We start from the raw sequence: 55,631 nt of genomic DNA, 5'->3' as shown, positions 1-55,631 counted from the left end.
ACGAGCTCGGTGTCGTGCCCCGATTCGCCGTGCGCGTGTTCCATCGCGGTGCGGCTCTCCTCGACCGCCAGCGCGAGCCGGACGGTCGGTTCGACGACCACGAAGCTGAAAGCGGCCGCGACCACACCGGCGGCGAGCCCGCCGGTGAGCGCGGCACGAAGTGTTGACGGCCAGAGGTTCATCTCGTCGTCCCTAGTGGCAGGGCACGCCGAGAATGTGGCGTCCGTCGTGGGTGAACTCGTGGACGTACGGCGCCAGGGTCGACAGCACCGCGCCGTTGTCCTGGAGCATCAGGTACAGCGCGATCAACGACACTACGGCGATGAGGTACGCCCAGACCGGGATGCGGTCGGCGGTGGCTACGTTGCTCGGCATTGGTCGTGCTCTCCTTCGGTGGTGGATGAGAGTGCTCGTCGATAGACCTCGACGTGCTGTGCGGCGGTGCCGGACCACGGGTACGCCGCGGCGACGGCCGGCCCGCGCAAGGCGAGCCGCTGCCGGGTGGTGTCCTCGTCGACCAGTCGCGCCAGACCCAGTGCCAGCGACTCGGCGTTGCCGGCGCCGGTCATCAGGACGTCCTGCTCGTCGATCAGGAACTCGTGGAAGACGTCGATGTCGGACGTGACGACGGGAAGCCCTGCCGCCATCGCCTCGAGGACCACCAGTCCCCACCCCTCCTTCATCGAGGGGAACGCGAAACCGTCGGCCGCGCCGAACCACTCCGGCAGTTCCTCGTCCGGAACGGTGCCGAGCAGGACGACGTCGTCATCGAGCCGCAGACCACTCGACTCCAGCGAGTCGAGGACGTTCTCGCGGTACGCGCGGTAGTCCTGGAAGGAATGCCCGCCGATGATCGCCAGCAGCGGAGGGTTCGGATGCGTCGCCTTCAGCCGGGCCATCGCCTCGACGAGATGGGCGGTGCCCTTGCGCGGCTCGATGCCGCCCACCGTGAGGTAGACGAAGCGGTCGCCGGCGCCGATCCTGCGCCGCAACTCCTTGCGTCGCAGCTCACTGATGCCGTCGCCGAACCGGTCGGTGCGTACGCCGTTGGTGACGATGCCGGCGTGGACGCCGTAGTCCCGCAGCAACTGCTCCTGCCAGAGCTTGCTGACCACGAGCACGTCGTCCGGCTCGAGGATCGCGTTGCGCTGGCAGTCCATCAGCGCCTGGGTGGTGAAGTCGTCGACATGGTGGACCGTGCGGATCAGCCGGTACGGCGCACCTGCATCACGGACGCGTGCCGCGGCCCGGGCCGAGATGCAGTCCTGGCTGTGCACGATGTCGAACTGGTCGCCGATCTCGCTCAAGCACCCGGTCAGCGTCGCGATCGAGTCGAACACCCGCTCCTCGAGCGTGGCCGCGGGGGCCGGTGCCTCGACCAGGTGCACCGGCACGTCGACCTTCCGGAAGAAGCCCTTCCCCTGGTCGGACAGAGCCACCACGGTGACGTCGACCCCGGCCGCCTGCAGCGCTTCGGCGAGCTCGAGGGTGTGGACGACGCCACCGCGTGGCTTGACCGAGTACGTCGTGAGCGCGAGGCGCAGGCGGTCAGCCATCGCCTACAGCTCCGCCGCGACCAGAGCGGGGTCGCGCAACGCGATCGCCGAGGCGGCGAGCGCGGCCCGGGCGGCCGTCTCGGTGACGATGGCGCCCGCGCGGCGCAAGGTGTCCTGCTGGGCCGCGAATCCCTGCGGGTCGAGCTCGGTGCCGAGCACGTAGGCGACGACGGTCGCGCCGGAGCCGACCACCTTCTCGATGGCGGGCGCGAGCGTACCGGCCGGATCCTCGTGGGCACCGTCGCCGATCACCACGTCGAGGAGCACCGCGGCCACGGCGGCGTCGTCGACCTGCCGCTCGAGGAACTCGATCCGGGCCTGCGGGTCGATCATCGGGTGCGGACGGCCCTTGGTGTACTCCTCCTCGCCGAGGTCGAGGAACAGATGCGAGTCGGTCGTCGCCGCGTCGACGGTCAGCGACTTGTCCAGCGGGACGTTGGAGTGAATCGGGCCGAGGTGGTCGGTGGCGATCGTCAGCGCCTCGTAGCACAGCGTTCCACCGCTGTAGAGACCGACCACCTTGCGTCGTGACGGTGCCAGCCCGGTGATCAGGCCGGCCACCTCCTCGGCCAGCCCCTGCACCAGATCGGGGGCCGATCCGCCGACCAGGGCGACTGTCTCGGCGGCACCCCGCTCGAGGGTGTTGACCACCGTCACGTGCTCCGCGGTGGACAGGCTGTCCCGCAGGCCCATCAGCGCGGCCACGGTCGGCTTGGACGGTACCTTCAGCAGCCGCTCGGCCACCTCGCGCGACGGCGGCTTGGACACCAGCAGGATCGCCTGGGTCCGCTCGTCGGCGTCGAGCGCGCGCAGCGCCGACTCCGCCATCAGGCCGCCGACCTCGGGGGACAGGTCGCGGCCGCCGACGCCGATGACGTGCGAGACTCCGATGCCCCACCGGTCCAGCAGGCTCATCACTTCCTGCGCCCCCGTTCCGGCCGCGGCGACGATGCCGACCGGACCGGCGCTGACCCGGTTGGCGAATCCGAGGCCGGCGCCGGCGATCATCGCCGTACCGGCACCCGGCCCCATCACCAGCCGGCCGAGGTCGCGGGCCCGTTCCTTGAGCTCGATCTCCTCCTCGAGCGGCACGTTGTCGCTGAAGAGGAGCACGTCCAGGCCGGCCGTCAGCGCCTTGTGCGTCTCGAGCGCGGCGTACGAGCCGGGCACCGAGATGATCGCGACATTGGCATCCGGCCGCTCGGCCAGCGCGCCGGCCAGATCGGTGGCGTTCGGTACGGCGTCGTCCGCTTCCTGCGCGTTGGCCGCGAAGAGCGTCGCCTCGGCGGTCTCCAGCGCTGCTGCCGCCGCGTCGTCGTCATCGGCCCGGACAGCCAGCACAAGATCGTTCGCTGCCGCGCCGTCCGCGTCGCCGGCGATGCCTTGCTCCGCGAGGGTCTCGAGGTTGGCGGGGGTGGCCATCAGGGCCCAGCCCCAGGACACCCCGGGCGATCCGAGGATCGCGCGGGTGGCCTCGAGGAGGCGCACGCTGTCCTTGTAGGAGTTCTTGCGTACGGCGACGCGGGTGCTCATCCGACCAGCTCCTTGGTGGTGGCGGGGGTGGGGACGTCCTCGGTCAGGATCCGAGTGCCACGGTGTCCCTCGACCACCCCGTGGGGTTCGTCGAGGGTCGCGTAGACGAGTTCAGGGGTGGTGATCGCGGCGAAGCGCGGCCGCTCGGCCGAGGACGAGCCCTCGACGAACTTGATCGCGGCGCTCATCTTCGGGCCCATGCTGCCGGGCGGGAACTGCCCGTCGGCGAGATGCCGCCGGGCCTCGGTCACCGTCAGTTCCTCGACGGACCGCTCCTGCGGCGTACCGAAGTCGAGTTTGACCGACGGCACGCCGGTGACCATCACGAGCGCGTTCGCGTTCGCCGCGACCGCGATCCGCTCGGCGGCGAAGTCCTTGTCGATGACGGCGTCCACGCCGCGGTAGGCGCCGTTCTCCTCGATCACCGGAATGCCGCCACCGCCCGCGGCGACGACGATGTGACCGGACTGCGTCAGCGCCGCAACGGCGTTCGCCTCGAGGATCGCCTGCGGGGTCGGGGACGGCACGACCCGGCGGAAGCCGCGGCCCGCGTCGGCGACCATGGTCCAGCCGCGGGTGCCGGCGAACTGCTCCGCCTCGCCCTCGGTGAAGAACGGCCCGATCGGCTTGCTGGGCTGGGCGAACGCGGGATCGTTGCGGTCGACAACGATGTGGGTGACGACCGAGACCGCACCGGAGATCTCGCGGCCGCAGACTTCGTGCAGGGCCAGGCAGATCAGGCTGCCGAGGGCTCCCTGGGTCATCGCGCCGAGGGAGAACAGCGGCTGCGCCGGCACCAGCCGGGCGCCCTCCTCGTGCTGGATCGCCAGGTTGCCCACCTGCGGTCCGTTCCCGTGGACGATGATGATCTGCCAGCCCCTGCGCAGCAGCGACCGGACGGACTTGGCCATGGTCAAGGCGTTCGAGTACTGCTCCTCGACGGTGCCCCGTTGGTCTTCGCGGGTGAGTGCGTTGCCGCCGAGGGCAATGACCGCGATATCGCTCATGTACGGCTCCCACTGTCTGGGGCGGGCGTCCGCCCGATGCAGATGGCACAACATAGCAGATGAGCATGTCGTATAGTAGATATCGAGTGAACCCGACCAGGGAGATGTGCGATGACTGACGAGATGACCGCCCGAGCGCTGCGATCCTCCTGGCGCGCGTCGGAACAGGCGCTGTACTCCCTGGGTGGCGGAGATGTCGGGCGCTACGAACGCGCCGTCCAGCTGGTCCGCGCGATCGTCGACGAACTGCAGGGCATCACGTCGACCGCCGCCTTGGTCGATCGCTGGCCGGACGCCGGCGGGATCGCCGCCGCTGCCGTGGAGCGGGTGGGCCTTGCGCTCGGCTCACTGCCGGTGGATCAAGTGGCAGGTGCGGCCTTCGCACTACGCCATGCGGCGTTACAGGCCGACGAGACCCGGCGCGCCAGGTCCGAGCTCATCGCTGTCGCCCGGCAGGAGGGGGCTGACTGGGTCGTCCTGCACGAGAGTGGCGATCTGCTGGCCGGGTTCGCGGATCCGTACGGCACCACGCGGATGCACCTCGCGTCCGGTCTCGCGATCGTCGCCGCGGTCCAGCCGGAGCTGACCACGGGCGCGACGGTCCGCACGCTGACCGTGGTCCGGCTCGACCCGCGCACCGGCGACCTCGTGGACGACGACCCCGGTATCGCCGACCTCGCGTACTCCGACAGTTCGTCCTTCCGCAGCGGCGAGGCCGCGTTGCGGGAGGTCGTCGAGGAGGCGGCCGCCGCGGATCGTGTCGGATGATAGACGAACGTGTCTGTCAGGAGATACGGTAAGTCAATTGCGCTGCAGGACGACACGCTCGGAAGGACGCTCCCGTGACCCAGACGGCACAGACCCGGACCCCCATCGCCACGGTCGACGACGGCAGTCGGCTGAGTGACCTGATCCTCGAGCTGCAGGAGAAGGGGCTCACGGTCAGCGGACCGCTGGAGCGCCGGCCTGGTGGCGCCGGTCCGTCGGACGCGGGCATGATCTGGGTCGAGGGGACGCCCGTCACGGTCCCCGTCGACGCCGCGTACGTCGCGAGTACGCCGTACTCCCTGGAGCGGGAGGATTCCGGCCACGGGATCTACCGCGACGGGGTGCGGCTGGCGTCCGCGACACCGGCCGGGCGTCCGCGTTTCTACGACCTCGAGACCGCGGACGGTACGCCGTACTGGAAGCTCGCCCTGATGCACCTGGACTCGCTCGCGAGCACCGTGCTGCAGACCTGTGCCTATTGGGGTAACGACGACCAGTGCACGTTCTGTGGCATCGGTGTTTCGCTCGCGTCGGGCAACACGGTCAAGGTGAAGCGGCCCGAGCAGCTCGCCGAGGTCGCGGTCGCCGCGCGCGATCTCGACGGGGCCGTGGACATCACGCTCACCACGGGATCGACGTGGGGCAAGGACCGCGGTGCGTACTACGTCAGCAAGTGCGGCCATGCGATGAAGGAAGCCTCCGGGCTGCCGGTCGAGGTGCAGTTCGAACCGCCGACCGACCTGGCCGTCATCGACAAGGTGCACAGCCTGGGCATCGACTCGCTCGGGATCCATGTCGAGTCGTTCGATCCGCAGGTGCTCGCCCGGGTCGCGCCGCCGAAGGCCCGCACGGGCATCGAGCGCTACTTCGAGACCTGGGAGTACGCGGTCGAGCGCTTCGGTGAGGGCCAGGTGTCGACGTACGTGATCCTCGGTATGGGCGAGGATCCGGAGGTCACGCTGGCCGGTTGCAAGCGGGCGATCGACATCGGTGTCTACCCGTTCATCGTTCCGCTGCGCCCGGTGCCCGGCAGCCTGATGGCCGATGCCGTCCCGCCGAGTCGTGCCTACACCGAGAGCATCGCGCGGGTGGTGGCGCCCGAGTTGGTCAAGCGCGGGCTGACCGCGGACAAGGTCTCGGCGGGTTGCGCGCGGTGTCAGGCCTGCTCGGCGCTGGGGTCGCTCGAACGAACCATCCAGCTGGGCATGCCGGGCCGGTTGCCGGTGCGGAGCGCGTGATGACGCGCTCGCCCGGCATCGGTGTCTGGCGGGCGGCCGGGCCGGATCTCGCCCGGCACTACGCGATCCGTCAGCGGGTCTTCGTGCTCGAGCAGCGCATCCTGGAGCTCACCGATCTCGATGGGCACGACCGCGACGCGGACACGATCCACGTGCTGGCTGCGCAGGGCTCTTGCGCGGCCGGCACGGTGCGGCTGTATCGGCTGGACGGCGAGCTGTGGCAGGGCGACCGTCTCGCCGTACTCCCGTCGCACCGGTCCTCGATGGTCGGGGCCGAGCTCGTCCGCTTCGCCGTCGCCACGGCCGGCGCACTCGGTGGCGCCCAGATGGTGGCCCAGATCCAGTTGCCGAACGTGCGCTTCTTCGAGCGGCTCGGCTGGACCCGGGCCGGTGCTCCCGCGCCGTACTGCGGCCGCGACCACCAGCCGATGGTCTACGACCTGACGCAGGCGCCGGTCTTCCTCCTCCCCGGGAGACCGGCCGAGCTCATGCTCGAGCCCCTCGTCGAGGTGCCGGACCTGCGAGCAGGCTGAGGCCTCAGGCCCACAGGCCGGTGATCGTCTCCGTGGCCAGATCCATCACGACCGCTTCGTGCTCGCCGTCGCCCACGGTCAGCCGGCTGCCTTCGGTCACCTGACCCACCTCTGCACAGACCAGACCGTGCCGCTCGAACACTGCGGCACAGTCCGCGACGCGATCCGCCGGAGCGGTGAGCCAGAACGCGTACGTCGGGAAGGCGATCAGCCAGCGCAATGGGTCCGCATCGGCCGGCATCGGCATCCGCCGGAGGTCGACAGACGCGCCGTGGCGGGTGAACTCGAGCAGCATCGCCAGTGATCCGAGCGCGCCGGCCATCGAGACGTCCTTAGCGGCGACGGCTGACCCGTCGTCGGCGACCTCGGCGAGCAGCCGGACATCGCGGGCCAAGGTCGCGGACTGCTCCGCGATGGAGGTGAAGAACGGGAAGTCCGTCCGCATCGTGCCGTCCAAGCAGGCCGCGAACAGCACCGCCTGGCCCGGTCGTACGTGCGCCATCGAGAGCGCGGAGTGCACCTGGCCGAGCGCGAACGCCGACAACGAGGTGTCCGCGTCGGCCCGGGTCAGATGGCCGCCGACGATCTTGACGTCGTACAGCTTGGCGGCGTCGGCCATTCCTCGGAGGACTTCCGTCACGTCGGCGTCGCGGCCGACCACCGTGTTCACGATGGCCTTCGGGACTCCGCCCATCGCGGCGACGTCGTTGACGTTGGCCAGGACGGCGGCGATGCCCGCGCCGTACGGATCCTGGCGGACGAAGGCCGGTGCGATCGCCTCACCGCAGACCACTGCGGAGGCGCCGTCGAGCCGCACCACGGCGCCGTCGTCGCCGGGACCGTGGAGGGGATCGCTGGTGTCGACGAACTCGCACACCTGGGCGATCGCGCCCTTCCCGGAGACGCCCGCGTGCCGGCGGACGACCGCCACCACGTCGTCCACGCGGGGCAGGGACTGGACGGCGGCCGGGGCTGGATCGATCATGAGTCGTATCCTATAGTAGATGCTCATATCGGTCGAGAGATATCTGCTCCGGCTGTCACCCCTCGAAAGGCATCGTGATGAGTCAGACTCCCGTCGTCGATCTGCCGGCCGCCGTTGACGTGGTCAACATCGGGCTCCCGTTGTTCGAGACCGCCCTGCGCGATCAGGGCCGGCCGGTGATCGGTGTGGACTGGCGGATCCCCGGCGGCGGTGACGCTCAGACCGTGGCAGCGCTGGCCCGGCTGCTGGGTCCCGCGGCGGGCCGGATCGACAAGGCCAACGCCGAGGTTATCCGGCGGCTCAACGAGGGCGTGCCGCTGCTGGTCGGCGTCGACCGCGCAGGTGCCGTCATCCCGGGCATGGGTGAGCGCACCATCCTGCACTGCGGTCCCTCGATCGCCTGGGAACAGATGCCGGACCCACTCCAGCGGTCGGTGCGGGCAGCCGTGGTGGCCGAGGGCTGGGCTCCCGATGTCGCTGCCGCCGGCCGGCTGGTCGAGTCGGGTGAGGTAGAGCTCGAGCCCGCCAACGAGCACCGGACGGTGGTCCCGATGGCGACGTCGATCGGCCCGTCGGCGCCGGTGTACGTCGTCCAGAACGAGCTCGGCGGTACGACGGCGTACTCCAGCATCAACCAGGGATCGGGCGCCGTGCAGTGGTTCGGTGTCGACAGTGACGACGCCATCGCGCGGATCGTGTTCGTCCGGGACAAGGTCGGTCCGGTGCTGGCCGAAGCCCTCGCGAGTCATGGTCCGGTCGACGCCTTCGCGCTTGCCGCGCAAGGCGTTCCGATGGGCGACGACGTGCACATGCGCGTCCAGGCGACCACGAACCTGTTCCTGCGCGACCTGCTGCCCTACCTGGTGCGCGCGCAGCACCCCGCGGCGTCCGAGGTGGCGACCTTCCTCAGCGGCAACCACCTGATGTTCCTCAACGTGGCGATGGCCGCGGCGAAGTCGCTGGTGGAGTGGGCCGGCGAGGTGCCCGACTCGAGCATCGTCACGACGATGGCGCGCAACGGGACGACGTACGGCGTCCGCCTGGCCGGCGGTGGTGACTGGTTCCTCGCGCCCTCGCCGCCGATCCAGGATGCCTTGTACTACCCGGGTTTCGGCCCGGAGACGAGTGCGCCGGACATCGGCGACAGCGCCGTACTCGAGCTGGTCGGACTGGGCGGGCCGGCCGCGGCGAACTCGCCCGCGGTGGCCGGCTTCCTCGGTGGCCGGATGTCGCACGCGATCGCCGCCACCCGGAGCATGCAGCGCATCTGTGCGGGGGAGAGCCCGCGGTTCCGGCTGCCGATCCTCGACAACGTCGGGACCCCGGTGGGTGTCGACGTACGCAAGGTGGTCGAGCTCGGCATCACGCCGGCCGTGAACACCGGAATCATCCACAAGACCGACGGCACCGGCCAGGTTGGTGCGGGCGTGGCCTGGGCGCCGATCGAGCCCTTCACCGATGCCTTGCTCGATCTCGACCGACGGCTTGCCTGATCACGTGACCGAGCACCTCGCGCCGATCGTCGTCGGGGAGGGTGTCGCGGCGGCCCACCCCGACGGGGCGCACGGGACCGTGGTGGGAACCTTCCGGCACGGTTGCTACGTGCAGGTCCACGGCGACATGTACGCCGTCGCCGGACCTGCTGTGGCACCCGGGCCGATCCACCTGATCGTCGAGCAGGCCCCCGCTCGCGTGCCGGAGGGCCTCGCTGTCTGGCGCGACGGTGGGCGGCTTCGCTCGACCGAATGGCAGCTGGACCTGGCAGGAGCCACGGTGTACCGGCCACGGATGCCCGGCGCGACTGACCTCCACCTGGCGACGACGGCCCTCAAGGCGATGCGCCGCCGGCTGGCGGTGCCTGAGGACCTGCGGAACTGCTGGGAGTCGGTGCGGCGCGCCGTGGCCACGGACGATCTGACCGCGGCCAGGGAACTACTCGAAGGCCGTGGCGGCGGCCTGACACCGACCGGCGACGACGTACTCGCGGGTGTCCTGCTGGTTCACGCTTGGCGAGGCGACGACCCCGATGGTCTGCTGCGAGTCGCAGCGGAGGCGGCGACGACGAATCTCAGTCGTTCGTTCCTGGCCTGGGCGGCCCGGGGTCAGAGCCTGGCACCTGTGCACGACCTGGTGGCGCACGCGGCGGCGAACGACGTCACCGGGTTCGATCAGGCAGTGGCCACGGTGTCGGCCATCGGCGGGTCGTCAGGCGTTGCTCTCCTCTGGGGCATCGGACTCGCCACCACCGCGGCCGGGACCGTCAGGAGTTGGCGCGCGGCAGCCGTCCCGCCTGCGCGAAGTTCGTCCTGAGCTGCCGGGGGAGCGTGGCCTCCAACCGGCGCAGCGCGTCGCGGGCCTCGTCAGGGCCGCCGACCTCACCGAGGAGCAGCAGGGATCCGGTCTGCCGAGCGAGGGTCGCGGCGTCCTCGCCACGGCCCAGCAGGTGGAACGCCAAGGCCTGGTACTTGAGCGAGCCCGCCGTACGCGCGGCATCGAGCAGCGACTCGGGATCGTCGAGTCCGATCCGGCAGCGCACCTCGCGAACGCGGAGGTCCGCCCGCCACCGGAACGGCAGCCAGTGCTCGATCAGCCGGCCGGCCGTCTCCAGTCGCTCGGCGGCGAGATCCGTCTGGCCATCGAGGCGCTCGCTGTCCGCAAGCGAGCACAACGCATGCAGCTCCTGCTCGATCTGCAGGCTGCCCGCCTCCACCTCGCGGGACTGACTCAGCGCGAGCTCGGACAGGTCGTGGGCCCGGATGGGTTCGCCGAGCTCGCGCCACACCCAGGCCAGCGTGGTGTTCGTCCGCGCGCGGTAGAACGAGACGTCGTACCGCTCCAGGATCGCGGCCTTCGTCTGCAGCACGGTCAGGGCGCCGGACAGATCCCCGGCGTTGCCGCGGGCCAGGCCGGCGAAGAACAGTGCCCGCAGCAACGGATGGAACGCGCCGATGCTGTTGGAGATCGCGACCGCGTCGTCGAGCACCTCGATCGCCTCGCCGTACCGGTCGGCGTGCGCGAGCAGTGCGCCGAGGCAACTCGACACCGAGGCTTTCACCGCCCCGTCCTCGTCGCCGTTCTCGTCCAGGGCCCGCTCGTACGCGCGATAGGCGGCATCGAAATCGCCGGCCCAGTGCTTCGTCCGGCCGAGCAGATTCCACGCGCTGGGCCGAGCGCCGGGCATCCGGGATGCTTCGTCCGCGCGGGCGACGGCTTCCTCGACGTCGCGTCGGTAGTACGCCGTCCAGCCGAGCCGCTCGACCGCGGTGGCGCGGAGCGAGCGGTCGCCGCGGGCGACAGCCAGCGCCTCCGCCTCCTGGTGGTCGTCGGTCGCCGCGTCGAAGTCACCGAGCTCTTCGCGAGCCGCGCCGCGGCCGATCAGGGCGAGCCCTTCGAGCTCCTGATCGGCGGCCTTGCGGGCGGCGTCGAGCGCCGAGGTGAACAGCCGTACGGCGTCGGCGTTCGCGAAGGAGCGGCGCGCCAGGGTGGCCGCTTCGTACCACGACCTCGCCGCCGCCGCCGTCAGGCCGGCGCGCTCCTGGTGATGTGCCCGCAGCTCCGGCCGGGCCGAGAAGATCTCCGCCAGCTGACGATGCCGCAGCACCCGGACCGGTCCGGGGAGATTGTCGTACAGCGCCTGCAGCAGGATCGGCGGCGACGACACGAACAACTCGTTGCGGGAGGCAAGCAAACCGGCCGCCATCGCCTTCTGCAGCGTGGGCATCAGATCGACGGCCGGACGACCGGCCAGCTGCTCGAGGGTGTCGAGGTCGAACGCGGTCCCGATCACGGCCGCGGCCTGGAGCAACTCGTCCACATCGCTGCCACTGCGTCGTACCCGGTCGAGCACCATCGAGCGCAGGGTGCCGGGAATCTCCGGCTCGGCCTCCCCACGGGTCAGGGCTGCGAGCACCTCGATCACGAACATCAGTTGGCCCTGGGTCAGCTCCCAGACGAAGGCCGCCTCCGAAGCGCGGCCTGCCTGCTTCGCCAGCAGGGCCACCTCCGCCTCGGTGAGCGGACCGAGCTCGACCAGCAGGCCGTTGCCGGCCAAGGCGCGAAGGTCTGGGTCCAGCCGGTCGGACGGGACGGTCGCCACGACGAGAAGGGGCGCATCGCCGATGGTGTGGAGGAGCCACTGGAGTGCTTCCAAGGTGGCCGTGCCGGCCAGGTGCAGGTCGTCGAAGAACAGCAACAGCGGTTGGGCTTCGGCCGCGGTCGTGAGCACATGGCGCAGGGTGTTGAGAATCCGCCGGTGCTCGATCTCCGGGCTCGCGCGCCGGTACTCCGCTGCGCCCACGACGTCGCGCAGATCGGGCACCAGCTCGACCGCCGTGTCGGTCCACGAACCGAGCATGGCCGGCAGGGCGTCGGGAGCCGTCGAGAGCAGGATCCGGCTGAGCACCGTGACGAGCGGCTGCAGCGGTGACGACCGCTCGCCCTCGAAGCAGTCGACCCGGACCGCGCGGGCGCCACCGCGATCGGCGTAGTCGGCCAGGTCTTGCGCCAGCGACGAACATCCCGAGCCCGGGCTTCCGGTGACCAGGATCGCCCCGGCTTGGCCGGCGGCAGCGAGGTGCCAGCGGTCGACCATCGCGGCGTACTCGTCGTGCCGGCCGATCAAGGTCGAGCTGCCGACGACCTCGCCTGGACGCGGAGTGAGCACCGGCCCGGGTTCGGCGCCACTCACGATCGCGCTGAACAGGGCGTCGGTCTCCGGGCTCGGCTCGACCTCCAGCTCGTCGCGCAGCTCGAGCCGGAGCTCCTCGTACGTGCGCAAGGCCGACGCGCGGTCGCCGAGATGCCACTGCGCGTTCATCAGCGCGCGACCGGCCTGCTCGTCGTGGCGGGCCCGCGTGAGCACCGACTCGGCCTGGCTCGCGATGTCGCTCCACATGCCCAGTTGTGCCTGAGCATCCCAGCTGGCGCGGTGCAGCCGGCGGGCCAGCGCTTCCACGTGCCGCTGCTGATCCTCGGCCCAACCTCGTTGCGCGAAGGCCGGCGGAAGTTCCGGGTGGCCACGGGTGAGAAGTCCGAAGGCGCGCCGCGCGGCGGTGACGGTCACGGCCGGGCTCAGGGCGGCGCGTGCTTGCGCGGACTTGGCCAACTCCTCGACGAGAGCGAGGTCACTGGTCCATGCCCGCCCGCTGTTGAAGCGGTAGCCGGTGGACGACGATCCGGTGATCACGTCGGAGCCGACCGCCCGGCGTACTCGGCTGACCAGCGAGGCGATCACCCGGTCGGCGGCGAGGGGGGCATCGTCGTCGTCCCAGAGCGCGTCCACCAGGGCGTCGATCTGCACGAGCGCACCGCCCGCGGCCACCAGCCGGCGCAGCAGGATCCCGGCCCGGCCGGCCGGAACGGGACCGAGGCGGCGTCCGTCCGCGTCGGTGACCTCCAGGGTGCCGAGCACGAAGACGGTCGAGGGCGCCGCATGGGTGGACATCAGGTGACGCTCCTCTCCTCGGGTCGGTCTCGGTGTTTCCTATGGTATAAATACATCACTGATAGTGGAGGGTGTCGATCCTCCCGGGCGAGTCGGCTGGAGAGGCGGGCGCAATGGCTGGGTCTGGTCCGAGCTTCCTCACGCTGCCGGAGCGATCCGCCAAACCCCGTTCGGCCGGGCTCACCCACGTCCTGGACAAAGGGTATTCCCTCGACCGCGTGGCGTCGGTGCTCCAGGCGTACGCCGGCTGGATCGACATCTGGAAGCTCGGCTGGGGTACGGCGTACATCGAGCCCGCGCTGGCCGAGAAGGTCCGGCTGCTGCGCGACCACCAGGTCAAGCCGTGCACCGGTGGCACGCTGCTCGAGATCGCCTGGCTGCAGGGCCGGGTCGACGAGTTCTTCGAGTTCGCCACCTGGGCCGGATTCGAGTGCGTCGAGGTGTCCCGCGGGAGCACGGACCTGCCGCTGGCCGAGAAGCACCGGATCATCCGGCAGGCCCGGTCCCTCGGGTTCGAGGTCTTCGCCGAGGTCGGCAGCAAGGACCCGGGTGACCTGGTGTCCGCGGCCGAATGGACGGCCGAGCTCGAGTCGGACCTGGACGCCGGCGCCCGCTGGCTGGTCGCGGAGGGTCGCGAGAGCGGCACCGTCGGTCTGTACGACGCCGGTGGGGAACTGCGGGAGGACCTGCTCGATGAACTGGCGTCGTCCCGTGCGGCCGGATTCATCGTCTACGAGGCTCCGCAGCGGTCGCAGCAGGCTCACCTGCTGCGGCGTCTCGGCTCCGAGGTGAACCTCGGCAACATCGCCCTCGACGACGTGATGGGCCTCGAAACGCTGCGTCGCGGCCTGCGCTCGGACACGATCGGGCTCGGTGCGGCTCTGGAGACCTCGGTCCGTGCGCACTGACGAGCAGGTCACGAGCCGGCCGACCGATCCGGAGGCGCCGAACGTCATTCCGGGGCGCTACCGGCAGGTCGCCGTCGCCAGTGTCCCGACGCTTGACCCGGCCTGGCTGACCGAGCACTTCACCGATCGCGAGGTGTACTTCCGGACCCGCTTCGTCGTGGCCCGGCACGAAGGCCGCGTGGCCCTCGTCGAGGTGGACCGCAAGCCGTCGGACGACCTGTTCACGCTGACCGTCTCGGCCCGGGTGCTGGCCGGAGCCGATGACTGCGCGGTCGTGGTGGACGAGACCGTCGACACCGCCGTTCCTTCGCAATTGGCAGCCGCCGCCGAGAGATTCCCCGGCGTCCGCTGTGTCGTGGTCGAGGGCTCGTACTCGCACGTGAGCTTCATCCTCAATCCCGCTCCGCTCCGGATCAGGCTGGTCGACGTCGTTCCGCCTGGCCCGGCCAAGTTGCTCGACCAGGTCCAGCGGGTGCTGGCCACCGCCGAGGATCTCCCGCCGGTGGTCGTCGTACCCGATCTCGTGGACAGCCGGCAGCTCCTCGCCGCGGCGTACGACGCACCTCCGCGAGATCTCCTGATCCCGTGCCGTGGCTCGGGGATGGACTTCCCCGGCAGCGCGGTGTCGTTCCTCGACGAACGACCGGCCGAACGGGACTGGACCCTGCTCGGGTGTGAGCGGTCCAACCAGATCCATCAATGGTTCTACGGCAGTACGCCGGAGCGGGTCGACATCTGCCCCCGCCAGTGGCTGACGGCGGATGGCCGGAGCACGCTGACCCGCTGCTGCCTGCTCCAGGAGGGCTTCGAGAGCGAGCGAACCGGAACGGTCGTCCCGTGGGGCGCCTCGCTGGCCGAGGTCCGCGCGGCGCTCGAGACCATCGTCGAACGGGCGGAGGTGGCATGGACGCACATCTGATCGACTCCGCGATCTTCGGTCATCAGTGGAGTACGGCGGAGAGCCGCGGGATCTTCGCCGAGACGGCTCGGGTCGCCCGCTGGGTCGACGTGATCATCGCGCTCGCCGAGGCCCAGGCGGACGTCGGCATCATCCCCGCCTCCTCGGCGGCCGCGATCGCCGGCCTGCGCGGCAGCCGGCTCGATCTGGCCGGCATCGCGGCGGGAACGCGGACAACATCGCACTCGACCCTCGGCCTGATCCAGGTGCTGCAGCGCATGCTGCCCGCGGAAGCGGCCGAGCATGTCTACTACGGCGCCACTGTTCAGGACATCTCGGACACCGCGCAGGTCCTGGAGATCGCTGAGGTCGCCGGGCTTGTCTGGCGGGACCTGTGGGCGATCGAGGCGGAGCTCCTGGCCATGGCCGAGCGGCACCGCGAGACTCCGATGGTGGGCCGTACGCACGGTCAGCCGGGGGCTCCGATCACCTTCGGCTTCAAGGCCGCGACGTGGGCCGACGAGGTCGGTCGCAGCCTGGAGCGCCTTCGTCAGGGTCGCGACCGCTGGCTGGTGGCGGAGCTGGGCGGCGCGGTCGGCGTACTCGGATTCTTCGGCGCGCAGGCGATCCCGCTGCGCACGGCGTACTGCGATCGACTCGGTCTCGGGGAGCCGGCCATCTCCTGGCTGACCACCCGCGATCGGCTCGCGGAGTTCGCCCAGGTGCTGGCTGCCGCGGTCAGTGCGATGGCCCGGATCGCGAACGAGGTCTACGTGCTCGCCCGGGCCGAGCTTGCCGAGGTGCGCGAGCCGTCGCCGTCGACCACGGTGGGCAGCATCTCGATGCCGCACAAGCGCAATCCCGAGGTGTCCGAGCAGGTCGTCACACTTGCGCGTCTGGTGCGTTCGTCGGCGGGCGTTCTCGCCGAGACCGTGGTCGGCGAGCACGAGCGGGACGGACGGTCCTGGAAGACCGAGTGGGTCGTGCTGCCGGAGCTCAGCCACTACACGCTGGCCGCGGCCGGGATGACGCGGTCCCTGGTCGGCGGCCTGGAGGTCGACCCCGCGCGGATGCTCGCGAACCTGACAGCGACGGAGACCGCGTCTTCGGAGCGGCTGCTCAGCGTGATGTCGGCCCGGCTGGGCAAGCACAAGGCGCAGGCGACGCTGCAGGACGCGTACCGGGCCGCGATCGGCACCGGCCGTTCCCTCACGGCGGTGCTCGACGGGCGGATCGAGGCGGCCGAGCTGGCCGAGCTCGACCGGGTCGACACCGGCGCCGCGGCGGCGATGGCCGACGAGGTCGTCGTCCGCGCCACCCGCCGCCGCGCGGGGGAGAGTGCGTCGTGGCGCTAGCGAGCCTCCCGCGGATTCCCCTGGGGATCTTCCCGACCCCGGTGCATCACGTCGCGGATCTCGCGGGTACGCCGGGTTTGCGCGACGTACTCGTCAAGCGCGACGACCTGACCGGATTCGCGTGGGGCGGCAACAAGGTGCGCACTCTCGAGTACGTCCTGGCCGATGCGCTGTCGCTGCGGTCCGACACCATCGTGGTCGCGGGCGGCCCCACCTCCAACTTCGCCGCCCTGTTGGCCGTTGCCGCGGCCGGGCAAGGGATCGACGTCGTACAGGTCTGCTACGGCGACCTGCGCGGCGGTGCGGCTGCGCTGGCCTTGTCGAGGAGTGCCGGTGCTCAGGTCGAGTTCACCGGTTCCGCCGATCGCAGGAGCATGGATCTTCGTGCGGGCGAGTTGGCCGGCCGGATGCGAGCCGAGGGCAGGCGTCCGTACGTCGTACCTCGCGGGGGAGCGACGCCGATCGGCGCCTGTGGTTTCGCCGTCGCCGCCACCGAGCTGGTCGCGCAGTTGGGCGGCCGCTCGGTCAGCGTGGTGATCCCGGTCGGCTCGGGAGGCAGCATCGCCGGTCTGGTCGCCGGCCTCGCGTCGGTTGACGCTGATGGAGTCGAGGTTGTCGGAGTGTCGGTCTCCCGGCCCGTCGCGGAGATCGAGGCACAGGTCGCCAAACGGGCCACGGAATGCGCCCGGCTCGTCGGCGCCAGCGGTCCGCTGCCACGGTGGCGCGTGGTCGACGGACGAGGACCCGGCTACGGCGGGGGATGGCCCGAGGCAGACCGGTTGGCGGGCGCGTTGCTGCAGCACAGCGGATTCGTCGCCGACCCCGTGTACAACGCGAAGGCGCTGCTGTGGCTGAACGATCATCGCGGTGAGCTGCCCGGGCCTGTCCTGTACTGGAGCACCGGCGGGGCACTGGCAGCCGCCGACGAACTCACCACCACGGCAGCCGCGACCGCGGCCGTCGGCGAGGAGGCAACGTCATGACAACGGTGAACTCAGCGCGCCGGGTCGAGGGCCCGTCCAAGGATCGGCCCGCGCAACAACTCGTCGACGCGGGGTTCGCCTGGGAGATCGCCGACGCACCGCTGCTCCACCACGGGCTGAACATGGCCGATATCGCGCATGTGCTCGACCTCCGCCACCGCCGGATCATTCCCGACCGCGCCGCCGCGGCGCTGCTCGGCGTACTGCTGGACACGCATCGCACCAGGCCCGAGGACTTCCCGTACGACGCGGCGTACGGCGAGCCGTACAACTCCCGCGAGCGGCACTTCGTCGCGACCATCGGTGACGACGCCGGCTGGCTCCACGCCGGCCGGCCCCGGCGGGAGGCGGCCCGGGTCGCGCTCCGGATCCTGTTGCGCAGACTGACCGCCGAGCTCGCGGCCGGCGCCGCGGAGTTCGCCGCCACCACCTGTCGTACGGCGGCCCGCTACCGCGAGGTCTACATGCCGGACCAGACCTACCTCCAGCAGGCGCAGCCCTCGACGTTCGGCCATTACCTGCTGGCCTTCGTGCCGCCGGCGATCCGGGACTGCGAACGCCTGCTCGACGCTCTCGACCAGGTCAACACGAGTCCCGGTGGCGCGGGGTGTGTCAACGGCAGCCGGTTGCTGGACGACCGGCGAGTGATCGCGGATCTGCTCGGGTTCGGCGACGTCATCACGCACACCCGCGACGCGATGTGGCAGACCGACACCTTCGTCGATGTCCTGAGTACGAGCGTCAGCCTGCTGTCCAACCAGTCCAAGCTGGCCGAGGACCTGGAGATCTGGTCCAGCCAGGAGTTCGACTACGTCGACCTGGCCGGACCGTATACCCGCGCGTCGGTGCTGATGCCGCAGAAGCGCAACCCGTACGCGTTGTCGATCGTCCGCGGCGGCGGCGGCGTCCTGATCGGGCGGCTGACCGGATTCCTCGCGGTCGTGAAGAGCCCGTCGGCCCGCAGCGACAACCTGATCTTCGCGTACGGCGAGATCCCCAAGGCGGTCGAGTTCGCGACCCGCATCACGGCGCTGATGGAAGGCGTCGTCGACACGCTGAGTGTGAACGAGGCCCGGATGTGGGAGCGCCTCGAGGAGGGGTACACCCAGGCCACGGACCTGGCCGAGTTCGTCATGCTCCGCTGCGGCCTGGACTACCGGGCGGCGTACCTCGTGGTCGGGGAGGTCGTGCGCGACGCCAGCCGGCGCGGCGTCCGGGGTGTCGACATCACGTCGGAAGACCTCGATCAGGCCGCGTTGTCGGTCGTCGGGCGTTCGCTGGATCTGGACGCCGAAGAGATCCGGAACGTCCTGGATCCGCGCGCCATCGTGGCGACCCGCAGTGCCCTCGGCGGCGCTGCGCCCGAGGCGGTCGAGACCATGACCGAGGAGTACCTCGCCAAGGCCGTCGACCTCGGCTACCGGGCGAACCACGCGCTGGAGAAGTACGCCGCGGCGGAGGCCCGGCTGCTCGCCGAGGCCGAGCAGGTCGCGGCCGGGCGGGGTGCGTGACCGGCGTTGCAACGCCGTGCAACACCTGTGCAACACCGGGCGGCAAGATCCGTTCATGGACACGTTCAACCCCGAACCTGACTGCTGCGGATGCCGCTTCGAGCAGAGCGCCCCGGCGCACCATCGGCGCCTGGTCTCGCTGGAGGCGCAGCCGATGATGTCGCTGGTGGAGCTGATCGAGATGGCGGCCACCTGGGGCGAGATCGAGTACGGCGAGGCCGAGCCGGTGATCCCCCCGAGCGAATGGATCGATTTCGCCGAAGCACACGCGTGGGCCGATGGCGACCGCGTGTTTGACGCGCTCGTGGCACTTTCCTCCCTGGTGCCACGAGCGCGGACCAAAGCAGGCGTCAGGCCGGCACGCACGCTGGTGCCGGTGTGACCCGCGAGAGGACTGCCCGATGACCGACGTACCCCGGATCGCGATCAACGGCCTCGGCCGGATCGGACGTGCGCTGCTGCGCGCCATCATCGCGCGCGACTCGTTCGTCGACGTCGTCGCCGTCCATGATCTGACCCCGGCCGCGACGCTGGCCTACCTGCTCCAGCACGACACGGTGCACGGGCGGCTCGGCGTACCGGTGGCGGCGACCGACGACGAGCTCGTGGTCGGCGACCGGCGGATCAAGGTGCTGCGGGCGAACCATCCGGGGAACCTGCCGTGGGGGTCGCTGGGCGTCGACGTGGTGGCCGAGTGCAGCGGGCACTTCACCAGCCGGGACCGGGCCGGCGGGCATCTGCGGGCCGGCGCGAAACGGGTGATCGTGTCCACCCCGACCGACTCGGCGGAGGCGACGATCTGCCTCGGTGTCAACGAGGCGACCCTCGACCCGAACTCGCACCGGATCATCTCGAACGCGTCCTGCACGACCAACTGCGTCGCGCCGATCTTCGCGATCCTGGACGAGGCCTTCGGGGTCGAGGGCGGCTGGGTCGACACCGTGCACGCCTACACCAACGACCAGCAGTTGCTCGACCTGCCACACCACGACCTGCGGCGGTCCCGTGCCGCGGGCCAGAACATCATCCCGACCGGAACAGGCGCGGACACCGCTCTGGCCCGCGTGCTGCCGCAGCTGAAGGACCGCGTGCACAGCGTCGCGGTGCGCGTCCCGGTGCCCGACGGCTCGCTCAGCAACGTCGTGGGAATGCTCCGTACCCAGGCCACCACCGAGCAGGTGCGCGACGCCTTCATCCAGGCGGCGTTGTCCGAGCGCTGGGCCGGGATCGTGGGCGTCAGCGACATGCCGATGGTCTCCAGCGACGTCATCGGCGACCCGCGCTCCTGCGTCGTCACGCTGCAGGACATCGAGTCGCACGGCAACGCCGTCCGCGTGTTCGGCTGGTACGACAACGAGTTCGGCTACGCCAACCGGTTGCTCGACCTGATCGAGATGGTGACGCTGCGGACCAACGTCAGACGTCCCGCGCAAGCTCGTACGACGCCCTCGTCGGCGCTGGTGTGGTGATCAGCCGCGTCGTTCGGGCAGCGACACCCAGACGACTTTGGTGGTGCGCGCGGACGGATTGCGCCACGAGTGGTTCTCCTCGGAGCGGAAGTGCAGCGAGTCGCCCGCGCTGAGGCGATACGTCTGCGCACCGACCGTCACCTCCAGCGTCCCGGACTGGACGTGCACCAGGGCCTCGCCGGCCGGATGCCGGTCGTCGGCGGACTGGGCGCCCGCGGCGATCTCGGTGATGCTCGCGGTGAGCTCGAACGGCCCGGACTCCGCGGAGATCGAACCCACCACGACGTCGCCGTCGGGTGACGTCCGGACCCGCCGCTGGTTCTTCGGGGTGAAGCTGACCGGCGTGGCCGGCGCGTCGGTCTCGTCGATGAAGTGGGCGACCGGCACCTGGAAGGCGGCCGCGAGCTTGAGCAGCGTGGTGATGGTGGGGACCATCGTGCCCTGCTCCACCTTGTGGATCGCGGCCGGTGAGACGTCGGAGCGCTCGGCCAGCTGCTGCAGCGACAGTCCGAGCCGGCCGCGCAGCGTGCGGAGCCGCGGGCCGATGCCGGCGACGACCTCGGAGACCTCGGACTCCGACAGCGGAGCCCCGGCGGGTCGCTCGGCCGGCGCGTGGTCACCGACCCGTGCGGATCGTGCGGTTGGCGGTGTCACTCGGCACTCCTTCGGTCTGCCCCCGGCCTTTAGTAGACGCAGTATATCCGATGGTTGACGGACGTCGATGTGTCTCATAGTGTATTTGCTTATCGGATAAGAGATTTCCGTCGAACCCGAGGAGCTGCTGGTGGACGGCATTCACGACATGGGCGGCGCCCACGGCTGGGGCACGGTCGCGATCGAACCGGACGAGCCGGTGTTCGCGGCGGACTGGCACGCTCGCACCTTCGCGCTGGGGCTCGCCTCGATGGGCGCGTCGGGGACCAACCTCGACGCCTTCCGGCACGCGCTCGAGCGCCTGCACCCGGTCGACTATCTCGCCGACGGGTACTACGGGCGGTGGCTGGCGGCCGCGGAGCTGCTGCTGGTGGACAGCGGCGTACTCGCGCAGGGTGCAGTGGAGGCCCGCGCTCGCCGCCTGGCCGGTGAGGACGTCAGCGAGCCGGCCGACGTCGAGGTTCGCAAACCGTCGTACGAGCGTGGTGGCCCCGGATCGTTGCGTCAGATCGAGGACGCGCCGGCCTTCGGGGCCGGGCAGCGAGTGCGGGCCCGGGAACAGTACAAGGCCGGCCACACCCGGATGCCCGCGTACGTCCGCGGTCGCGCCGGAGTCGTCGAGGCTCGCCGTCCCGCCGCCGTACTGCCGGACAGCACCGCCCACTTCACCGGCGAGGACGCGCAGCACGTCTACACCGTGCGCTTCGAGGCGACCGACCTGTGGGGTCCCGGCGCCGAGCCGGCGACCGTTTTCATCGACCTCTTCGAGAGCTACCTGGAGGACTGCCAGTGAGTGCCGATCCCCGTTCCGTCGACCGGCCACCGGCCGCCCTGCGCGCCGAGGCGCTCGAGGAGCTGCTCACCGAGCGCGGCCTGGTGAAGACCGAGGTGCTCGACGGCTTCATCAATCGCTACGTGAACGACGTCGGCCCGCTCAACGGCGCCAAGGTGGTGGCCAAGGCGTGGGTCGACCCGGACTACCGCGAACGTCTGCTCGCGGACGGCACCGGCGCCATCAAGGAGCTGGGATTCGCCGGTCCGCAGGGCGAGCACATCGTGGTCGTGGAGAACACCGACGAGGTGCACAACCTCGTCGTCTGCACACTGTGCTCCTGCTACCCGTGGCCCGTGCTCGGACTGCCCCCGAACTGGTACAAGGATCCGGCGTACCGGTCCCGGGCGGTGCGGGAGCCGCGGGCGCTGCTCGCGGAGATGGGGCTGCCACTCGCGGACGACATCCGCATCAGGGTGTGGGACTCGAGCGCGGAGAACAGGTACTTCGTTCTGCCGCGGCGCCCACAGCACACCGACGGCCTGGCCGAGGAAGAACTCGCTGCCCTCGTGACCCGCGACGCCATGGTCGGCGTCGCGGAGGTGCTCTCGTGACAGCGGAGATCGCCGGCACCCTGGACGACACCGTCACCGGGCTGCCGCGAGCCAACGGCGAGCTCGTCTTCGAGCAGCCGTGGGAGAGCCGTGCCTTCGGGATCGCGGCCGCGCTGGCCGATCAGGGCCTGTTCTCCTGGAAGGACTTCCAGGGGGGCCTGATCGCCGAGGTGGCCCGGCGCGACGGCGAACCGGGGGAATACAGCTACTACGACCGCTGGCTCGGCGCGCTTGAAGAGCTCTTGTCCGAGCGCGGGGTCGTGTCCGCGGACGACATCGACGCCCGCGCCGACATCCTGTGCCACCGGCCGGCGGGTCACGACCATCGCGACGAGGACCATGGCCACCACGCGCACTGAGGACCTGGTGGCGGCCACCCGCAGTGTCGAGAGTGTCTGGCACGGCGGGTACCACTGCACCGTCGAGGCCGGCCCGTTCACGATCCAGGTCGACGAACCGGAGGAGGTCGGCGGCGCCAACCTCGGTCCGCAGCCCACCGACCTGTTCCTGGCTTCGGTCGCGTCCTGCTTCACGCTGGCGATCAGCTACGCGGCCCGCAAGCGTTCGCTCGACCTCACCGAGCTGACGGTCCGAGCGACCGGCCGGTACGACGGCCTGCAGTTCGGAGCCGTCCACGTCGAGGCGCGGATCGGTGCCCCTGAGGCCGAGCTCGAGCGACTGGTCGCCGCGGCCGAGCGGGTCTGCTACGTGACCAACACGCTGCGCTCCGGCGTACGGCTGACCACCCGAGCAGTTGTCCCCAAGGACGGAGAGATCCAGTGACCATGCGATGCGAAGCAGGGAGTGAGTTCTCGTGAAGATCGTTGTGATCGGCGGCGGTGCGGCCGGCCTCGGGGTGGCCGGCGCCGCCAAGGGCCAGGACCCGTCCGCCCAGACGGTGGTGTACACCGAGTACGAGGACGTGGCCTACAGCCCGTGCGGGATCCCCTTCGTGCACGGCAAGGAGATCGAGTCCTTCGAGAAGCTGTTCCTCGCGACCAAGGAACAGTACGTTGCCCAAGGCATCGATGTGCACTACGAGACCAGCGTCGAGAGCATCGACCCCAGGTCGCGGACCATCAAGGTGAGCGGCGAGGGCGAGGTCTCCTACGACAAGCTCGTCCTCGCGACCGGCTGGAACTACGACACCCCAGACATCCCCGGCGTCGAGCTCGGCGGCATCTACCACGTCAAGAACATCCGCGCCGCGATGGAGTGGGACCGCTACCTCGACACGGTGAAGTCGGCCGTGGTGGTGGAGTCCGGGCCGATCGCGATGGAGATGGTCTCGGCCCTGCGCCATCGCGGCATCGACGTGACCCTGATCGATCCCGGACCGTGGCCGATGGCCGACGTGATCGACCCGGACATCGTCGAGCCCGTCCGGAAGGACTGGGAGGAGTCCGGTGTCACGCTCAAGTTCGGTGAGCGGGTGACCGCCTTCCGGGGCACGGACACCCTCACCCACGTGAGTACGACGTTCGGCGACGTACCGGCGCAGTTGGCGGTGATTGGCAGCCACAAGGTGGCCAACTCCGGTCTCGCCGGGTCCGCCGGGATCAAGCTGGGCAGCACCGGCGGTATCGCGGTCGACCCGCGGATGCGCACCTCCGACCCGAACGTCTATGCGGCGGGTGACTGCGCCGAGATTCCGCACGGTGTCTCGAACGTCCCGTTGCAAGGGCTTTCGGGCAGCCACGCCTACGCCCAGGGCAAGACCGCGGGGATCAACGCGGCCGGCGGCTCGCGGGTGCACAACCCGGTGTACGTGCCCTGGGGAATGCTCGCCGGGCAGTGGATGATCGGCGGGGTCTCGTTCGGCGAGACGCTCGCCACGGCGCTCGGACTGCCCTTCGTCACCGGCGTTGCCGACGGCATCACCCGGGCGCGGTACTACCCGGGCGTGAAGCCGATCAAGGTCAAGCTGCTCGCGGACCCCGGGACCCGGCGGCTGATCGGCGCCCAGATGGTCGGTGGCGAGGGGATCAAGGAGCGCGCGGACTTCCTCGGCATCGTGGCCCGGACCGGCATCACGGTCGACACGCTGGCCACGATGGAGAACGTCTACTCGCCCGCGATCGGCGCGTTGAACGAACCCATCGCGATGGCGGCGCAAGCCCTTGTCGCGAAGCTCTGAGGCGGCCGGTATGCCCTTCTTCCACTGGCTTCGCTCGAACTCCGAGCACGCCCTGCTGGCCGACGCGCAGCGTCGGATGGCAGCCAAGTACGGCGCCAATCCGCCGGCCCGCCCGCACGGACTCAAGGACCGCTGGTGGCGACAGGTGTTCGCACCCGTCTACCGGATCCTGCCCTGGGGACTGCGCCGGACCACCATGCAGGCGATTCCGGGCAGCCATCGCAGGGGATGGCCGAAGCCCGACTACCTCCCGCCAGGCGATTACTGAGCCCCTGCCCCGACCGGGTGCAGGCCGTCCCACCTCTCCGCACTGCCGACACTTCGAAGGAGTCAGCATCATGCCGAAGACAGTCACCATCGAACCGCCCCAGGAGGGCGACATCCTCTTCGACGTCGAGGAGAAGATCTTCCCCGACCACCAGGCCAACGAAGGCGACAAGGCGTACGTCTTCATGCACACGGTCCCGTTCGAGGGCTCCGTCGGCCTGGTCAACATGCTCACGGCCACCCGCCTGCAGCGGAAGGGATTCGACCTCACCTTCATCCTGTACGGTCCCGGCGTCCTGATGGCCTCGGCCGCCCGCGGCTACCCGGCCGTCGGCAGCGAGGGCTTCCCGGGCAACCTCGGCTACAACAAGCAGCTCAAGACGCTGATCGACGAGGGTGCGAAGGTGTACGCCTGCCGGTTCGCGATGGGCGCGCTCTACGGCATGCGCGAGGACGACCTGATCAAGGGCGTCATCCCGTTCAACCCGCTGGACGTGCTGGACGCCAACATCCAGGCCTGGCGGGACCGGGCCATCGTGTTCGCGACCTGGACCGTCTGATCCGTCCCACGACGAACGATGCCCCGCAGCCGTGAGGCTGCGGGGCATCGTCATGTTCATCCTTGTGGAGGCGGGATGTGACGGCGGAACCAGGCGACCAGGGCCGGGTCCTCGAACCCGCCGGCGACCAGCGCAGCGCCGGACAGATCGTCGTCCTGCGTGTACTCGTTCTGGGCCGCAACGCAGCACAGTCCGGCCGCCACAGCCGCGCGTACGCCGTTTTGCGAGTCCTCCACGGCCACGGTCCGATCGGCCGGACAGCCCGTCCGCCGCAGCACCTCGAGGTATACCGCCGGGCTTGGCTTGAGCTCGGGAACTTCGGTGCCGGTGACAACGGTTTGGAAGCGCGGGCCGAAGACCTGGTCCAGCAGCGGTTCGACCCAGGCGCGCGTACCGGTCGTTGCCACATGCATCGGTACGCCAGCCGCGTCGAGCTCATCGAGCAGCCGGTGGACACCCGGCCTGGCCTGCACCTTCCCGGCCTCGATCAGGTCCCGCATGATCTCGGTCTTACGAGCGTGCAACCGCTCGGCCAGGCGCCGGGCATCGCCGGCGGGCACTCCGACGGTCTCGAACCAGAACGCCAGTCGCTTGGCCCCGCCGGCGATGTGAAGCAGCTTTCCGTACGTCGGAACGTCCCAACGGTCTCCTAGTCCGGCCTCCTCGAAGGCGGCGTTGAAGGCGACCCGATGGCCATCGCGTTCGCTGTCGACCAGCGTGCCGTCGACATCGAAGACGACCGCGGCCAGCCGGCCCACCTCAGGCCCCCGGCGACTGCTGCAGGTACTCGCGGATCCGGCCGAGCACCGCCGTACCGGTGAAGCCGTGACGCGCCATCACCTGGTCGCCAGGGCCGCACGTGCCGAACTCGTCGATACCGATGGCCAGGTCGACCAGCCCCTTCCAGCCCATGGTGCTGCCGGCTTCCAGGCTGACCGTGACCGCGAGCGGATCCGGGACGTAGGCGGATCGGTCCAGCGCGGAAACCACGCGGACGCTGTGACCTTCGGCGGTCAGCGCGTCGGCGACCTCACCGGCCAGGGCGACCTCGGATCCGGTGGCCACGATCTCGACCGAGACGGGCGAGCGCTCATCAGCCGGCGGCGCGCTCTGGGGGAGTGTCTGGCGGGACAGGATCAGGGCAGTGGGACCATCGGTACCCTCGAGCGCCAGCTGCCAGGCCCGTGCAGTCTCGGCGTCGTCCGCCGGGCGCAGTACCTGCAGTCCGGGGATGACGCGCAGCGACTCGATCTGCTCGACAGGCTGATGGGTGGGGCCGTCCTCGCCGACCGCGATCGAGTCGTGGGTCAGCACGTGGATGACGGGCTGGCGCATCAGCGCGGCGAGCCGGAGCGCCGGCCGCAGATAGTCGGCGAAGACCAGGAACGTACTCCCGTAGACCCGGAACCCGCCGTGCAGGCTGAGCCCGTTCATGATCGCGGCCATGCCGAACTCCCTGATCCCGAAGGCGATCGTGGAGCCCGAGTAGTCGTCACGGGTCACCACGGCTCCGCCGGTCGCGGTCCCGGTGGAGCCGGCCAGGTCCGCCGATCCACCGATCAGCTCCGGCAGCACGGCCGGCAAAGCCTTCAGGCAAGCCTGGGACGACTGCCGAGTGGCCCGAGGCGCTTCGCCGGGAACCGCGGACAGCGTCTCCACAAGAGCATCCGGCAGTTGCCGATCGCGGCTGCGGCGGAACTCCGCTGCCTGATGCGGTGCGCTCGCCTCGAAGGCGGCGTACGCGGCCTGCCAGGCAGCGTGTTCGCGGGCGCCGACCGACGCCAACGCATCGCAGGCAGCCCGCACCGGCTCCGGAACGCTGAACGGCGGATGGTCCCACCCGGCCAGTCGCTTGGCCTCCGCGGCCAGCTCCTCCCCGAGCGGCGAACCATGCGCCTTCGACGTGCCCGCTACGCCTGGGGCGCCGTGGCCGATCATGGTCCGGACTGCGATCAGGCTCGGGCGCGCGTCAGCCTTGGCCCGAGCGATGGCGGCGTCGATCGCGTCGACATCGGTACCGTCCTGAACCGTCTGCGTGTGCCAGCCGTACGCCGCGAAGCGAGCGACCTGGTCGTCGCTGCAGGAACGGTCGACCGAACCGTCGATGGTGATCGAGTTGTCGTCCCAGAGCACGACCAGCCGGCCCAGACCGAGATGCCCGGCGAGCGAGGCCGCCTCGTGGCTGACCCCCTCCATCAGGCAGCCGTCGCCGACGATCGCGTACGTGTGATGGTCGGTGATCTCCGGATAGCGCGCGTGCGTCATCCGCTCCGCCAGGGCCATCCCGACGGCCATGGCCAGGCCCTGCCCGAGCGGCCCCGTCGTGCACTCGACCCCGGCGGTGTGACCGAACTCGGGATGGCCGGGAGTGCGCGACCCGAGCTGCCGGAACGCGCGCAGTTCGGCCTCGGGCAGGTCGTAGCCGAAGATGTGCAGCAGACCGTAGAGGAGAGCCGAACCGTGCCCGGCCGAGAGCACGAAGCGATCCCGGTCGGCCCAGTCGGGTGCCGAGGGGTCGTGGCGCAGATGGCGGCTCCAGAGCGCCCATGCCATCGGGGCGGCGCCCATCGGCATGCCGGGATGACCTGAGTTCGCCGCCTGCACCATGTCGACGGCGAGGAAGCGCAAGGTGTCGACCGCCAGCCGGTCGGTCTCGACGAACGGCGTGGCCGATCGTTGTAGCAGCTCGGTCATCAGGCGGCCTCCTCGTTCTTCTGCGCGGCGCTGACCGCGGCCGCGCGCAACTGCCGGACGGCGGCGGCCTTGCCGTCGCTATGGGCATACATCCACGAGCCGGAGATGAACACGTCGGCACCGGCCGCGGCCGCGCCCCGGATGGTGTCGGCGGTGATGCCGCCGTCGACCTCGAGCTCGATCGGCAGGCCGGACTCGTCGATCAGCCGCCGCAGCCGGGCCACCTTCTTCTCCACCGAGGGGATGTAGGCCTGCCCACCGAAGCCGGGGTTGACCGTCATCGCCAGCACCAGGTCCGTCTCGGTCAGAACGTGTTCCACCAGGTCCACGGGCGTGTGCGGATTGAGTGCGACACCACTGCGTACGCCGAGATCCCGGATCCGGCCCAGCGTGCGATGGAGATGGGTGCACGCCTCGGCGTGGACGATGATCAACTCGCATCCGGCCTCGACGTACCGGGGTAGGAGCTCGTCGGGCTCCACCACCATCAGATGGGCCTCGAAGGCGACCCGGCTGTGCTCCTGGGCCGCCGCGATCACGTCCGGGCCGAAGGTGAGGTTCGGGACGAACACCCCGTCCATCACGTCCCACTGGATCCGGTCGACGCCGGCGTCGCACAGCGCGCGGATCTCGTCGCCGAGGCGCGCGAAATCGGCGGGCAGCACCGAGGGGACGATGAGCGGACGGGGAGCGCGAGGGGTGGGCTCGGTCATGGCTGGCCTTCCTGATCGGAGACTTCCAAGCGCACCGTGCCGCGCCGATCGCGCCCTCACCCGCCCGGGTGGAGATGCGGGTGAATCCTCGTGATCGTGGGGGAATCGTGCTGTCTCCGCTTACTCTTGGCCCATGCCGGCCACGACTCCGACCCCGCTGCGACTCGTCCTGGTGGACGACCACGAGATGGTGCTGCACGGCCTCGTCGCGATGCTCGGCCATTTCGTCGACCAGGTGGTGGTCACCGGCCAGGCGACGACCGCGGCGGAGGCGCTCACGCTGGTCTCCGACGAGCGGCCCGACGTCGTGCTGTGCGACGTACGGATCGGCAAGGAGAGCGGGCTCGACCTCTGCCGCCAGATCACCGCGCAGTATCCGGAGACCAAGGTCGTGCTGCTGACGGTGTACGACGACGAGCACTACCTGTACCAGGCGCTGAGAGTCGGTGCGTCGGGCTACATCCTCAAGCGGATCGACGGTCAGGAGCTGGTCGGGCATCTGCGCCGCGTGCGTGAGGGCGAGACGGTCATCGACCCTGCGCTGGCCGGACGCGTCGCACTGTCCGCCGCCAGGCTCAGTGCGGGCGAGTTCTGGCCGGGCGCGCACCTCGGGCTCACCCAGCGCGAGTCGGAGGTCCTGGAGCTGCTCGTCTCCGGCCACTCCAACCGAGGTGTCGCGAGCAAGCTCGTCGTCAGTGAGGACACGGTGAAGACCCACATCCGTGGCCTGTACCGCAAGCTCGGGGTCTCCGACCGCAGCGGCGCCATCGCCGTCGCGCTTCGCGAGGGTCTGTTCCATTGACCGCCGAGACGGGGCCCGTCCCCTCGGCGGCCGAGCTCGCGCGACTCCTCGAGGCCGACGGTGTGCTGCTGCTCGCCAGCGACGGTCAGGAGCTCACGGTCGCCGACATCTGGCCGCCCCACCCGTCGACCGCCGCGCTGAGCATGCCGGTCGGATTCGGAGTGACGGGTCTCGTGGCCCGCAACGGCACGCCCGTCGTCCTTGCCTCCGACTCGCCGCGTAACGCGCTGCACCGGCAGTTGCTCCGTCTCGAACCCCGGCAGACCGTCGCCAGGATGTGTGTTCCGCTCCCAGGGCTCGAGGACCACATCGTCGGAGTGCTGGCGGCCCATCGCAGTCCGCGCGTTCCCTTCGGTCCGGCCGACCTCGCCCGCGCCGAGCGGTACGCCGCAGCGCTCGGTCTGCGGCTGCACGCCGAGCAGCTGTGGCTGGCGGTGAACCGGCACCGGACCGAGCGGGATCGCCTGATCAAGCAGGCCATCTCGGCTCAGGAGGCCGAGCGCCGGCGGATCGCCTTCGACCTGCACGATGGGGTCACGACCGCGCTGGCGTCCATGTCGTTCCACCTCTCGGCCGCGGACATGACCGTGTCCGAGCTCGCCGTACGCGACTCCGCGGGCGGAGTTCCGGAGGCTGAGCTGGCGCGAGCGCGGGCCGAGTTGGTGAGCGCCCGGGAGCTGGCCGACCTGGCCTACCACCAGACGCGGGCCGCGATCTCCGGCCTGCACAGCCTGGTCCTGGACGACCTCGGCCTGGTCGCGGCGATGGAGTCCCTGGTGCAGATGGCGGCGGGTGGCGAGAGTGCTCCGTCGATCGACCTGCTGGTCGATCCCGCGGCGACCCTCGACGACATCCCCGACCATGTCGCCGCGGCGCTCTACCGGATCGCCCAGGAGGCGCTCGCCAACGCGGTCAAGCACGCCGAGGCCGATCGCGTCGTACTGTCGCTACGGCGGGTCGGCGACTCGATCGTGTTCGGCTGCGCCGACGACGGCAAAGGGTTCGACCCGGAGGAACGGCGGACCGCCCGCGCGGGCGACGCGGACGGTGCGCAGCACTTCGGGCTCAGCTCGATCGCGGAACGCTGCGCGCTGATCGAGGCGTCACTGCGGATCGAATCGATCCCCGAGCGAGGTACGACGGTCCTGGTCGAGCTGCCCTTCTGAGCCCACGGTTCAGCGGGTCGCCTGACCGGCCCGACGGCAGTTGTCCACCAGGATCTGCTGGGCTTTCGGCACATTCCGGGTTTCGCCACCCCAGGCGCTCAGAGCATCGCTCACCAGAGCGCGCCCGAAGGAGAACGTGACCGGCCACGCGCGGTCGCCGAGTCGGTGCAGTTCGCGGAGAGACTCGCACACATGGCCCGTCGGCTGGCCACCGGAGAGGAACGCGATCCCGGCCAGCGCCTCGGGCACCGTCTCGGACAGTACGCCGAAGGTGGCAGCGGCTATCGTCCGCGCGGTGGCTGCCGGGGCGTCGAGGCCGGGAGTCACGAAGTTCGGCTTGAGGACGACGCCGGACAGGTCGACGCCGGCCTGCGCCAGCTCGTCGAACAGGGTGCGCAGGGCAAGGTTCGATGCCTGCGCCGACGCACCCAGATCGTGGTCACCGGTGCACAGAACCTCCGGCTCGACGATCGGGACGATGCCGTGCTGCTGGCAGAGAGCGGCGTACCGGGCGAGCGCGTGACCGTTGGCCCGGGCCGAGTACGGCGTGATCGTGGCGACGTCGAAGACCGCGCGCCACTTGGCGAACGCGGCCCCGCGTTCGGCGTACGACGCGAGCCGGTCACCCAGCCCGTCGAGCCCTTCGGTGACCAGCGCGCCACCGCCACCGGGCAGCCTGCTCGTGCCGGTGTCGACCTTGATGCCGGGCAGGATGCCCAGCTCGCGTGCGGCCTGGGGGAACGGGCGGCCGTCGGCCAGCTCCTGCCCGAACGTCTCGTCGGACCAGATCACCCCGCTGACCCAGTCCGAGAGCCCATCGGCGGTGATCAGCAGTTCGCGATAGTCCCGCCGGGCGGTCGGGCTGGACGGAATGCCTTCCTGTTCCAGCCGGGACGACATGGTCTTGATGGATTCGTCGGCGGCCAGGATGCCGCGACCGGCATCGGTCATCCGACGGGCGGTGTCGGCGAGAGTGGGGAGATCGGTGCGCAGCGTCGTGGTCATGCAGTGCAGCATCGCCCGGCGCGGCACCGCCGTACTCACCCCTGGGGGCGAGACCGGGTGTGAAACGCCGCCGCCCCCACCCGGCCGGCATCGCAGACGTGGCGGAGGAACAGCCGGCTCGCCGCGGTCGGTTCGGCGGTCGTGCACAGATGCCACGGGCGATCGACAGGAGTCCCGGGTACGCCGTACGTCGCAAGCTCACCGGCGTCGAGTTGACCGCGCACGGCCTCCTCGTGCACCAAGGTCAGGCCCAGTCCCTGGCGCGCCGCGGCGACCGCTGCCCCCGAGGTCCCGAGGGTGAGCAGCGGTGGCGCCGCCTGCAGCCGGGTCAGCAGCGACAACGTCGTGTCCCGGGTGCCCGAGCCCTGACCGGTGAGCAACCAGGTGCTGGTCAGTGGATCGTCGTCGCGTCCAGGTCGGCCGACGAGCACCAGCCGGTTGGCCCGGCGGGCGCGGGTGACCAGGCCGGAGCCGCGCGGCGGCCGTCCGGCCAGCACGACATCGACGGCATGGTCGCGGGCCTGGGCGAAGAGCTCGTCCCGGGGGAGGACCGACAAGGACAGCTCGACCTGCGGATGCTCGTCGACGAACGAGGCCATCAGGCGGGGAAGGACATACTCGCTGGCCGTCGCCACCGCCCCGATCCGGAGCCGGCCCCGATCGGCGTCGTGCACCGCACCGGCCGCCTCGGCGAGCAGCCCGAGCAGCTTGCGGACGTACGCCGCGAAGGTCTCGCCGGCGTCCGTCGGCACGATGCCGCGCCCGGCCTTGCCGAACAGCGCGGTGCCCAGTGCGGTCTCCAGCGCCGAGATCGCGGCCGACACCGCCGGCGGCGTGACGTGCAGGGTCTCGGCCGCCGCGCGGATGCTTCCGCCTTCGTAGACGGCCAGGAAGGTCTGAAGCCGTCCCCAGGTGGCCGCGGCCGGCAGATCCATGATGTACCTATCCCTTAACAGTCAGCGGAGAAGTTTCAATTGTAGTTGATGCTTCACCGGAGCAGGCTGGTGCCCGAAGGATCACGCACACACCGGATGGGAGCAGCCGATGACGACGACCGAGAACGGCGCGAAGGCCAAGGAGCGCTGGGACCCGGGGGTGCAGAGCTACGCCGGGATGGGCTACTGGAACCCCGACTACGAGCCCAAGGAGACCGACGTACTGGCCGTCTTCCGGGTGGCGCCGCAGGACGGCGTCGAGCCGATCGAGGCGGCGGCCGCCGTGGCCGGCGAGTCCTCGACCGCGACCTGGACGGTGGTCTGGACGGACCGGCTGACCGCGAACAGCCACTACCAGGCCAAGGCCTACAAGGTGGAGGAAGTGCCTGGGCGACCCGGCGAGTACTTCGCCTACATCGCCTACGACATCGACCTGTTCGAGGAGGGATCGATCGCCAACCTCACCTCCTCGATCATCGGCAACGTGTTCGGCTTCAAGCCGCTGAAGGCACTGCGGCTCGAGGACCTGCGGATCCCGGTCGCGTACGTCAAGACGTTCCAGGGCCCCGCGCACGGGATCGTGATGGAACGCGAGATGCTGAACAAGTACGGGCGTCCGTTGCTCGGAGCAACCATCAAGCCGAAGCTCGGGCTGTCCGCCCGCAACTACGGCCGGGTCGTCTACGAGGCCTGCCGCGGCGGCCTGGACTTCACCAAGGACGACGAGAACATCAACTCGCAGCCGTTCATGCGCTGGCGGGACCGCTTCCTCTACGCGATGGAGGGCGTGAACAAGGCGGTGGCCGAGACCGGTGAGATCAAGGGCCACTACCTCAATGTCACCGCCGGGACGATGGAGGAGATGTACAACCGGGCCGAGTTCGCCAAGGAGCTGGGCAGCGTCGTCGTGATGATCGACCTGACCATCGGCTACACCGCGATCCAGTCGATGGCGCACTGGGCCCGGCAGAACGGCGTACTGCTGCACCTGCACCGCGCGGGGCACTCGACGTACACCCGGCAGAAGACGCACGGGGTGAGCTTCCGGGTGATCTCGAAGTGGTGCCGGCTGATGGGTGTCGACCACGTCCACGCCGGCACCGTGGTGGGCAAGCTCGAGGGCGATCCGGCCACGACCCGCGGTTTCTACGACACGCTGCGGGAGGACCACGTCGCGAGGAACCCGGAGAACGGGATCTTCTTCGACCAGGACTGGGCCTCGATGCCGGGCGTGCTGCCGGTCGCCTCCGGCGGGATCCACGCCGGGCAGATGCACCAGCTGCTCGACCTGTTCTCCGACGACGTGATCCTGCAGTTCGGCGGCGGCACGATCGGCCACCCGTTCGGGATCGCGGCCGGCGCCGAGGCCAACCGGGTCGCGCTCGAGGCCATGGTCAAGGCACGCAACGAGGGTCGCGACCTGCTCCGCGAAGGGCCTGATGTCCTGCGGGTCGCCGCCAAGTCCTGCGCCCCGCTCGAGGCCGCGTTGTCCACCTGGGGTGACGTCACCTTCGACTACACCAGCACGGACGCCCCCGACGTCGTCCCGACGGCGACAGCCTCCGTCTAGCCCGATACGCACCGACTCGAGGAGCATCACCATGCAACTGCGCCACGGGACCTTCTCCTACCTGCCCGACCTCACCGACGACGAGATCGCCGACCAGATCCGCTACGCCCTGCGGCACGGCTGGCCGGTCTCGGTGGAGTACACCGACGACCCGCACCCACGCAACGTCTACTGGGAGATGTGGGGCCTGCCGATGTTCGACCTCGCCGAGCCTGACGGGGTCCTTGCCCAGATCAACGAGTGCCGGGCGACGTACCCGAACCACTACGTCCGGGTCCTCGCGTACGACGCGAGCCTCGGGCGTCAGACGACCGCCATGCAGTTCCTCGTGCAGCGGCCCGCCGAGGAGCCCGGCTTCCTGCTCTCCCGGGTCGAGGGGCCGGACCGGACCCAGCGCTACGCCATCTCGTCGTACGCCACGACGCGACCGGCCGGAGCGCGCTACGGGGACGGGTAACAGATGACCGGCTTCGGGTTCCCCCGCACCGCCGGCACCTCGCCTGAGGAAGTGAGCACTGAGGCGGTGGAATCGGTACTGCTGACGGACGATGCCGAGCTCGACCTGTCCGTCGACGAGGCAGTGGCCAGGGTCGAGGAGACCCTGGCCGCCCTCGAGGCCGAGCTCGTCGGACTGGCCTCGGTCAAGCGCCGGGTGCGCGAGATCGCGTCGCTGCTCCTGGTGGACCGGGCGCGACGTCAGTTCGGACTGACGTCGTCCCGGCCGACGCTGCACATGAGCTTCACCGGCGGGCCCGGGACCGGCAAGACGACGGTGGCGCTCCGGATGGCCGCGATCCTGCACGCACTCGGGTACATCCGTGCGCCGCGCGTACACACCGTCACCCGCGACGACCTCGTCGGCCAGTTCATCGGGCACACCGCGCCGAAGACCAAGGAGGCGATCGCGCGGGCCGCCGGCGGGGTGCTGTTCATCGACGAGGCCTACTACCTGTTCCGGCCCGACAACGAACGGGACTACGGGCAGGAGGTGATCGAGATCCTGCTGACCGAGATGGAGAACGAGCGAGGTGACCTGGTCGTCATCTTCGCCGGCTACCCGGACCGGATGGCCACCTTCTTCTCGGCCAACCCCGGCCTGAGCTCGCGGGTGCCGCATCACATCGAGTTCGAGGACTACGACCACACGGAGCTCGTCCAGATCGCCGATCTGATGCTGACGTCGGAGAACTTCCGCTTCGACGACGCAGCCCAGGCCGCCTTCTCGGAGTACCTGACCCGGCGGATGCAGCGGCCGCGCTTCTCCAACGCTCGCAGTGTGCGCAACGCGATCGAGCGGTGCCGGCTCCGCCAGGCCCGGCGGCTGGTCGAGCTGAGACGCCCGCTGCGCAAGGAGGATCTCATCACGCTGACCGCGGACGACATCTTCGGCAGCAGTGTGTTCCTGGCAGCGAGCGACGCTCAGTAGGCCACCGACGTGACCCTGCCCTCCACCTCGTCCCAGAGCGCGTCGAGCTTCGCGCACAGCGTCCGTGCGACGTGGCCCGGAAAGCCGGTGTGGGGCAGGTGCGGGTGGGGACGCGTCGGCGCGGCGGCGACGGCTCGCGTGAACCTTTCCCGCACGCGAGCCTCGTCGTCGGAGTCGAGGTGCTCCCCGAGCATCGCGGCGAGCCGCCGCTCGGCGGCGATGGTCCGCCCGAGGTGGTTGTGGACGCCGGACCACACCGAGGGCCACGGCACCTGGATCGTCTGGGCCTGGCCGTACTCCTTGGCCTTCGCCCGTACCAGCGTCCGTTCCAGCCGCCGGATCGCGCGCAGGTGGTCGCGCACCTCGGCCCGCCCGGCCGGGAGATGCCGCGCGACCGGCGGAAGCAGGATCCAGGTCGCGGCGGCCGTGTGCCGGCTGGCTTGGGCGAGGAATCTGTCGGTGTTCATCCGCGTCTCGCCGGGCTGGGCCGGCGACCCGCGGTGGGCGGCTGTCCGCAGCAGCGTCAGCAGCGCGGCATGGCGACCTTCGACTTCGCTCAACAAGGTTTGCATGGTGCACCTCGCGGGTTCGGGGCTGGGGTGCTCCGAGTCTCCGAGCCGTTTCACAAGTGCACAAGGTTGATCTTCGGCTCACCCGTCCGCTCACCCCTCCGGGGCAGGGGGCCGGCGGAATCCGCCGGTACAAAGAGAGCGTGGACACACGGACCGGCTCGCCGGCGCGACGCGGCGCCGGTGAACTCGAGAGCGAAGTGCTCGCCGCACTGTGGGCCGCCGAGAGACCGCTGTCTCCCGTCGAGGTGCAGGCCGCGATGGCCGGCAACTTGGCCTACAACACGGTGCACACCATCCTGACCAGGCTCGGCCGGAAGAGCCTGGTCGCCCGGGTGCAGGCCGGGTGCCGCGCTCGCTACCGCCCGACCAAGGGCGCCGCGGAGTTCGCGGCTGAGCAGATGCGGACCGCACTGGGCCAGGGCTCGGATCGCCTGGAGATCCTGCACCGCTTCGTCCGGGCCCTCGACCCGGCCGACAAGGCCACATTGCGAGCGCTGCTCGGCGACCCGGGGTAAGTCCGAGAATGGCGTCATGGACAAGCCGGAGTTGGCGACGTTGCTGGACCTCGAGCCACATCCGGAAGGCGGGTGGTTCCGGGAGACGTGGCGATCGGCGGTGGAGTTCGAGCCGCCGGGGTACGGCGGCGCCCGGGCCAGTGCTACCGCGATCTACTTCCTGTTGGGACCGGGAGAGGAGTCGCAATGGCATCGCGTCCGGTCGGCGGAGATCTGGCTGTGGCACTCCGGTGGCCCGCTGACGCTGGAGTACGGCGAGACACCGGACGTGGCCGAGGCGGTCACTCTCGGGCCGGATGTGGCGACGGGGCAACAACCTCAGGTGGTGATCCCGGCCGGCGCATGGCAGGCGGCACGGCCGGCCGGAGGCGCGGCCGTGCTGGTGTCGTGCGTGGTGTCGCCCGGCTTCGACTTCGCCGACTTCACGCTTCAGCGCTGAAGCGGCCGGCCCGGGATCACATCTGCCGTACGGCGCCCGTTCTGGCCGGGAATCAAGGGGAGCCGTCCGGCGAACAGGCGCGTCGTCGGACGGCTCCGAAACCCCCTACCGGAGAACGGTCGCCAGGGCCTCGTACCCGGGCAGCAGGTCGATTCCTTCCCGGCCCAGTTGCTGGATTACGACGTGGTCCGCACCCGCGTCCAGGTGGGCCTTCAGACCCGCCGCGATCTCGACCGCCGTGCCGTGCAGCACGAGCGCGTCGACCAGCCGGTCGCTGCCGCCGTCGGCGATGTCCTCGTCGGTGAACCCCAGGCGCTCGAGGTTCGAGACGTAGTTGCTGAGCTGCAGGTACGACGCCAGATAGTCGCGACCGGTCGAGCGCGCGATCTCCGGGTCGGTCTCCAGCACGACCTTCTGCTCCGGCGCCAGCAGCACACCGCCGCCGAGCGTACGGCGTGCTTCCCGGGTGTGCTCGGGCGTCGTCAGGTACGGCAGCGCGCCCGCGGTCCGGGTCGCCGCGAGCTGCAGCACCTTCGGGCCGAGCGCGGCCAGCGCCCGCCGGTCGACCGGGACCTTCGCGTCGTCCAGGTCGTCGAGGTAGCTGACGATGGTCTGGTACGGCGACCGGTACGCGCCGGTGCGCTCCGGGTGACCGATGCCGACCCCGAGCAGGAACCGGCCCGGGTAGTCGTCCTCCAGCCGGTGGTACGACGCCGCCACGTCGGCCGCCGGCGTCTTCCACATGTTCACGATGCTGGTGCCGACGGCAACGGACTTCGTTGACGCCAGCAACACTTCCGCATCGCGCAGATCGGCCTCCGGGGAGGCACCCAGCCACAACGCTCCGTACCCGGCCTGCTCCAGCCCCGCCGCCAGTTCCGGACCCCAGTGCTGGGGTCCGTGCCAGACCCCGTACCGTCCCAGTTCGACCGCCACGCCGTACTCCTCTCGTCGTCCTACTCAGGGTGCAACTGGGAGCGGGCGGGCTCCATTCCAAGCATCCCTGACCGGCTGGAGGGGCCGTCAATGATCGCTGTCACGTCAGAGGTGGGCGGCGATCTCCGAAACGCGGCGCCGCAGGTCGGTCAATCGACGCTCGGTGCGCTCGGGCTCGCCGACCGTGGCCAGATTGAGCATGCCGGGATCGCCCGCGACCTGCCCGGCGCGGATGACGCGCGCCGATCGTTGCGCCCGGATCGGAGCGCCCTCGAGGATCTGCAGTGGCGTGAACACGTCACCGCCGTACGCGTCGGCCATCAGGCGCAGCCGCGCGGCCTGGTAGGCGGGATCCATCGGCATCGCGAGGGGGACCGTGTTCCACGCAGTGAAGGCGATGTCGTCCAGGGGGACGCCCGGGCCGGCCATGTCCCAGTCGATCACGCCGCTGAAGCCGGACTCGGTGCCGATCCAGTTGTAGTACCCGTAGTCGTGCATGCAGATGATCTGATCGGCGGCGAGTTCGCCCCGGCTGGTCCGCCAGACGATCTCACCCTTCGGCCGGTACGACGCCACGACCCGGTGGTACTCGGCCAGCCAGCGCATCGCGTCCGCGAGCACGTCGTCGGGTACTTCGGGGCCGTACGACGTACCCGGGAGGTAATCGAGGATCTCGCGGCCCTGGTCGTCGAACCCGAGCACCCGCGGGAGGCCGGTCAGGCCGGCGTCCGCCAAGTAGTTGAGCAGGCTGTGAACTGCCGGCGTCCACGCGCCGGTCGCGCGCCGTACGGTGTCGCCGACCCGGACCGCGCCACCGACGTTGCCGCCCGGGAGGGCGATCTCAGCGTCCATGTCAGAACCTTCCTCGAAGCGATTGAAATGCGGGTACTGGAAGAGCACGGACCGTCGCCCTTCGGGGCAGTGCAAAACTGGGGTTAAGACAGAAGTAGAGATTGCGTCAAGATTGCGCAAAGCCTGCGGGGTAAGGGATTCCGGTGTAAACGTCACGGACTGCCACCGCGTCTTACAAGAGTGTAACCGAACCGCCGGGGGGTGTTCCGCGCGTCGTGCAGCGATCAGACCATCCGTTCAGCTGGTATGAACCTTGCGGGCTTACACTCGGCAGCGACCTGGCATCACCCCTCACGCCGGGCCGCGGACACAACGACGTGGGCCGCACACCTGGATTGTGAAAGAAGGGCGAGTTGTGAAGGTCGGAGTTCCGAAGGAAGTCAAGAACCACGAGTATCGGGTGGCGATCACCCCGTCCGGCGTGCACGAGTTCGCGCGCGCCGGGCACGAGGTTCTGATCGAGCAAGGCGCGGGGGACGGTTCGCTGATCCCCGATGACGAGTTCGTCGCGGCCGGGGCGCGGATCGTGCCGACGGCGGACGACGTCTGGGCGGACGCTGAGCTGGTGCTCAAGGTGAAGGAGCCGGTGGCCGAGGAGTACCACCGGATGCGCAAGGACCAGGTCCTGTTCACCTATCTGCACCTGGCGGCCAGCGCCGAGACCACCGAGGCGCTGCTGACGTCGGGTATCACCGGGATCGCCTACGAGACGGTCCAGCTTCCGGACGGATCGCTGCCACTGCTGGCCCCGATGAGCGAGGTGGCCGGCCGGCTCGCCCCGCAGGCCGGCGCCTACCACCTGATGCGCAACGGCGGTGGCCGCGGTGTGCTGATGGGTGGCGTCTCCGGCGTGCACCCGGCCCGCGTGGTGATCATCGGCGCGGGCGTCGCCGGGATGAACGCGGCCGCGATCGCGCTCGGCATGCAGGCGCAGGTGCAGCTGTTCGACCGCAACATCGCGCGGCTGCGCGAGGCCGACCGGATCTACCACGGTCACCTGCTGACGATCGCCGCGAACTCGTACGAGATCGAGCGCGCGGTGCTCGAGGCGGACCTGGTCATCGGCGCGGTGCTGGTGCCGGGCGCGAAGGCGCCGAAGATCGTCACCAACGACATGGTGCGGCGGATGAAGCCGGGCAGCGTGCTCGTCGACATCGCGATCGACCAGGGCGGCTGCTTCGAGGACTCGCACCCGACCACGCACGCCGACCCGGTGTACAAGGTGCACGACTCGCTGTTCTACTGCGTCGCGAACATGCCCGGCGCGGTGCCGAACACCTCGACGTACGCACTCACCAACGTGACCCTGCCGTACGCGATCGAGCTGGCGAACCTGGGCTGGCGGGAGGCCCTGAAGCTGGACCACAGCCTGGCGCTCGGCCTGAACACGTTCGACGGCCACGTCACCTACGGCCCGGTCGCCGACGCGCACAACCTGCCCCAGCGGAAGCTCGACGAGGTGCTGGTCTGAGCATCGCCCGGGCGGTCGGCGCGTACCTTGACCACCTGACGGTGGAGCGCGGCCTGGCTGCGAACACCCTGGCGTCGTACCGGCGTGACCTGCGCCGGTACGGCGACTACCTCGCGGACGCCGGGATCGACGACCTCGGCCGGATCACGGAGGCCGTGGTGAGCGACTTCCTGATGCGGTTGCGGGAGGGCGACGCCGACCATCCGCCACTCACCGCATCCAGTGCGGGCCGGACTGTGGTCGCCGTCCGCGGATTCCATCGGTTCTGTTTGCGGGAAGGGCTGACCGCGGTGGATCCCGCGGCCGCGGTCAAGCCGCCGGCGCCGCCGCAACGGTTGCCGAAGGCACTGTCTGTGGACGAGGTGACACGCATCCTTGCCGCTGCCGCCGGGGCGGAGGCGGAGCCCGCCGTGCTGGCCACCCGGGACGCTGCGCTGCTGGAGTTTCTCTACGGCACCGGTGCCCGCATCTCCGAGGCGGTCGGGCTGGACGTGGACGACATCGACCTTGAGGCCGGTGCGGTCCTGCTGCGGGGCAAAGGCAGTAAGGAACGCGTCGTCCCGGTCGGGTCCTACGCCCGCGAGGCGTTGTCGGCGTACCAGGTCCGCGGCCGTCCAGACTTGGTACGGCGAGGGCACGGCACGCCGGCGCTGTTCCTCAACGCGCGGGGCGGTCGACTGTCGCGGCAGAGCGCGTGGACGGTACTGCGCCGGGCCGCACAGCGCGCGGGGATCCCGAAAGAGATCTCACCGCACACACTGCGGCACTCCTTCGCGACACATCTACTGGACGGCGGTGCCGACGTCCGCGTGGTCCAGGAGCTCCTGGGCCACGCCTCCGTCACGACCACCCAGGTCTACACCCTGATCACCGTCGACAAACTCCGCGAGGTCTACGCAACGTCACACCCGCGTGCGCTGTCCACCTGACCAACCCCAGCCCGCCCGCCCCCACACCTGCCCGCCATTTGATGGGATCTCCGGCTCTCCTGCTGATGTGTGGGTGTGATCCGGTGGAGTGATGTATGGGCACGGCGGGCTCTGCCTGTGGGGTTGTTGGTGGGGGCCGGGGTGGACTGGGGAGGGAAATGTCCCTTTACGGGGGTAAAACCCTCCCCGGACTGGCCAGGGGTTCGCGTCGTACGAGCGGCTCGTGAAACGGTAGACCCGATGCGACCGATCCGGGGACGGTGTGCGATCATCTGACTACGGTTGGTCATCCGGACGCGGTGATCGGCCGGGTCCGGAGCTTTGTCGACAAACAGCCCCACCCCGGTGCGGAGTGGCTGGTTGAGAGTGCTTGAATGCACGCTTACAGTCGCTGGGATCGCCCGTATCGGTTGAAAGGTTTGACGAGTCATGAACGAGTCGACATTCCCGGGCACCGAGCACCTGCCGACCCCGGCCCGACCGATAGCGCCGACGGTCGCTCAGGCGGGCGCTGCGCCGTACCAGTCCACCTCCTACGGCCACGAGCCGCCGGCAGGCAGGCACGCGGCCCCGACGCAACCGGCGGCAGCGCAACCGAACGAGGCACAACCGAACAGCACCACCTCTCCGCGCCCGGCGCAGCCGCAGCGGAACCTGACCCCACCCGACAACTATGCGGAGATGCCGAGGCCGACGGCCAAGCTCACCGCGGAGGACATCGCACCTGTGAATGACGCGCACGGTCCGAGGAACAAGATCGGACCGACCGGCCGGCCGGTGCCCGACCTGCCAATGCCGCAGCGGCCGACGAAGACCGGTCCGGCGCAGGTGATCGCGATGTGCAACCAGAAGGGTGGCGTCGGCAAGACCACCACCACGATCAACCTCGGCGCGGCGATCGCCGAGACCGGCCGCAAGGTGCTGCTGATCGACTTCGACCCGCAGGGCTCGGCCTCGATCGGCCTCGGCGTGCAGCCGCACGACCTGGAGCTGTCGGTCTACAACCTGCTGATGCAGCGCGACATCACCCCGGACGAGGTGATCCGTCCGACCCGGGTGGAGAACCTCGATCTGCTCCCGGCCAACATCGACCTGTCCGCGGCCGAGGTGCAGCTGGTCCAGGAGGTCGCCCGCGAGTACACCCTGCAGCGGGTGCTCGAGCCGATCGTCCCGAACTACGACGTGATCCTGATCGACTGCGCGCCGTCGCTCGGCCTGCTCACCGTGAACGCGCTGACCGCGTCGAACGGCATCGTCGTACCGCTGGAGTGTGAGTTCTTCGCGCTCCGCGGGCTGGCCATGCTGACCGACACGATCGGCAAGGTGCAGGACCGGCTGAACCCGAAGCTGGAGATCGTCGGCATCCTCGGGACCATGTTCGACGGGCGTACGACGCACGCCCGTGAGGTGCTCGACCGGGTCGTCCAGGCCTTCGACGAGCGCGTGTTCCACACTGTCATCCGGCGTACCGTCAAGTTCCCCGAGACCACGGTCGTCGGCGAACCGATCACGACCTACGCCCCCTCGTCCCAAGCGGCTACCCAGTACCGCGACCTTGCCAAGGAGGTGCTGGCGCGTTGTCCCGCCGGGTGAGCCTGCCAGGTGCCAGTGAACTCTTCGGGGGTGCGGCACCGAAGCAGACCAGACCCGAGAAGCGCACCACCACTGACGGCCCGGCGCCGGGCGGAGTCCGCGCGCGCACAGCCGTCGTCGACGACCGCAAGTCCAGCGGTCGGGTCCGGCACGACACGAAGATCACCGTGTACGTGACGGAGGAGGAGCTGCTCGGCCTGGAACAGACCAGACTCGCGCTGCGTGCCGAGCACGGGTTGATGGCCGACCGCGGCCGGATCGTCCGCGAGGCGATCGACGTCCTGCTGGCCGACTTCGTCGACCACGGGCCGGACTCGGTGCTGGTACGGCGGCTCAAGGCCGCGGAGCTCAAGGGCCCGGAGTGACCGTGTCCTCGGACTCGCTGCCCTTGGACCTGCCCTCCACCGACGGTGGGTCGACTGTTGCTGAGGGCAAGGGGTTCAGCGTCCACCTGGTCAACTTCGAGGGACCGTTCGACCTGCTCCTGCAGCTGATCAGCAAGCACAAGCTCGACATCACCGAGATCGCCCTCTCGGTGATCACGGACGACTTCATCGCCCACATCAAGGCCCTCGGGCCGCAGTGGGACCTGGACCAGACGTCGGAGTTCCTGCTGATCGCGGCGACCTTGCTGGACCTCAAGGCCGCTCGGCTGCTGCCGAAGGGCGAGGTCGAGGACGACGAGGACCTCGCGCTGCTGGAGGCGCGGGATCTGTTGTTTGCGCGACTGCTGCAGTACCGCGCCTTCAAGCAGATCGCGGCGCTGGCGCAGGAGCGGATGGCGCTGGAGGCCCGGCGCTTCCCGCGGGCCGTCGGGATGGAGCCCCGGTTCGCGGAGCTGTTGCCGGAGGTGCTGCTCGGGATCGACCCGGCCGGACTGGCCGCGCTGGCAGCACGTGCGCTGGCGCCGAAGACCGACGTACCCGAAGGTGTGTCGCTCGCCCACCTGCACGCGCCGACGGTGACGGTCCGCGAACAGGCCGTGGTGATCGTGGACCGGCTGCGGCGCCAACGCAGTACGACGTTCCGCGCGCTGGTGGCGGATTCGCCGGACACCGTGACGACGGTGTGCCGCTTCCTTGCCTTGCTGGAGCTCTTTCGCGAATCGGCCGTCAGCTTCGACCAGGTGACGCCGTTGGGCGAACTGACCATCCGCTGGACAGGCACCGACGAGGGCGAGATCGACGTCTCCGACGAGTTCGACGAGGAAACCAAACCCGAGCCCGAGGACGGCGAGGCCCCCGTGGTCTCCGACGAAACCACCTTCCTGGAGCCCGGCGAATCCCTCACTGAAGAAGACGACCCCGCCCCCCACCCGGCCGAAGACCCCACCGAGACGGCAAACCAGTGACCGAACCGACCCCGACCACCCCCGAGACCCTCGTCACCGAGAACGCCGCCCCGCTCACAGCAACCCCCACCGCCCAGCTTGCGGACGTAGAACCCGAGCCCACCAACCACGCGGCCCCGGATACGGAGGACGCCACCTCGCCGGCAGAGCCCGGGGAGGTTGGGGAGGTTATTGCCCCCGAATCGGGCAGCAATCCTCCCCAAGCCGGTGCGTCCTCTCCGGGCAACCCGGCTGCTTCCGCGGAGGACGTCGTACGGGGTGATGACGTGGTGGGGGATGAGGACTACCTGCCGCCGGGGCAGACGGAGGTGCCGGTCGGCGACGAGGTGGTGATCGACGACGACACCATGCGCCGGGCGCTCGAGGCGATCCTGATGGTGACGGACGAGCCGCTGCCCGTGCTGACGCTGGCCCGTGCGGTCGGTCGCCCGACGGGAGATGTGTCCGCGGCGCTGGCGACGCTGGCCGAGGAGTACAACGAGCAGGGCCGAGGATTCGACCTGCGGGAGGTGGGTGGCGGCTGGCGCTACTACACCCGCGTCGAGGCAGCGCCGTACGTCGAGCGCTTCGTCCTGGACGGCCAACAGGCGCGCCTGACCCAAGCCGCCCTCGAAACCCTCGCCGTGGTCGCGTACAAGCAACCGGTCAGTCGTGCCCGCGTCTCCGCCATCCGCGGCGTGAACGTGGACGGCGTCGTCCGAACCCTAGTAGCCCGAGGCCTGGTCGAAGAAGCCGGCGCCGACACCGAATCCCAGGCGACCCTCTACCGCACCACCTCGTACTTCCTGGAACGCATGGGCATGCAGTCCCTCGACGACCTCCCCGAGCTGGCCCCCTACCTCCCCGACATGGACGACATCGAGGACGAACTGGCCGCCCAAACCCTTCCACCCACTCCGGAGCCCGCTTCGTCGCCGGACGCAGACGACGAGTCGCGTACGCCGTCTCCCGCCGATGCCGACGTGGAAGTGTCGCCGGCCGTCAGCATCGACGCAGACCTGAACACCACCGAACCCGACGACGACCTCGAGCCGGCCGCCGACGAACGGCAGTCATCAGCCGACGCCGACAAGCCGGCTGAGGAAGTCGAACCCACGGACTGGTCCGGCACGGCGTCCGCCGACCGAGCTGCCGCGCAGGAGTCCGGTACGACGCCCGCCGACGAACCTGCCGCGGACGACCTGGACGACCCCGACACCGGCATCGACGGCGATCTCACCACCGCCGAGCCCATCGACCGCGAGGTCGACCCCGACGACGCCGAGCCGACACCGGCCGACGACGTGGAGACCGGCATCGACGGGGATCTGAGCACCACCGAGCCCACCGACGAAGCGGAGCCGGCAGATCAGGCCGAGCTGACGCCTACCGAGGACGCGGAGTCGGTGGATGAGGCTGAGCTGACGCCTTCCGACGACGCAGAGTCGGTGGACGAGGATGAGTCGGCGCCGGGCGGCGACGTGGGTGGGCGGATGGTCGGGCGTGAGGCGGCGGATTTGGGTGTGCGGGATGGGGGATGAGACCGGGATTCGGTTGCAGAAGGTTTTGGCTCAGGCGGGGGTGGCCAGTCGGCGGAATGCCGAACTGCTGATCGAGCAGGGGCGGGTCGAGGTCGACGGGGTGGTGGTGACCGAGTTCGGGGTGCGGGTGGATCCTGAGGCTTCGGTCATCCGGGTGGACGGGGAGCGGATCCCGCCGGTCAGCGCCCACGTGTACCTCGTACTGAACAAGCCGCGTGGCGTGGTCACGACGATGTCGGACCCAGAAGGCCGGCCGTGCATCGCGGACTACGTGCAGGATCGGCCGGAGCGCCTGTTCCACATCGGCCGCCTCGACACCGACACCGAAGGCCTGCTGCTACTCACCAACCACGGCGAATTCGCCCACCGCCTCGCGCATCCGTCGTACGAGGTCTCCAAGACGTACGTCGCCGAAGTCGAAGGCAACGTCAAGCCCGGAGTGCTCCGCAGACTCCTCGACGGTGTACAACTCGACGACGGCCCGGCCCAAGCCGACACCGTGAAGGTGATCTCCAGCATCCGCGGCCGCACCCTGATCCAGATCAGCCTGCACGAGGGCCGCAACCGCATCGTCCGCCGGATGTTCGACGCCATCGGGCACCCGGTCAAACGCCTCACCCGCACCGCCATCGGCCCCGTCCGCCGCGGCAACCTCCACACCGGCGAGCTCCGCCCCCTGGACCCCAAAGAACTAGGCCAACTCCTCGACATCGTCGACCTCTGATGCCTCGCCAAGAACGTTCAGGTCGTTACCGCACCTGGCTTCCCACTCGGGTCAACTTCCGGGGAGAACCTCGCAACTGCACCGTTCTCCCCACCGCATACCGGGGGTGAAGGGTCCAGATCAGGGGTGAACCCCGGACCTGGCCGCCGGGGACTGCTTCGGGGTGGTGGTCACTCCGGATACCTCGCCGACCTTGCTGGGCGCACCACTAGCACGGCCCGCACAGCACGGGCCGCCGGTGGTTAATCGCCGTACAGCGATGGGGCTTCTGAGCCGCCGGCGTAGTGGCGGAAGTAGGTCTTGTCGGAGAAGGCGGCGAAGGTGCTGCCTGCCTGGCCCAGGCCCTTGATGACTGTCGCGGTGCCGTTGGCGTGGCCGACGGCGTACAGGTAGGCCGTCCGGGTGTCCTTGTCGATGCCGAGCAGCAGAGTGCTCTGGTTGCCGCACTTCTCCGCGATGAGAGTGTCGAAGGCCTGCCAGGTCGACGCGCGGACCTGCATCACGACCGGTGCGCCGGACAGCGGGATCCGGATCGTGTAGAGCGCGCCTCCGCGGGTGTTGGCCAGGAACGTGTCGTACGTCCGGGTCTGGCTGATCAGAGCCATCGTCTTCACCGCGGAGTAGCCGGCGTACGTCGCTTTGTTGCGCCACACGTGCTGGTCCACGGTCCACCGGCTGATAACGCCGCCGTGCAGCGCATAGGTGTTGGTGCGTCCGGAGTACCTCGACTCCTCGAAGTACGTGAACTCGGGAGTCCAGCCGCCGCCGACCCGCCATCGCTTGTTCGAGGCGGGGTCGAGCTCTCCGGTGGTCTGGTCGATCACGTAGTCGAACCCGTACAGATCGTTGACGATGGTGACGTAGCCGCTGCGCCGCAGGCCGGCCGGCGGGTCCGGTTCCAGGCCGACCGCGCTCGCGAGCCGGACCTGGTCGATCGGGAAGAGGCCCTTCGGGCCGACGGTCGGCTGCGTCGTCGTGACGGGCGAGGTCGCGGTGATCTTCTGGAACTTGTGATCGCCCGGGACCGTCACTGCGCCGAGGCTGAGCGAACAAGCCGCGGTCGCTCGCACAGCGCCCGCCTGCGCCGGTCCGGGCAGCAGTGTGGCCGTCAGCAAGGCTGCTCCGAGCAGTGCTCCCGCGGTCCGCATCTTCGTCGTCAACATATCCAGCTCGATGCCGATCACAGGCGAAAGGTTAGGGCTCAAGGGCCTGGTGTTCGGCGCCTCCGGTCGCATCAATGGGGTAACACCGGGGTACGGCGCGCCTGAGACATGGCCCGGTTGTCGGAGCAGCGCCGTAGTGTGGGTGATGTGAACCGGCGAATCTTCGGTCTGGAGAACGAGTACGGCGTCACCTGTACCTTTCGCGGTCAGCGCCGACTGACCCCCGATGAGGTGGCGCGGTACCTGTTTCGGCGGGTTGTGTCCTGGGGGCGGAGCAGCAACGTCTTCCTCCGCAACGGGGCCCGGCTCTACCTCGACGTGGGCTCCCACCCGGAGTACGCGACCGGTGAGTGCGACTCGGTCACCGACCTGATCGCGCACGACAAGGCCGGTGAGCGGATCCTCGAGGGTCTGCTGGTCGACGCGCAGAAGCGGCTGCACGACGAGGGCATCTTCGGCGACGTCTACCTCTTCAAGAACAACACCGACTCGGCCGGCAACAGCTACGGCTGCCACGAGAACTACCTGGTCAGTCGGCACGGCGACTTCGCCAAGCTCGCCGACGTGCTGATCCCGTTCCTGGTCACCCGGCAGCTGATCTGCGGCGCCGGCAAGGTGCTGCAGACGCCGCGCGGCGCGGTCTACTCCGTGTCCCAGCGCGCCGAGCACATCTGGGAGGGCGTCTCCAGCGCGACCACCCGGTCCCGTCCGATCATCAACACCCGCGACGAGCCGCACGCGGACGCCGAGCGGTTCCGCCGGCTGCACGTGATCGTCGGCGACTCGAACATGTCCGAGACCACGATGCTGCTGAAGGTGGCCAGCACCGATCTCGTCCTGCGGATGATCGAGGCCGGCATCGTGATGCGCGACCTCACCCTGGACAACCCGATCCGAGCGATCCGCGAGATCAGCCACGACATGACCGGTCGCCGCGAGGTCCGGCTGGCCAACGGGCGCGAAGCCAGCGCCCTCGACATCCAGGGCGAGTACCTGAACAAGGCGCGCGACTTCGTCGACCGCCGCGAGCTCGGGACGCCCGCGGTCGAGCGGGCGCTGTCGCTGTGGGAGCGGACGCTGAAGGCGATCGAGTCCGGCGACCTGACCGGGATCGAGCGCGAGATCGACTGGGTGATCAAGTACCGGCTGATCGAGCGCTACCGCTCGCAGAACAACCTCGGCCTGGCCAGCCCGCGGGTCGCGCAGCTCGACCTGGCGTACCACGACATCCACCGGCCGCGCGGCCTCTACTACCTGCTCGAGCGCAAGGGCGCGGTCACCCGAGTGGTCGACGACCTGCGGGTCTTCGAGGCGAAGTCGGTGCCGCCGCAGACCACGCGGGCCCGGCTGCGCGGTGAGTTCATCAAGCGCGCGCAGGAGCGCCGCCGCGACTTCACCGTCGACTGGGTGCACCTGAAGCTGAACGACCAGGCCCAGCGGACCGTGCTGTGCAAGGACCCGTTCAAGTCGCACGACGAGCGCGTGGAAAAGCTCATCGCCAGCATGTAGTCGCCGGCTAAATCACGTGTCCGGTCGGCGGCTGCGGCGTAGAACATCCGCATGGCGATCGAGATCCGGCCGGTCACCCCGGCCGAGACCAGGGAGTACCTGCGCGTCCTGCCGTACGTGAACGGCCTGCCCCAGGAGGAGCCCGAACCATCCGCCTGGTACGCCGGTCACGCTGCCTGGCCACCGCAGGTCCCCGCGACCGAGGAGATGCTGGACCGGTACGTCGACGAGGCGCAGAGCGACTGGTTCCGTCCGCAGGCCGCATTCGTGGACGGCAAGATCGCCGGAGGGTCGGCGATCGTGTCGGTCCAGGTCACTCTGCCCGGCGGGCGCCAGGTTCCGCTCGGCGGTGTCACGTCCACCGCGATGCTGCCGACGTACCGGCGGCGCGGGCTGTTGCGGAAGATCATGACCGCGATGCTGGACGACTGCCGGCAGCGTGGTGAGTTCCTGGCCGGGCTGAGTGCGAGTGAGGGCACGATCTACGGCCGGTACGGGTTCGCTCCGGCGACGTTCCAGCACCGGTGGGAGGTTCGTCGTACCGACGCCGTCTTCCGTGCGGACTTCGCTGACCCGGGCTCACTCGAGTTGGTGGACGGTTCGGTCGCCGCCGGCGTTTGGCCGATCTTGCACGAGCAGGTGCGGGCTGTGCGAGTGGGGGAGATCAGTCCGCTGCCCGGCAAGTGGGACGGCCTCGCGACGAGTGGTCTGCCCGCGGACGGCTCCGGACCGGCGCATCACCTCGTGCATCGCGACCCCAGTGGTGATGTCGATGGTGCGGCGGTGTTCCGGCTGCCATGGTCGCCGGACCCTGAGCAGGTCGGCGTACTGCAGGTCGAGGCGTTTGAAGCGCTCACCTTGGATGCCTACCGGGCGTTGTGGGGACTACTGCTCGACTTCGACCTCACCAAGCGGGTTGTAGCTGCCAGGCGCCCGGTCGACGAACCACTGCGCTGGATGCTGACCAATCCCAGGGCGCTGAAGCTCACGCGGACACGTGACAACCTCTGGCTGCGGATCCTCGACGTACGAGAAGCACTGGAGGCTCGCACGTACGCCGCCAGTGGTTCGCTGATCCTGGACGTGTCGGACGACCTGTGCGGGTGGAACGCCGGGCGATGGCGGTTGGACGCGTCGCCGGAGGGAGCTGCCTGCTCGCCGGCTGCGGAGCCAGCAGACATCAGCCTGAGCGTGAACGAATTGGGTTCGCTGTACCTCGGCGGGGTCCGCGCGAGCGAGTTGGCCCACGCCGGGCGGATCGGTGAACACCGCACCGGGGGTGTAGGCCCTGCTGGACACTCTGTTGCGACCGGACCGTGCACCGCACAACGCAGTCGGCTTCTGAGCGCTGTGACTGTACGTGGTGTGATGCAACGGTGACTCGGGCGGCCGGTGGCACGGTTGGACGTGCAGGCTAGGGTGGGCGGCGTTGTTGCCCCTGAGTCGAGCGGCGCGGAGCGCGTCGGGATGTATCGAGGTGCTGGTTTCGTGCGCAAGTTGTTGAGTCTGGTCGCGGTTGCGGCGCTGGGGGCGTCCCTGGTGGCCTGCGGCTCCGATGGTAAGTCCGATTTCGGGGCGGGCGGGGTCAAGGTGACCTCGGACTTCGGTCAGAAGCCAACCGTCACCCACCGCGAAGGTGACCCGGACAAGACCCTGGTGACCGAGGTGCTCAAGGAGGGCGACGGGCCGGAGGTCAAGAAGGGTGAGCTGCTCACCGCGAACTACCTCGGCCAGATCTGGCGCGACGGCAAGGTCTTCGACAACTCCTACGACCGCGGTGCGCCGTCGTCGTTCCCGATCGGGGTCGGCGGGGTCATCTCCGGCTGGGACGAGGGCCTGGTCGGGAAGAAGATCGGCAGCCGCGTGATGCTGTCCATCCCCTCCGACAAGGGCTACAAGTCGACCGGCAACGAGCAGGCCGGCATCAAGGGTGACGACACGCTGATCTTCGTCGTCGATCTGGTCGGTGCGTCCGCCAACGACACTCCGCTGGACGCGAGCGAGGTTCCCCCGTCGACGCCGACCAAGATCACGGTCAGCGGCCCGCTGAACGCCGAGCCGAAGGTGACGGTCGCGGCCGGCACCAAGCCGCCGGCGAAGCCGGGCAAGCCGGTCGTGTTCGCGCTCGGCAAGGGCAAGCCGATCGAGAAGGGCAGCCAGCTGATCGGCCGGTACGTCGTGTACGACTACACCGGTAAGAAGCAGGCCAGCACCTGGGACGGTCAGCCCGCCGCCAACGGCCAGCCCGCACAGCCGGGTGCGCCGACCGACCAGCTCCAGGTGGGCCCCGGCCCGTCCGGCCAGACGGGTGCGCTCGACGGTCTCGCCGGCATCCCGATCGGCAGCCGCGTCCTGGTCGAGCTCCCGCCGTCGAAGGACCAGGCAGGCAAGGCGATCAACGCCTTCGCGGTCATCGACATCCTGAACGCCTTCCCAGCCCCCAAGCAGCAGCCGCAGCCGGGCCAGTAAATCCGGCCTTCGGCCGGGCAGTGGGGGTTGCTTCCCGGCCCCCAGCAGCAGCCGGGCCACTAGTACAAGCGTTCCGAGGGCCGGTCTCCCAAATCGGGGGACCGGCCTTCGGCTTGGGTCAGCGGTGGAACCAGCGGGCGGTCTGGGGATGAAGGGTGAAGGCCAAGGCGGTCAGGACCGCGGTGAGGTGAACCCAGCGGAGGACGGCGATGGTGAAGAAGGTGGCGGACCAGTCGACGGTGGACAGGTCGCCGTTCTGGATCAGCCAGCCGATCGGTTCGGACACCAGTGACGCGACCCCGACCGTGCCCAGTAGGCCGGCCACCAGATAGCGGGACCACCTCACCCCACGCCGGAAGTAGTGGTCGATCACCACGAACAGCGCGCCGTAGATCACCGCACGTACGGCGATCTGACTCGCGAGCGACGACGTCGAAGCGCCATCGCCGTACGCGTGGATCACCTGGACCACAGTCTCCGCGACGCCCGCGCCCACGGCGACGAGCCAGAGGGACGTGGCCCAGCGAGCGGTGAGTGGGGCTCCCGCAGGAGCAATGGTTGCCATGCTTCCAGCGTCGCCGCAGAAGCCGTCCGGATCAGGAGTACTGCGACCACACTCCAGGTGGACCTACATCCACCGATCAGCCGCGCTCCAGCCCCCATGATCCGGCGTAGGGAAGCTCGCCGCGGTGATGATCACGGCACGTCCACCAGACCGGCCGCGTGCCGGCCGGCCGCGGCGGCGGCTTCGAAGTAGGCGCGGTCGCCATCGAGGTCGCGGCCCATGGTGGACAACTTCACCGGTGCGGCCCGCATGGCCTCGTACAACCCGTCCACTCCGACCCGCACGACCCGGTGCCTGGCCTTGAGCGGCTCCGCTGCGTCCCGTACGGCGTCGCCGAAGTCGCCCGGCAGATCGGGTACGACGACATCCGCCGGCTGCAACGCGACCCGGCCGTACGCGGTCAGACTGTGGTGCGAGATCCCCCGGTGCCGTGGTCGCGGATCAGCCTCCGAGATCCGCAGCGACGCCACCGCCCGCCCACCCAGCGTGCCGACCGCGTTGACCGCCTCGCCCGACTGCACACCCGAGAACCCCCAGCGAGTCCCCGTCCCGAGGTTGCCCGGCCCCTGCGTCAGTACGACGAGCTCCGCCGACAACACGTGTACGGCGGTCAACAGCCCGGTGTGAACCGTCACCGCCTCACGATCCCCGCCGTACGCCTGTCCGACGGTCACTGTCCCGCTGAGCCAGCCACTGTCCCGCAGCGACGCCACGGTCCGCGAGAACGCGAGTGGTAGCGCCCCACCGTCGGTCATGACATACACAACCCGGGTCGTCGGCCGAGCCTCATAGACACCCGCCAGTACAGCGGGCAGCGCGGAGTGCAGGTCCGCCACGACGACCGGCGTACGGAACAGGTCGTCCGCATCCCGCAGTACGTCGTGATCCGGCGAGTCCTGCTCGTCCGCACCCATCACCATCGCCTGCAGCGGCGTGTACCGCGCCTTGACCAGGTGACCGTGCTCCGGCGGGTCGGCAGGCAGCCGGTCCGGTACGGCGACCACCAGCGCGTATCCGCCCGTCCCGAGCCCGCGATCGAGCGCACCGACGTTCAGCAACACCCGGTCGCCGGGGACCGGCGTACCCACCAGGTCCGGGTAGGCCAGCGCGCGCACAGGCTGCGCACCGACCATCACAGTCAGCTCAACCGCACCGGTCCAGCTCCGCCCGATCTCACGCACCACTCCGTCGCGCCACCGAATCACAGGGCGACACTAGCGGGATCCTGGACCTCCACCGGCGGGTCGAACCCGTGTTCGAAGGTTTCGGTGCGGCAGGGCGGGTTTTGACGCTCGAAGGCCGTAAGGTGGTCGGGTGTCGGCGCGGAAGAGTGAGCGACTGCTCAATGTGGTCATCTGCCTGCTGGTCGCGCGCACCTATGTGACCAAGGAACGCATCCGCGAGGTGGTCGAGGGGTACGCGGGCCAGACCGACGACGCCTTCGAGAAGATGTTCGAGCGGGACAAGGACGAGCTGCGCGACCTCGGCATCCCGATCGAGATCGGCACCATCGACAAGTTCTTCTCGGACGAGGTCGGCTACCGGATCCGCCGGGACGTGTTCGAGCTGCCCGAGGTGCACCTGGAGCCGGACGAGGCCGCCGTACTGGGGGTCGCCGCCCGGGTTTGGCAGCACGCCAGCCTGGCCGAGGCGACCACATCGGCGGTCCTGAAGCTGAAGGCCGCCGGGATCCAGACCGACCAGTCCGCTCTGAGCGCGATCGAGCCGCATGTCGGTGCGTCGGAGCCGGCCTTCGACCCACTGTGGTCGGCTGTGGTGAGCCGGACCGCCGTGCGCTTCCAGCACCTGCGCAGTGGCGCATCCGAGCCGACCACGCGGACCCTGGAGCCCTGGGGCATCGTGTCCTGGCACGGCCGCTGGTACGTCGTCGGCCGCGACCGGGATCGCCAGGCCACACGGATGTTCCGGATGTCGCGGATCGGCGGAGACGTGAAGACGGTCGGTGCGCCGGCCGCGTTCACCGTGCCGGAGGGCACGGACCTGCGTTCGCTGGTGTCCGAGCTGGCGCCGCCGCGGCCGACGTCCGAGGCGAAGGTCCGGGCCCGCACCGGGTCCTGTGTGAGCCTGCGCCGCCGCGCCAACGCGATCGAGCCGTACGAGGAGGGCTGGGACCTGCTGCACGTCCCGTACGCCGACTCCGGCGTCCTCGCCGAGGAGATCGCGTCGTACGGCCCGGATGCCGTGGTCGAGGGACCCGGGGACGTGCTGGATGGTGTTTTGTGGCGGCTTCGGACGGTGGCCGGATGAGCAATGCCCGTGACCAGGTGCAGCGGTTGCTCGCACTGGTGCCGTATCTCCGTGAGAACGACGGTGCTCGCGTCGACGACGTGGCGGCGGAGTTCGGCGTACGGCCGAAGCAGATCATCGCCGACCTGAAGGTGCTGTGGTTCTGCGGGCTGCCCGGGGCGCAGATGGGCGATCTGATCGAGATCGACATCGAGGCGGCCGAGGGCGACGGCGTCATCCACATCAACAACGCGGACTACCTGGCCCGTCCGCTGCGGCTGGCCGCGGACGAGGCGCTGGCGCTCCTGACCGCACTGCGCACCCTGCGCGAGGTGACGGCCGGGCATGACCGGGAGGCAGTCGACCGGGCGATCGGCAAGCTGGAGCGTGCCGCGGGGGAGGCCGCGGCGGCCAGCGAGGGCGCGGCGGCCCACGTGCACGTCGAGCCGGCCGCGCCGGAGATCGCCGAGACGGTCAATCGCGGCCTGGCCGCGCAGCGCCGCCTGCATCTCACGTACGACGTCCCGTCGCGGGACGAGACCACCGAGCGGGATGTGGACCCGATGCGCCTGGTCGTGTCGGACGGCCGGACCTATCTCGAGGCCTGGTGCCGGCTGGCCGAGGACGTCCGGCTGTTCCGCCTGGACCGCATCGCCGCCGTCAAACTCCTCGACCTCCCCAGCGAACCGCCGCCCGAGGCCACCCCGCGCGATCTGTCGAACGGCATGTTCCAGCCGTCCGAGCGCGACCTCCTGGCGACCGTCCGGCTGGCGCCCCCGGCCCGCTGGGTCGCCGAGTACTACCCCAACGAGTCCGTCGAGGAAGGCCCCGACAACTCACTGATCGTCAAGCTCCGCGTCGCCGACACCGCCTGGCTCCAGCGCCTCGTCCTCCGCCTGGGCGGCGCCGCCACAGTCCTGGACCCACCCGACCTCACCACCCAGATCGCCGCCACCGCCCGCGAAGCCCTCTCCGCGTACGACGATTAGCCCTGGCTGAGCTGTTTCTCCAGGGGGGCTCGGAAGCGCGGAGTGACCCGGACGCCGGCGAGCCAGGTGGTCCAGCGGTCCGCTTCGGCTTCGATCAGGGCTGTGGCCTCGCGGCCGACGTCCTCCAGCAACTGGTAGCGGACCTCGCCGGTTTCTGGCTGGCCCCAGCCGCCGACGATGCGGCCGTCCGCCCAGATGGTCGGGCCGATGTTGCCGGTGGTGTCGAAGAGCTTGGCCTTGTGGTTACCCAGGTACCAAGCGCGCTCCTTCCAGCCCATCGGCGTC

58 protein-coding genes (2 of these 58 cut by a window edge) are annotated in these 55,631 nt (G+C 69.9%); 38 read left to right on the top strand and 20 right to left on the bottom strand.

The features are described from left to right. The 5 genes in view from ACXC9Q_RS16605 to ACXC9Q_RS16585 are tightly spaced (at most 10 nt apart) and all read right to left on the bottom strand, a layout consistent with a single transcriptional unit that may run on beyond the window. Nucleotides 1-182 carry the beginning of a CbtA family protein gene (locus ACXC9Q_RS16605; protein WP_457057397.1) on the bottom strand. Its footprint begins 586 nt before the window's first position, so the window shows 182 of its 768 coding nt (coding positions 1-182); the start codon lies at nt 180-182; its stop codon lies beyond the left edge, outside the window. A gap of 10 nt (nt 183-192) precedes the next feature. Next, entirely contained in the window at nt 193-375 is a 183-nt protein-coding gene (locus ACXC9Q_RS16600; RefSeq protein ID WP_457057396.1) for a CbtB domain-containing protein, read from the bottom strand. Further along, nucleotides 360-1,556, bottom strand: a complete 1,197-nt coding sequence (locus ACXC9Q_RS16595; protein ID WP_457057395.1) for an MSMEG_0565 family glycosyltransferase — start codon at nt 1,554-1,556, stop codon at nt 360-362. The genes ACXC9Q_RS16600 and ACXC9Q_RS16595 overlap by 16 nt, the downstream gene beginning before the upstream one ends. A 3-nt stretch (nt 1,557-1,559) precedes the next feature. Further along, the gene (locus ACXC9Q_RS16590) at nt 1,560-3,089 is read right to left on the bottom strand and encodes a hypothetical protein (RefSeq protein ID WP_457057394.1); all 1,530 of its coding nucleotides are present in this window, start codon (nt 3,087-3,089) and stop codon (nt 1,560-1,562) included. Further along, complete coding sequence (locus ACXC9Q_RS16585) at nt 3,086-4,096, bottom strand: carbamate kinase (protein ID WP_457057393.1); 1,011 nt, start codon at nt 4,094-4,096, stop codon at nt 3,086-3,088. Before ACXC9Q_RS16585 ends, ACXC9Q_RS16590 begins: the two co-directional genes overlap by 4 nt. 111 nt (nt 4,097-4,207) lie before the next feature. Between ACXC9Q_RS16585 and ACXC9Q_RS16580 the strand changes: the two genes are divergently transcribed. The 3 genes from ACXC9Q_RS16580 to ACXC9Q_RS16570 all read left to right on the top strand — a co-directional run bounded on the left by ACXC9Q_RS16580 (nt 4,208) and on the right by ACXC9Q_RS16570 (nt 6,635). Further along, nucleotides 4,208-4,864 (top strand): hypothetical protein, encoded by a 657-nt coding sequence (locus tag ACXC9Q_RS16580; protein ID WP_457057392.1) that lies wholly within the window; start codon nt 4,208-4,210, stop codon nt 4,862-4,864. A 74-nt stretch (nt 4,865-4,938) separates the two neighbouring features. After that, the gene (locus ACXC9Q_RS16575) at nt 4,939-6,102 is read left to right on the top strand and encodes an MSMEG_0568 family radical SAM protein (RefSeq protein ID WP_457057391.1); all 1,164 of its coding nucleotides are present in this window, start codon (nt 4,939-4,941) and stop codon (nt 6,100-6,102) included. Further along, nucleotides 6,102-6,635 (top strand): MSMEG_0567/Sll0786 family nitrogen starvation N-acetyltransferase, encoded by a 534-nt coding sequence (locus ACXC9Q_RS16570; protein WP_457057390.1) that lies wholly within the window; start codon nt 6,102-6,104, stop codon nt 6,633-6,635. Before ACXC9Q_RS16575 ends, ACXC9Q_RS16570 begins: the two co-directional genes overlap by 1 nt. A gap of 4 nt (nt 6,636-6,639) precedes the next feature. On the opposite strand, the gene ACXC9Q_RS16565 is transcribed toward ACXC9Q_RS16570, so the two are convergent. Further along, the gene (locus ACXC9Q_RS16565) at nt 6,640-7,620 is read right to left on the bottom strand and encodes an AIR synthase related protein (protein ID WP_457057389.1); all 981 of its coding nucleotides are present in this window, start codon (nt 7,618-7,620) and stop codon (nt 6,640-6,642) included. Nucleotides 7,621-7,697: 77 nt separating this feature from the next. Here ACXC9Q_RS16565 and ACXC9Q_RS16560 point away from each other — a divergent pair, with 77 nt between their 5' ends. After that, entirely contained in the window at nt 7,698-9,113 is a 1,416-nt protein-coding gene (locus ACXC9Q_RS16560) for a DUF1116 domain-containing protein (RefSeq protein ID WP_457057388.1), read from the top strand. 4 nt (nt 9,114-9,117) lie between these two features. Continuing rightward, a complete protein-coding gene (locus ACXC9Q_RS16555) occupies nt 9,118-9,930 on the top strand; it encodes an oxamate carbamoyltransferase subunit AllH family protein (RefSeq protein ID WP_457057387.1) in 813 nt (270 codons plus the stop codon). Here ACXC9Q_RS16555 and ACXC9Q_RS16550 read toward each other — a convergent pair. Further along, nucleotides 9,881-13,063 (bottom strand): ATP-binding protein, encoded by a 3,183-nt coding sequence (locus ACXC9Q_RS16550; RefSeq protein WP_457057386.1) that lies wholly within the window; start codon nt 13,061-13,063, stop codon nt 9,881-9,883. The genes ACXC9Q_RS16555 and ACXC9Q_RS16550 overlap by 50 nt on opposite strands. A 113-nt stretch (nt 13,064-13,176) precedes the next feature. Between ACXC9Q_RS16550 and ACXC9Q_RS16545 the strand changes: the two genes are divergently transcribed. The 7 genes from ACXC9Q_RS16545 to ACXC9Q_RS16515 are packed head-to-tail and all read left to right on the top strand — an operon-like array spanning nt 13,177 to nt 20,187. Beyond that, nucleotides 13,177-13,971 (top strand): phosphosulfolactate synthase, encoded by a 795-nt coding sequence (locus tag ACXC9Q_RS16545; protein ID WP_457057385.1) that lies wholly within the window; start codon nt 13,177-13,179, stop codon nt 13,969-13,971. Beyond that, nucleotides 13,961-14,890, top strand: a complete 930-nt coding sequence (locus tag ACXC9Q_RS16540) for a DUF7714 family protein (protein WP_457057384.1) — start codon at nt 13,961-13,963, stop codon at nt 14,888-14,890. Before ACXC9Q_RS16545 ends, ACXC9Q_RS16540 begins: the two co-directional genes overlap by 11 nt. Next, nucleotides 14,875-16,224 carry a class-II fumarase/aspartase family protein gene (locus tag ACXC9Q_RS16535; RefSeq protein WP_457057383.1) on the top strand — a complete coding sequence of 450 codons (1,350 nt, stop codon included), beginning with the start codon at nt 14,875-14,877 and terminating at the stop codon, nt 16,222-16,224. Before ACXC9Q_RS16540 ends, ACXC9Q_RS16535 begins: the two co-directional genes overlap by 16 nt. Then, on the top strand, nt 16,215-17,207 hold the full coding sequence (locus tag ACXC9Q_RS16530; RefSeq protein WP_457057382.1) for a 1-aminocyclopropane-1-carboxylate deaminase/D-cysteine desulfhydrase: 993 nt from the start codon (nt 16,215-16,217) through the stop codon (nt 17,205-17,207). The genes ACXC9Q_RS16535 and ACXC9Q_RS16530 overlap by 10 nt, the downstream gene beginning before the upstream one ends. Then, nucleotides 17,204-18,718, top strand: a complete 1,515-nt coding sequence (locus ACXC9Q_RS16525) for a lyase family protein (RefSeq protein WP_457057381.1) — start codon at nt 17,204-17,206, stop codon at nt 18,716-18,718. The genes ACXC9Q_RS16530 and ACXC9Q_RS16525 overlap by 4 nt, the downstream gene beginning before the upstream one ends. A 55-nt stretch (nt 18,719-18,773) precedes the next feature. Then, a complete protein-coding gene (locus tag ACXC9Q_RS16520; RefSeq protein WP_457057380.1) occupies nt 18,774-19,100 on the top strand; it encodes a hypothetical protein in 327 nt (108 codons plus the stop codon). A gap of 19 nt (nt 19,101-19,119) precedes the next feature. Beyond that, nucleotides 19,120-20,187: a type I glyceraldehyde-3-phosphate dehydrogenase gene (locus ACXC9Q_RS16515; RefSeq protein ID WP_457057379.1), complete on the top strand. Its 1,068-nt coding sequence runs from the start codon at nt 19,120-19,122 to the stop codon at nt 20,185-20,187. Here ACXC9Q_RS16515 and ACXC9Q_RS16510 read toward each other — a convergent pair whose 3' ends face one another. After that, on the bottom strand, nt 20,188-20,841 hold the full coding sequence (locus ACXC9Q_RS16510) for a helix-turn-helix domain-containing protein (RefSeq protein WP_457057378.1): 654 nt from the start codon (nt 20,839-20,841) through the stop codon (nt 20,188-20,190). A 130-nt stretch (nt 20,842-20,971) separates the two neighbouring features. Between ACXC9Q_RS16510 and nthB the strand changes: the two genes are divergently transcribed. The 7 genes from nthB (at nt 20,972) to ACXC9Q_RS16475 (ending at nt 25,191) form a co-directional block, all read left to right on the top strand. After that, nucleotides 20,972-21,634 carry a nitrile hydratase subunit beta gene (nthB, locus tag ACXC9Q_RS16505; protein ID WP_457057377.1) on the top strand — a complete coding sequence of 221 codons (663 nt, stop codon included), beginning with the start codon at nt 20,972-20,974 and terminating at the stop codon, nt 21,632-21,634. Beyond that, nucleotides 21,631-22,227, top strand: coding sequence for a nitrile hydratase subunit alpha (gene nthA, locus ACXC9Q_RS16500; protein ID WP_457057376.1), 597 nt, complete (start codon nt 21,631-21,633; stop codon nt 22,225-22,227). The genes nthB and nthA overlap by 4 nt, the downstream gene beginning before the upstream one ends. Next, nucleotides 22,224-22,586 (top strand): nitrile hydratase accessory protein, encoded by a 363-nt coding sequence (locus ACXC9Q_RS16495; protein WP_457057375.1) that lies wholly within the window; start codon nt 22,224-22,226, stop codon nt 22,584-22,586. The genes nthA and ACXC9Q_RS16495 overlap by 4 nt, the downstream gene beginning before the upstream one ends. After that, entirely contained in the window at nt 22,567-23,010 is a 444-nt protein-coding gene (locus ACXC9Q_RS16490; RefSeq protein WP_405068313.1) for an OsmC family protein, read from the top strand. Before ACXC9Q_RS16495 ends, ACXC9Q_RS16490 begins: the two co-directional genes overlap by 20 nt. Before the next feature lie 31 nt (nt 23,011-23,041). Then, nucleotides 23,042-24,364: an FAD-dependent oxidoreductase gene (locus ACXC9Q_RS16485; protein ID WP_457057374.1), complete on the top strand. Its 1,323-nt coding sequence runs from the start codon at nt 23,042-23,044 to the stop codon at nt 24,362-24,364. Nucleotides 24,365-24,374: 10 nt separating this feature from the next. Next, complete coding sequence (locus ACXC9Q_RS16480; RefSeq protein WP_328518991.1) at nt 24,375-24,632, top strand: hypothetical protein; 258 nt, start codon at nt 24,375-24,377, stop codon at nt 24,630-24,632. A gap of 70 nt (nt 24,633-24,702) precedes the next feature. Continuing rightward, nucleotides 24,703-25,191 (top strand): MSMEG_0572/Sll0783 family nitrogen starvation response protein, encoded by a 489-nt coding sequence (locus ACXC9Q_RS16475; RefSeq protein ID WP_328518992.1) that lies wholly within the window; start codon nt 24,703-24,705, stop codon nt 25,189-25,191. A 56-nt stretch (nt 25,192-25,247) separates the two neighbouring features. Here ACXC9Q_RS16475 and ACXC9Q_RS16470 read toward each other — a convergent pair whose 3' ends face one another. From ACXC9Q_RS16470 to rpe, 3 genes are read right to left on the bottom strand one after another with little or no spacing between them, the layout of a single operon-like run. Then, on the bottom strand, nt 25,248-25,949 hold the full coding sequence (locus ACXC9Q_RS16470; protein WP_457057373.1) for an HAD-IA family hydrolase: 702 nt from the start codon (nt 25,947-25,949) through the stop codon (nt 25,248-25,250). Between the two features lies 1 nt (nt 25,950). Next, entirely contained in the window at nt 25,951-27,885 is a 1,935-nt protein-coding gene (tkt, locus tag ACXC9Q_RS16465; RefSeq protein WP_457057372.1) for a transketolase, read from the bottom strand. Continuing rightward, on the bottom strand, nt 27,885-28,598 hold the full coding sequence (rpe, locus tag ACXC9Q_RS16460) for a ribulose-phosphate 3-epimerase (RefSeq protein ID WP_328518995.1): 714 nt from the start codon (nt 28,596-28,598) through the stop codon (nt 27,885-27,887). The genes tkt and rpe overlap by 1 nt, the downstream gene beginning before the upstream one ends. Nucleotides 28,599-28,731: 133 nt before the next feature. Here rpe and ACXC9Q_RS16455 point away from each other — a divergent pair, with 133 nt between their 5' ends. Further along, nucleotides 28,732-29,400: a response regulator gene (locus ACXC9Q_RS16455; RefSeq protein WP_405068308.1), complete on the top strand. Its 669-nt coding sequence runs from the start codon at nt 28,732-28,734 to the stop codon at nt 29,398-29,400. Then, on the top strand, nt 29,397-30,566 hold the full coding sequence (locus ACXC9Q_RS16450) for a GAF domain-containing sensor histidine kinase (RefSeq protein ID WP_457057370.1): 1,170 nt from the start codon (nt 29,397-29,399) through the stop codon (nt 30,564-30,566). The genes ACXC9Q_RS16455 and ACXC9Q_RS16450 overlap by 4 nt, the downstream gene beginning before the upstream one ends. A 9-nt stretch (nt 30,567-30,575) precedes the next feature. Here the strand turns inward: ACXC9Q_RS16450 and ACXC9Q_RS16445 are convergent, their stop codons facing one another. Then, on the bottom strand, nt 30,576-31,571 hold the full coding sequence (locus ACXC9Q_RS16445) for a class I fructose-bisphosphate aldolase (RefSeq protein WP_457057369.1): 996 nt from the start codon (nt 31,569-31,571) through the stop codon (nt 30,576-30,578). Between the two features lie 35 nt (nt 31,572-31,606). Beyond that, nucleotides 31,607-32,506 carry a LysR family transcriptional regulator gene (locus ACXC9Q_RS16440; protein WP_457057368.1) on the bottom strand — a complete coding sequence of 300 codons (900 nt, stop codon included), beginning with the start codon at nt 32,504-32,506 and terminating at the stop codon, nt 31,607-31,609. Nucleotides 32,507-32,615: 109 nt separating this feature from the next. On the opposite strand from ACXC9Q_RS16440, the gene ACXC9Q_RS16435 reads away from it, so the two are divergent. The 3 genes from ACXC9Q_RS16435 to ACXC9Q_RS16425 are packed head-to-tail and all read left to right on the top strand — an operon-like array spanning nt 32,616 to nt 35,502. Beyond that, on the top strand, nt 32,616-34,076 hold the full coding sequence (locus ACXC9Q_RS16435) for a form I ribulose bisphosphate carboxylase large subunit (protein WP_457057367.1): 1,461 nt from the start codon (nt 32,616-32,618) through the stop codon (nt 34,074-34,076). Between the two features lie 31 nt (nt 34,077-34,107). Next, the gene (locus tag ACXC9Q_RS16430; RefSeq protein ID WP_328519001.1) at nt 34,108-34,533 is read left to right on the top strand and encodes a ribulose bisphosphate carboxylase small subunit; all 426 of its coding nucleotides are present in this window, start codon (nt 34,108-34,110) and stop codon (nt 34,531-34,533) included. Nucleotides 34,534-34,584: 51 nt separating this feature from the next. Next, on the top strand, nt 34,585-35,502 hold the full coding sequence (locus ACXC9Q_RS16425; RefSeq protein WP_457057366.1) for an AAA family ATPase: 918 nt from the start codon (nt 34,585-34,587) through the stop codon (nt 35,500-35,502). On the opposite strand, the gene ACXC9Q_RS16420 is transcribed toward ACXC9Q_RS16425, so the two are convergent. Next, a complete protein-coding gene (locus ACXC9Q_RS16420; protein ID WP_457057365.1) occupies nt 35,496-36,074 on the bottom strand; it encodes a hypothetical protein in 579 nt (192 codons plus the stop codon). The two genes, ACXC9Q_RS16425 and ACXC9Q_RS16420, sit on opposite strands and share 7 nt — an antisense overlap. A gap of 140 nt (nt 36,075-36,214) precedes the next feature. Here ACXC9Q_RS16420 and ACXC9Q_RS16415 point away from each other — a divergent pair, with 140 nt between their 5' ends. Both ACXC9Q_RS16415 and ACXC9Q_RS16410 read left to right on the top strand, forming a co-directional pair. Continuing rightward, nucleotides 36,215-36,589, top strand: a complete 375-nt coding sequence (locus ACXC9Q_RS16415) for a BlaI/MecI/CopY family transcriptional regulator (RefSeq protein WP_457057364.1) — start codon at nt 36,215-36,217, stop codon at nt 36,587-36,589. Nucleotides 36,590-36,605: 16 nt separating this feature from the next. Further along, a complete protein-coding gene (locus ACXC9Q_RS16410; protein WP_457057363.1) occupies nt 36,606-37,028 on the top strand; it encodes a cupin domain-containing protein in 423 nt (140 codons plus the stop codon). A 105-nt stretch (nt 37,029-37,133) separates the two neighbouring features. On the opposite strand, the gene ACXC9Q_RS16405 is transcribed toward ACXC9Q_RS16410, so the two are convergent. Beyond that, the gene (locus ACXC9Q_RS16405) at nt 37,134-37,964 is read right to left on the bottom strand and encodes an LLM class F420-dependent oxidoreductase (protein ID WP_457057362.1); all 831 of its coding nucleotides are present in this window, start codon (nt 37,962-37,964) and stop codon (nt 37,134-37,136) included. A 105-nt stretch (nt 37,965-38,069) separates the two neighbouring features. Further along, nucleotides 38,070-38,816 (bottom strand): phosphotransferase, encoded by a 747-nt coding sequence (locus ACXC9Q_RS16400; RefSeq protein WP_457057361.1) that lies wholly within the window; start codon nt 38,814-38,816, stop codon nt 38,070-38,072. Between the two features lie 355 nt (nt 38,817-39,171). Between ACXC9Q_RS16400 and ald the strand changes: the two genes are divergently transcribed. The 7 genes from ald (at nt 39,172) to ACXC9Q_RS16365 (ending at nt 46,404) form a co-directional block, all read left to right on the top strand. Then, nucleotides 39,172-40,287 (top strand): alanine dehydrogenase, encoded by a 1,116-nt coding sequence (gene ald, locus ACXC9Q_RS16395; RefSeq protein WP_457057360.1) that lies wholly within the window; start codon nt 39,172-39,174, stop codon nt 40,285-40,287. Continuing rightward, nucleotides 40,284-41,216 (top strand): site-specific tyrosine recombinase XerD, encoded by a 933-nt coding sequence (gene xerD / locus ACXC9Q_RS16390; protein WP_457057430.1) that lies wholly within the window; start codon nt 40,284-40,286, stop codon nt 41,214-41,216. The genes ald and xerD overlap by 4 nt, the downstream gene beginning before the upstream one ends. 681 nt (nt 41,217-41,897) lie before the next feature. Beyond that, a complete protein-coding gene (locus ACXC9Q_RS16385) occupies nt 41,898-42,809 on the top strand; it encodes a ParA family protein (protein ID WP_328519012.1) in 912 nt (303 codons plus the stop codon). Continuing rightward, nucleotides 42,794-43,174: a hypothetical protein gene (locus ACXC9Q_RS16380; protein ID WP_328519013.1), complete on the top strand. Its 381-nt coding sequence runs from the start codon at nt 42,794-42,796 to the stop codon at nt 43,172-43,174. The genes ACXC9Q_RS16385 and ACXC9Q_RS16380 overlap by 16 nt, the downstream gene beginning before the upstream one ends. A 2-nt stretch (nt 43,175-43,176) precedes the next feature. Next, the gene (locus ACXC9Q_RS16375; protein WP_457057429.1) at nt 43,177-44,160 is read left to right on the top strand and encodes a segregation and condensation protein A; all 984 of its coding nucleotides are present in this window, start codon (nt 43,177-43,179) and stop codon (nt 44,158-44,160) included. After that, on the top strand, nt 44,157-45,680 hold the full coding sequence (scpB, locus tag ACXC9Q_RS16370) for an SMC-Scp complex subunit ScpB (protein ID WP_457057359.1): 1,524 nt from the start codon (nt 44,157-44,159) through the stop codon (nt 45,678-45,680). The genes ACXC9Q_RS16375 and scpB overlap by 4 nt, the downstream gene beginning before the upstream one ends. Continuing rightward, a complete protein-coding gene (locus ACXC9Q_RS16365; RefSeq protein ID WP_457057358.1) occupies nt 45,670-46,404 on the top strand; it encodes a pseudouridine synthase in 735 nt (244 codons plus the stop codon). The genes scpB and ACXC9Q_RS16365 overlap by 11 nt, the downstream gene beginning before the upstream one ends. Nucleotides 46,405-46,646: 242 nt before the next feature. Here the strand turns inward: ACXC9Q_RS16365 and ACXC9Q_RS16360 are convergent, their stop codons facing one another. After that, nucleotides 46,647-47,588: a hypothetical protein gene (locus ACXC9Q_RS16360; RefSeq protein WP_457057357.1), complete on the bottom strand. Its 942-nt coding sequence runs from the start codon at nt 47,586-47,588 to the stop codon at nt 46,647-46,649. Nucleotides 47,589-47,714: 126 nt separating this feature from the next. Here ACXC9Q_RS16360 and pafA point away from each other — a divergent pair, with 126 nt between their 5' ends. The 3 genes from pafA (at nt 47,715) to ACXC9Q_RS16345 (ending at nt 51,545) form a co-directional block, all read left to right on the top strand. After that, entirely contained in the window at nt 47,715-49,076 is a 1,362-nt protein-coding gene (gene pafA / locus ACXC9Q_RS16355; RefSeq protein WP_457057356.1) for a Pup--protein ligase, read from the top strand. A gap of 51 nt (nt 49,077-49,127) precedes the next feature. Further along, nucleotides 49,128-50,456: a GNAT family N-acetyltransferase gene (locus tag ACXC9Q_RS16350; RefSeq protein ID WP_457057355.1), complete on the top strand. Its 1,329-nt coding sequence runs from the start codon at nt 49,128-49,130 to the stop codon at nt 50,454-50,456. Nucleotides 50,457-50,564: 108 nt separating this feature from the next. Next, nucleotides 50,565-51,545, top strand: a complete 981-nt coding sequence (locus ACXC9Q_RS16345; RefSeq protein ID WP_457057354.1) for an FKBP-type peptidyl-prolyl cis-trans isomerase — start codon at nt 50,565-50,567, stop codon at nt 51,543-51,545. A gap of 118 nt (nt 51,546-51,663) precedes the next feature. Here the strand turns inward: ACXC9Q_RS16345 and ACXC9Q_RS16340 are convergent, their stop codons facing one another. Together ACXC9Q_RS16340 and ACXC9Q_RS16335 are read right to left on the bottom strand one after the other, a co-directional pair. Then, a complete protein-coding gene (locus ACXC9Q_RS16340; protein ID WP_457057353.1) occupies nt 51,664-52,110 on the bottom strand; it encodes a hypothetical protein in 447 nt (148 codons plus the stop codon). Between the two features lie 131 nt (nt 52,111-52,241). After that, entirely contained in the window at nt 52,242-53,315 is a 1,074-nt protein-coding gene (locus ACXC9Q_RS16335; protein WP_457057352.1) for a DUF3866 family protein, read from the bottom strand. A gap of 109 nt (nt 53,316-53,424) precedes the next feature. Between ACXC9Q_RS16335 and ACXC9Q_RS16330 the strand changes: the two genes are divergently transcribed. Beyond that, nucleotides 53,425-54,378, top strand: coding sequence for a helix-turn-helix transcriptional regulator (locus tag ACXC9Q_RS16330; RefSeq protein ID WP_457057351.1), 954 nt, complete (start codon nt 53,425-53,427; stop codon nt 54,376-54,378). Continuing rightward, nucleotides 54,375-55,346 carry a helix-turn-helix transcriptional regulator gene (locus ACXC9Q_RS16325; protein WP_457057350.1) on the top strand — a complete coding sequence of 324 codons (972 nt, stop codon included), beginning with the start codon at nt 54,375-54,377 and terminating at the stop codon, nt 55,344-55,346. Before ACXC9Q_RS16330 ends, ACXC9Q_RS16325 begins: the two co-directional genes overlap by 4 nt. Here the strand turns inward: ACXC9Q_RS16325 and ACXC9Q_RS16320 are convergent. Beyond that, nucleotides 55,343-55,631, bottom strand: partial view of a winged helix DNA-binding domain-containing protein gene (locus tag ACXC9Q_RS16320; protein ID WP_457057349.1) — the 3' portion only. 902 nt of this gene lie beyond the right edge of the window; 289 of the gene's 1,191 nt are visible here — the last part of the coding sequence; the start codon falls outside the window, past its right edge; the stop codon is at nt 55,343-55,345. The genes ACXC9Q_RS16325 and ACXC9Q_RS16320 overlap by 4 nt on opposite strands.

The sequence above is a fragment of the Kribbella sp. CWNU-51 genome, from assembly GCF_054073265.1.
The sequence above is the reverse complement of the archived record's forward strand: the minus strand, read 5'-3'. Positions and strand labels throughout refer to the sequence as shown.

Coding starts and splice junctions, on each gene's coding strand:
- ACXC9Q_RS16600 (WP_457057396.1), bottom strand. CDS start 375: ATGCCGAGCAACGTAGCCACCGCCGACCGCATCCCGGTCTGGGCGTAC.
- ACXC9Q_RS16595 (WP_457057395.1), bottom strand. CDS start 1,556: ATGGCTGACCGCCTGCGCCTCGCGCTCACGACGTACTCGGTCAAGCCA.
- ACXC9Q_RS16590 (WP_457057394.1), bottom strand. CDS start 3,089: ATGAGCACCCGCGTCGCCGTACGCAAGAACTCCTACAAGGACAGCGTG.
- ACXC9Q_RS16585 (WP_457057393.1), bottom strand. CDS start 4,096: ATGAGCGATATCGCGGTCATTGCCCTCGGCGGCAACGCACTCACCCGC.
- ACXC9Q_RS16580 (WP_457057392.1), top strand. CDS start 4,208: ATGACTGACGAGATGACCGCCCGAGCGCTGCGATCCTCCTGGCGCGCG.
- ACXC9Q_RS16570 (WP_457057390.1), top strand. CDS start 6,102: ATGACGCGCTCGCCCGGCATCGGTGTCTGGCGGGCGGCCGGGCCGGAT.
- ACXC9Q_RS16565 (WP_457057389.1), bottom strand. CDS start 7,620: ATGATCGATCCAGCCCCGGCCGCCGTCCAGTCCCTGCCCCGCGTGGAC.
- ACXC9Q_RS16560 (WP_457057388.1), top strand. CDS start 7,698: ATGAGTCAGACTCCCGTCGTCGATCTGCCGGCCGCCGTTGACGTGGTC.
- ACXC9Q_RS16550 (WP_457057386.1), bottom strand. CDS start 13,063: ATGTCCACCCATGCGGCGCCCTCGACCGTCTTCGTGCTCGGCACCCTG.
- ACXC9Q_RS16545 (WP_457057385.1), top strand. CDS start 13,177: ATGGCTGGGTCTGGTCCGAGCTTCCTCACGCTGCCGGAGCGATCCGCC.
- ACXC9Q_RS16535 (WP_457057383.1), top strand. CDS start 14,875: ATGGACGCACATCTGATCGACTCCGCGATCTTCGGTCATCAGTGGAGT.
- ACXC9Q_RS16525 (WP_457057381.1), top strand. CDS start 17,204: ATGACAACGGTGAACTCAGCGCGCCGGGTCGAGGGCCCGTCCAAGGAT.
- ACXC9Q_RS16520 (WP_457057380.1), top strand. CDS start 18,774: ATGGACACGTTCAACCCCGAACCTGACTGCTGCGGATGCCGCTTCGAG.
- ACXC9Q_RS16515 (WP_457057379.1), top strand. CDS start 19,120: ATGACCGACGTACCCCGGATCGCGATCAACGGCCTCGGCCGGATCGGA.
- ACXC9Q_RS16490 (WP_405068313.1), top strand. CDS start 22,567: ATGGCCACCACGCGCACTGAGGACCTGGTGGCGGCCACCCGCAGTGTC.
- ACXC9Q_RS16480 (WP_328518991.1), top strand. CDS start 24,375: ATGCCCTTCTTCCACTGGCTTCGCTCGAACTCCGAGCACGCCCTGCTG.
- ACXC9Q_RS16475 (WP_328518992.1), top strand. CDS start 24,703: ATGCCGAAGACAGTCACCATCGAACCGCCCCAGGAGGGCGACATCCTC.
- tkt (WP_457057372.1), bottom strand. CDS start 27,885: ATGACCGAGCTGCTACAACGATCGGCCACGCCGTTCGTCGAGACCGAC.
- rpe (WP_328518995.1), bottom strand. CDS start 28,598: ATGACCGAGCCCACCCCTCGCGCTCCCCGTCCGCTCATCGTCCCCTCG.
- ACXC9Q_RS16455 (WP_405068308.1), top strand. CDS start 28,732: ATGCCGGCCACGACTCCGACCCCGCTGCGACTCGTCCTGGTGGACGAC.
- ACXC9Q_RS16445 (WP_457057369.1), bottom strand. CDS start 31,571: ATGACCACGACGCTGCGCACCGATCTCCCCACTCTCGCCGACACCGCC.
- ACXC9Q_RS16440 (WP_457057368.1), bottom strand. CDS start 32,506: ATGGATCTGCCGGCCGCGGCCACCTGGGGACGGCTTCAGACCTTCCTG.
- ACXC9Q_RS16435 (WP_457057367.1), top strand. CDS start 32,616: ATGACGACGACCGAGAACGGCGCGAAGGCCAAGGAGCGCTGGGACCCG.
- ACXC9Q_RS16430 (WP_328519001.1), top strand. CDS start 34,108: ATGCAACTGCGCCACGGGACCTTCTCCTACCTGCCCGACCTCACCGAC.
- ACXC9Q_RS16420 (WP_457057365.1), bottom strand. CDS start 36,074: ATGCAAACCTTGTTGAGCGAAGTCGAAGGTCGCCATGCCGCGCTGCTG.
- ACXC9Q_RS16410 (WP_457057363.1), top strand. CDS start 36,606: ATGGACAAGCCGGAGTTGGCGACGTTGCTGGACCTCGAGCCACATCCG.
- ACXC9Q_RS16400 (WP_457057361.1), bottom strand. CDS start 38,816: ATGGACGCTGAGATCGCCCTCCCGGGCGGCAACGTCGGTGGCGCGGTC.
- ACXC9Q_RS16385 (WP_328519012.1), top strand. CDS start 41,898: ATGCCGAGGCCGACGGCCAAGCTCACCGCGGAGGACATCGCACCTGTG.
- ACXC9Q_RS16365 (WP_457057358.1), top strand. CDS start 45,670: ATGGGGGATGAGACCGGGATTCGGTTGCAGAAGGTTTTGGCTCAGGCG.
- ACXC9Q_RS16350 (WP_457057355.1), top strand. CDS start 49,128: ATGGCGATCGAGATCCGGCCGGTCACCCCGGCCGAGACCAGGGAGTAC.
- ACXC9Q_RS16340 (WP_457057353.1), bottom strand. CDS start 52,110: ATGGCAACCATTGCTCCTGCGGGAGCCCCACTCACCGCTCGCTGGGCC.
- ACXC9Q_RS16325 (WP_457057350.1), top strand. CDS start 54,375: ATGAGCAATGCCCGTGACCAGGTGCAGCGGTTGCTCGCACTGGTGCCG.